Origin of the sequence: Sulfitobacter sp. R18_1 (assembly GCF_017743915.1) — a bacterium.
GTDB lineage: Bacteria > Pseudomonadota > Alphaproteobacteria > Rhodobacterales > Rhodobacteraceae > Sulfitobacter > Sulfitobacter faviae.
In genome coordinates, this window is the sequence record NZ_JAGHRG010000005.1 from 1 (window position 1) to 57,109 (window position 57,109).

Genomic DNA, 57,109 nt, shown 5'->3' on the forward strand with positions numbered 1-57,109 from the left:
CAGCGGGGGCGGCGGTTGGCGGCTCCATTGGGGGCACGCTGGCGGGGCTGTCTTCGGTCGCGGTGGGCCGCGCGGTGGGGGCGAGCCTTGGGCGGTTGGTGGATCAACGCTTGCTGGGCCAAGGCGGGGAGGCGGTCGAGACCGGTAAGGTTGATCGCTTTCGCCTGACAGGCTCGGGCGAGGGGGCGGCGATCCGGCAGCTTTACGGGCGGATGCGACTGGCGGGGCATGTCATCTGGGCCTCGCAGTTCCAAGAAGTCACCGAAGTCAGCGGCGGTGGCAAGGGCGGCCCGTCGACGCCGAAGACGACCGAATACAGCTATACCGTCAGCCTTGCCATCGCGCTTTGCGAAGGGGAGATCACCAGCGTTGGGCGTATCTGGGCAGATGGGGAGGAGATTGCCCCGGACGATCTGAACATGCGCGTTTACCGGGGCGCGGCGGACCAGCAGCCTGACCCGACCATCGCCGCGATCGAGGGCGCGGACCGGGTGCCGGCCTATCGCGGCACGGCCTATGTGGTGATGGAAGACCTCCCGCTTGCGCAATTTGGCAACCGGGTGCCGCAGTTCTCTTTCGAGGTGCTGCGCCCCGAGCAGCCGCAAGCGCCGGGGTGGGAGCACGCGCCCGCCTATGGTGTTCAGGGGGTCGCCCTGATCCCCGGCACGGGAGAATACGCGCTGGCGACGACCCCTGTGCATTACACCGACGGCCCCGGCAGCCGGTGGAGCGCCAATGTGAACTCGCCCGACGCCAAGACCGATTTCGCGCTGTCCTTGGAAAGTCTGACCGAGGAATTGCCACGGTTGGAAGCCACTTCTCTCGTCGTGTCGTGGTTTGGCGGCGATCTGCGCTGCGGCGACTGCCGCCTGCGGCCCAAGGTCGAAGACCCGGATATCGATGGGGAGAACATGCCTTGGCGGGTCTCTGGCCTGACGCGTGGCACGGCGGAGGTGATCACCCAGCAAGACGCGCGTCCGATCTACGGCGGCACGCCAGCCGATGCCGCGGTGGTCGAGGCCATTCACGCGCTTAAGGCAGTGGGCAAGGCGGTGATGTTCTATCCCTTCATCTTGATGGATCAGACCGAAGGAAACGGCCTGCCGGACCCCTATAGCGATGCCGAGGACCAGCCTCGCCTACCGTGGCGTGGACGGATCACGCTTTCGGTGGCCCCGGGGCGACCGGGCAGCCCGGATGGGTCAGCGGCGGCAGCGGCAGAAGTTGCCGCGTTTTTCGGCATGGTCACAGCGGCGGATTTCACGGTGACCGAGGGCGCGGTGAGCTACCATGGCCCAGCGGAATGGACCCTGTCGCGGTTCATCCTGCACTACGCCGCACTCTGCGCCGCGGCGGGCGGGGTCGAGGCCTTTTGCATCTCTTCTGAAATGCGAGGGCTGACCCAGATACGCGCGGCGGAAAATAGATTCCCTGCGGTGACCGCGCTGCGGGCCTTGGCCGGAGAGGTGCGTGCCTTGCTCGGGCCGGATGCGAAGATCAGCTATGCCGCTGATTGGTCGGAGTATTTTGGCTATCAGCCGCAGGACGGCAGCGGTGATGTTTACTTTCACCTCGATCCGCTGTGGGCCGATCCGCAGATCGATTTCATCGGGATCGACAACTATATGCCGCTGGCCGATTGGCGCGATGAGGAGGGGCATGTCGATGGTGAAGACTGGCCCGCGATTTACGATGTCGGCTATCTAAAATCCAACATCGAAGGCGGTGAGGGGTATGACTGGTACTACCATTCGCCCGAAGCCCGTGCGGCACAGTTCCGAACGCCGATCACCGACGGCGCCCATGATGAACCTTGGGTCTATCGTTACAAAGACCTGCGCCGTTGGTGGCAGAACCATCACAATCCGCGCATCGGTGGAGAACGGCTGGCAGAACCCACGGAATGGCAGCCCATGTCCAAGCCGATCTGGTTCACGGAATACGGCTGTGCAGCAATCGACAAAGGCGCAAACCAGCCCAACAAGTTCCTCGATCTGAAAAGCTCGGAAAGCGCCTTGCCGCATCATTCCACCGGCGCGCGGGACGATCTAATGCAGATGCAATATCTGCGCGCGCTGTCAGAATATTGGCGTGATCCGGCGCGCAACCCGATCTCGGACGAATATGGCGCTCCGATGCTGGATATGTCGCGCGCCTTCGTTTGGGCATGGGACACGCGGCCTTTTCCCTTCTTCCCCAATAATGTCGATCTCTGGAGCGATGGAGAGAATTACAGCCGTGGCCACTGGCTGAACGGGCGGGCCTCGGCGCGGTCGCTGGCCTCGGTCGTGGGCGAGATTTGCCGCCAGGCGGGTGTGGTGCATTTCGATACCTCCGCGCTGTTTGGCTATGTGCGGGCCTATACGGTGGCCGAGGTTGGCGAGGCACGTGCCGCGTTGCAACCGCTGATGCTGCGGTATGGTTTTGACGCGATCGAACGCGATGGGGTCTTGCAGTTTCGGATGCGTGACGGGGCAGATGCGCTGCCCCTCGACCCTGATCGCCTCGCGGTTCACCCCGATCTGAGCGGGCTGACCGAGCAGTTGCGTGAGGCGGAGGCCGAAGTCTCGGGCCGTGTGCGGCTGCGGTTTATTCAGGCCGATGCGGATTTCGACGCGATTGCCGAAGAGGCGGTTCTGGCGGATGAGGCGACCCATGCGGTCACCGGGACCGAGCTGAACATGGCCTTGACCCGAGGCGAGGGGCGGCAGGTGGCCGAACGCTGGCTGACCGAAGCGCGTGTCGCGCGTGAGACGCTGCGGCTGGCATTGCCGCCGTCGCGGATGGCTGTCGGGGCGGGGGATGTGATCGAACTGCCGGGCGATGGGGCGGAGGGGCCGGGGCGCTACCGCGTCGACCGGGCGGAACAGGCCGGTTCCCTGCTGATCGACGGCGTTCGGATCGAGCCCGAAGTCTATGATTCCGCACCGCTTGATGAAGAACTTGCAGCGCTGCGCCCCTTCGTCCCGCCGCTGCCGGTTCTGCCGCAGTTCATGGACCTGCCGCTTTTGCGCGGGGATGAGGTGCCCCATGCGCCGCATCTGGCGGTGACGGCCACCCCTTGGCCGGGGTCCGTCGCGGTCTACCGCTCTGCCGTGGATTCGGACTATGCGCTGAACGCCATCGTGGCGAACCGGTCGATCATGGGCGTTACCCAAACGCCGTTGCACGTAGCACGCCCGGGGTTGATCGACGCGGGGCCAGTGCTGGAGGTCAAATTGACCAGTGGCAGTCTCCAATCCGTTAGCAGAGAGGCGCTTTTGAATGGGGCGAACCTCGCCGCCATCGGGGATGGGAGCGCGGATCGTTGGGAGTTGTTCCAGTTTCAGGCAGCGCAGCTTGTCGCCCCAATGACCTATTGGCTGACCGGTCGTTTGCGCGGGCAGGCGGGCAGCGATGGGTTGATGCCCGAGGTTTGGCCCGCCGGATCGCGCTTTGTGCTGATGAACGGGACGCCACAGCAGGTCGAGCTGAGCCCGCATCTGCGCCGCGTGGCACAGCATTACCGCATCGGGCCTGCGCGGCGACCGGTGGATGACCCCTCTTACCTGCATCAGGTTCATGCCTTTGACGGGAATGGTCTGCGGCCCTACAGCCCCTGTCATCTGCGGGCCGAGGCTGGGGCCAGTGGCGATATCACCCTTAGCTGGATTCGCCGAACGCGGATCGACGGCGACGCTTGGGAGGGGCCGGAGGTGCCGCTTGGTGAGGAAAGTGAACGCTATCTCTTACGCGTTTACGAAGGCGGCGAGCAGCGGCGGGAGGTGCTGCTCGATACGCCGCGGTGGACCTATAGCACCGCGGCACGGGCGGCGGATGGCGTCAGCGGGGCGTTTGACGTGACGGTGGCGCAGGTCTCGGCCACATATGGCGCGGGAGCGGCTACAGGTTTGGCCGTCCCCGGATAGGCCCGCGCGTTATCACGATTTTGAGCATGTTCGGATTTACAAATGGTCCTGCGCTATTGCATGAGCTACCCTTACGGCAGAGTGAAGGAGCCCGTGCCATGGCGCAGACACGCAGAAATATCTCGAAAGTGGACCCGGTCTGGGACCAGATTCAGCAAGAAGCCGAGGATGCGGTGCGTGATGAGCCGTTGATCGGCGGCTTTGTGCATGCCTGTATCCTGCACCATAAATCTATCGAGAATGCGCTTTCCTACCGCATCGCGGCCAAGCTTTCGTCGAACGAGATGTCGATGATGGTCGTGCGCGAGATGGTCGAAGAAGCCTATGCCGAAGACCCCGATCTCGTCGCCGCGGCGCGTGCCGATCTCGTGGCCATCTATGACCGCGACCCGGCCTGCCACCGTTTGTTGCAGCCGATTCTATATTTCAAAGGCTATCAGGCGGTGCAGGCATACCGTGTGGGCCACTACCTCTATGCTAAGGGCAAGCGCGATCTGGCCTATTTCATCCAGATGCGGGTGAGCGAGATTTTTGGCGTGGATATCCATCCGGCGGCCAAGATGGGCAAGGGCATCATGATCGACCACGCGCATTCCATCGTCATCGGTGAGACGGCGGTGGTGGGCGACAACGTCTCGATGCTGCATTCGGTGACCCTTGGCGGCACCGGCAAAGAGGAAGAGGACCGTCACCCCAAGATCGGCAATGGCGTGCTGATTGGCGCAGGGGCGAAGGTTCTGGGCAATATCTCTATCGGCCATTGCAGCCGTATTGCGGCGGGGTCGGTGGTGCTGGAGCCTGTGCCAGCCTGCAAAACCGTCGCCGGGATCCCCGCGCGGATCGTTGGGGAGGCGGGTTGCGATCAGCCCTCGATGTCGATGAACCATCTCTTCGGGCCAGACGCCGAATAGGGGCAGATGCCAGTATCGCAATAAAAAAGCCGGGGCATGCCCCGGCTTTTTTCGTTTGTGAGATGCCGCCCTTAGGCCAGCATGATCACCGGATTTTCAAGGTTCTCGACAATCGCGTTCAACAGCTGGGCCCCGAGCGCCCCGTCGATCACGCGGTGGTCGACCGAGAGGGTCACGGACATGACTGTCGCCGCCGTGATTTCACCGTCCTTGCCGATGATCGGTTTCTTCACGCCCGCGCCCACGGCGAGGATCGCACCATGCGGCGGGTTGATGACCGCGTCGAAATTGTCGATCCCGAACATCCCAAGGTTGGAGATGGCAAAGCTGCCGCCCTGATACTCATGCGGCGCCAGCTTGCGGTCGCGGGCGCGGGTGGCGAGGTCTTTCATCTGCGCCGAGAGGGTCGAGAGCGACTTGGTGTCGGCGTCCTGTAGGACCGGTGTGAAGAGCCCGCCTTCGATGGCCACCGCCACGGCCACATCCGAGGGCTTGAGCTTCAGAATACGATCCCCGGCCCAGACCGCATTGGCATTGGGCACCGATTGCAGCGCCAACGCACAGGCTTTGATGATGAAGTCGTTGACCGAAAGCTTCACGCCCCGGGCTTCGAGCTGCTTGTTCAGATCACTGCGGAAAGACAGCAGCGCGTCGATTTGAATATCGCGGCGCAGGTAGAAATGCGGGACCGTCTGCTTGGCCTCGGTGAGCCGCGCGGCGATGGTCTTGCGCATGCCGTCGAGCTTGACCTCTTCGACCTCGCGGTCGGCGTACATCTTGCGCACGGCGTCTGAGGAGGGGCCAGCAGGAGCAGGCTGTGTCACCGGCGCGGCGTCCTTGGCGGCGGCGGGGCTGTCGGCCTTGGCAGCTGTCGGCTGGGCGCTTTCCACATCGGCTTTGACAATCCGACCACGCGGGCCGCTGCCCTCGATCTGGGTGAGGTCGAGACCCTTGTCCGCCGCGATCCGGCGAGCGAGGGGGGAGGCGAAGATGCGCCCGCCCTTGTCGTCCTTGGGCGCGGCGGGGGCTTTGGCGTCGCTCTTGGGCGGCGCGTCATTCGCATCCGTCGCACCGCGGCCATAGCCCGCTTCGGGCGTTTCGGCCTCGTCTGCTTTGGGCGCTTCCTCGGCCTGAGGTTTCTCTTCTTTGGCCGGGGCGGCGCTGTCGATATCATCGGCGCTTTCGCCTTCCTCGAGCAGCACGGCGATCGGCGTGTTTACCTTCACGCCTTCGCTGCCTTCAGCGATCAAGATCTTGCCGATGGTGCCTTCGTCGACGGCTTCGAATTCCATCGTGGCCTTGTCGGTTTCGATCTCGGCGAGGATGTCACCGGAGGCGACCTCGTCCCCCTCTTTGACCAGCCACTTGGCGAGCGTGCCTTCCTCCATCGTGGGCGAAAGGGCGGGCATGAGAATTTCTGTGGGCATGATCCGCTCCTTACCGGTAGGTGACTTTGCGCACGGCCTCGATCACCTCGTCGGTGGTGACCAGCGCGTGTTTTTCGAGGTTGGCGGCATAGGGCATGGGCACGTCCTTGCCGGTGCAGGTGATGACCGGGGCGTCGAGGTAGTCGAACGCCTCCTGCATGATCACGCCGCTGATGTAGCCACCGACCGAGCCCTGCGGCCAGCCTTCTTCGACGGTCACGCAGCGGTTGGTCTTCATCACGGATTTCAGGATCGTGTCGGTGTCCATCGGGCGCAGGGTGCGCAGGTCGATGATCTCGGCTTCAATGCCCTCTTCGGCCAGCTTCTCAGCCGCTTCCAGCGCATAGGTCATGCCAATGCCGAAGCTGACGATGGTGACATCCGCGCCCTCGCGCCAGATGCGGGCCTTGCCGAAGGGGACGGTGTAATCCTCGATGTCCGGCACATCGAAGCTGCGACCGTAGAGAATTTCGTTCTCAAGGAAGATCACCGGGTTCGGGTCACGGATCGCGGACTTCATCAAGCCTTTGTAATCGCTGGCCGAATAGGGCATCGCGACCTTGAGGCCGGGGATCTGCATGAACCAAGCGGCGTAGTCTTGGGAGTGCTGGGCGCCGACGCGGGCCGCAGCGCCGTTGGGGCCGCGGAAGACCATGGGCGCGCCCATCTGGCCGCCGGACATATAAAGCGTCTTGGCCGCGGAGTTGATGATCTGGTCCATCGCCTGCATGGCGAAGTTGAAGGTCATGAACTCGACGATCGGGCGCAGACCGCCGAAGGCCGCGCCGACGCCGATGCCGGCAAAGCCGTGCTCGGTGATCGGCGTGTCGATCACGCGCTTGGCGCCGAATTCGTCCAGCAGACCTTGGGAGATTTTATAGGCGCCTTGGTACTCGGCGACTTCCTCGCCCATGAGCAAGACGTTCTCGTCGCGGCGCATCTCTTCGGCCATGGCGTCGCGCAGCGCTTCGCGCACGGTCTGCTGCTTCATCTCGGTGCCCTCTGGCCAGTCGGGGCTGGTGTCGGGCTCGGGCTGTTTCTTGCCCTCGGCGGGGGTGGCGCGGTCATCGTCCGAGGATTTGGCCTCAGCGGGTTTCGCCTCTTCGCCCTTGTCCTCGGCGGGGGCGGATTTCGCGGTGTCGATGTCGTCCGCGCTTTCGCCTTCTTCCAAGAGCACGGCGATGGCGGTGTTCACCTTCACGCCTTCGGTGCCTTCTTCGATCAGGATCTTGCCGATGGTGCCTTCGTCCACGGCCTCGAATTCCATCGTGGCCTTGTCGGTCTCGATCTCGGCGAGGATGTCACCGGAGGAGACTTCGTCGCCTTCCTTGACCAGCCATTTGGCCAGCGTGCCTTCTTCCATGGTGGGGCTGAGGGCGGGCATGAGAATTTCGGTTGCCATTGCTTCAGGCCTCCTGCGGAACTTCGGTTGCGTAGATGTCGGTCCAGAGCTCATCAAGCGCGGGCTCCGGGCTTTCCTTGGCGAAATCGGCGCTTTCGTTCACGATCTGCTTGATCTCCTTGTCGATGGCCTTGAGATCTTCCTCGCTCGCGTGGTTCCCCTCTAACAGCAGGCTGCGCACGGCCTCGATCGGGTCGCGTTCGTCGCGCATTTTCTGCACTTCCTCGCGGGTGCGGTATTTCGCGGGGTCGGACATGGAGTGGCCGCGGTAGCGGTAGGTCTTGATCTCCAGAATATAGGGGCCGTCCTTGCGGGCGTGTTCCACGGCCTTCTGACCGGCTTCCTTGACCGCCAGCACATCCATGCCGTCGACCGCCTCACCGGGGATGCCGAAGGCGCGGCCGCGCTCCCAGATCTCGGCCGAGGAGGTCGAGCGCTGCTGCGAGGTGCCCATGGCGTATTGGTTGTTCTCGATCACGAAGATCACCGGCAGTTTCCACAGAGCGGCCATGTTGAAGGTCTCGTAGACCTGGCCCTGGTTCGCCGCACCATCGCCGAAATAGGTGAAGGTGACGCGCCCGTTGCCCTTGTATTGATCGGCAAAGGCAAGGCCCGCGCCAAGCGGCACCTGCGCCGCCACGATGCCATGGCCGCCATAAAAATGCTTCTCTTTCGAGAACATATGCATCGAGCCGCCCTTGCCCTTGGAATAACCGCCCTCGCGGCCCGTAAGCTCGGCCATGACGCCGTTAGGGTCCATGCCGCAGGCCAGCATATGGCCGTGGTCGCGGTAGGAGGTGATGCGCTTGTCGCCGTCCTCGGCAGCGGCCTCAAGGCCGACAACGACCGCTTCTTGTCCGATATAGAGGTGACAGAACCCCCCGATCAGCCCCATGCCGTAAAGTTGTCCGGCTTTCTCTTCAAACCGCCGGATCAGCAGCATGTCGCGGTAGTAGCTGGTCAGCTCCTCCGCCGAGACATTGGGTTTCTTGCTCGATTTCCTCGCGGCCATGGACGTCTCCTCCGTCGGCTTTGGTCAGGTGCCAAAAGTAGTTTAGCGTTAAACTATTCCCTAACGCATTCCAGAATGGATTGCGAGAGACTTTGTGACGTGGTGCGCGCACCACGGCTGACAAGGCGAAGGAGGCCAGAGATTTGGTGTGATTGCAAGGCCGCAGGCGCAGGGCAGGGGCCAATAGACGATAAGCCGCGAAAGCTTAGCGAATGACGATCTCATCGGTGCGGACCATGCCCAGCACCTTGCGCGCGCGTTCGTCCAGAAGATCAAGGTCGAGGTAGTCGTCCGACAGGCGGCGGGTCAGGTTCTCCATCCGGGCCACCTCAGCGCGGACCTCGGCCAAACGGTCGCTCAGCTTTTGGTTCTCGGCCACGATCTCGGTCCGGCGGAACAGGCCGAAATCCCCCTGCACGGCGGCAAAGGTGAAATACAGGCTCAGCGCGAAAGCGATTGCGAAGAACAACAATGTGCCGAAAGCCGGTCGGGTGTTGCGTGTCATGGTTCTGCCTCTGCGTCTCTTGGCGGACGTGACATCAGTATGACACAGGCGATTCGTCATGGGAATCCCACAATTGCGGGAAACCCGTTGTTTTTAGCGGTAAATCGCCTTTTTACGCAGCCGACCCATCCAATGCGGCGACGCCGGGCAGGGTCTTGCCTTCCATCCATTCAAGGAAGGCGCCCCCGGCGGTGGAGATATAGGTGAAATCATCCGCCACGCGCGCTTGGTTCAGCGCCGCGACCGTGTCACCGCCCCCGGCGACGGAGGTCAGTATGCCTTCGCGGGTCTTTGCGGCGGCGGCTTGGGCGGCGGCGACGGTGGCGGTGTCGAAGGGCGGGATTTCAAAGGCCCCCATGGGGCCGTTCCAGATCAGGGTGCGCAGGTCGGCGAAGGCCGTCTCGACCAATGCGACGGTCTCAGGGCCCGCGTCGAGCACCATCTGATCTGTCGCGAGCTTCGCATCAGAGCCAAGCGGGGCGACCTCATGGGCCGCGCCCTTGGCGAACTCCCGCGCGACCAGACCATCGACCGGCAGGATGACCCGGCAGCCCGCCTTCTCGGCCTGCGCCATGATGTCCTTGGCCGTGTCGTAATAGTCCGGCTCTTCCAGCGATTTGCCCAGATCGGCCCCAAGTGCGGCAAGGAAGGTGTTTGCCATGCCGCCGCCGATGACCAAGACGTCGAGCCGGTTCACGAGGTTCTCCAAAAGCGCGATCTTGGTCGAGACTTTGGCCCCGCCCACGACAGCGCCCACCGGGCGTTCGGGCTTGGCCAATGCCGCCTCCAGCGCCGAGAGCTCCGCCTGCATCAAGCGCCCTGCGCAGGCAGGCAGCAGCCGCGCCAGCGCCTCGGTCGAGGCATGGGCGCGGTGCGCGGCAGAGAAGGCATCGTTGCAATAGATATCGCCAAGCGCGGCCAGTTGGCGGGCGAAATCTTCGTCATTGGCCTCTTCACCGGGGTAGAAGCGGATGTTCTCCATGAGTTGCAGATCGGCCTGCGCGTCGCCTGCGGCGTCCAACGATGGCAGGAATGCCACGTCGCGGCCCAGTGCCTTTTCCAGCGCGGGGAGGACTTGGCGCAGGCTCATCTCCTCGACGACCTTGCCCTTGGGCCGTCCGAAATGGGCCAGCAGCGTCACCTTGCCGCCGCGCGACAGGATGTCGTCCACCGTGGGCACAATCCGCTCGATCCGCGTGGCATCGGTGACGCGGCCCTCTTCGACCGGCACGTTGATGTCGACCCGCAAGAGCACGCGCTTGCCGTCCAGTTCCATATCGTCCAGTGATTTCCAGCCCATCGATCTTCTCCCAATCCAATCTCTTGCGCTGTGTTTTGCTGTTATCTGGCCTCAGGTCAATGCGCGGCTTGGCAATCGCGGCCAAGCTCCTTAGGTATCTGGCAAAGACAAACCAAAGGATTGCCCCATGGCCGAGATCAAAGACCCCGAGAACACCATCCTGATGGAGCTGAAAGGCGGCACCGTCACCATCGAACTGATGCCCGACCTTGCGCCCAAACATGTGGAGCGGATGAAGGAACTGGCCCGCGCCGGGAAATATGACAATGTCGCCTTCCACCGCGTGATCGAAGGATTCATGGCCCAGACCGGCGACGTGGCCAACGGCAACATGGAAGACAACTTCAACCTGCGCGCGGCGGGCACTGGCGGCTCGGACCTGCCGAACCTGCCCGCAGAATTCTCCAAGGTTCCGCATGCACGCGGCACCATCGGTGCGGCCCGTTCGGCCAACCCCGACAGCGCCAACAGCCAGTTCTTCATCAACTTCAAGGACAATGACTTCCTCAACGGTCAATACACCGTTTACGGGCAGGTCATTTCCGGCATGGAGCATGTCGACGCGATCACCCGGGGCGAGCCGCCTGCGAACCCTGACCGCATGATCTCCGTCAAGGTGGCCGCAGATGCGTAAGATCGCCACCTCCAGCGCAGTTCTCGCGCTTCTCGGCTCGGCGGCGATGGCCACCGGGCTCGAGATCGAGGTCGCGGGCGAGGCCAATGGCACCGTCAAGATCGACCTGCTCGAAGACGTCGCGCCCAACCACGTGGCGCAGATCACCGAACTGGCCGAGGAAGGCGCCTATGACGGGGTGGTCTTCCACCGCGTGATCGACGGCTTCATGGCCCAGACCGGCGACGTGCAGTTCGGCCGCGCCGATGGCGACACTGCCCGCGCGGGCATGGGCGGCTCCGAGAAGCCCGACCTCAAGGCCGAGTTCTCGGATATCGCTTATGAGAAAGGCGTCGTCGGCATGGCCCGTAGCCAGAGCCCGAACAGCGCCAACAGCCAGTTCTTCATCATGTTCGACGAAGCACCTTTCCTCAACGGTCAGTACACCGTTGTTGGCAAGGTTACCGAAGGGCAGGACGTGGTCGATGCCATCAAGCGCGGCACCGGCCCGAACGGGGCCGTCGTCGGCACGCCGGACGTGATGAAAACGGTCACGGTGACCGAGTAACGTCCCGACGAGCATCGCGTGGGGTGGGCTTGCTCTCCCCACGCATCGGCCTGCTCAGGCCGTGATGAAATGAGCGTTATCGCCAGTGGTCTGCCATCAGCGCGGCGCGGCGCATATCCCGACCTACTGATATTGGCGAAGCGGGCAGGGCGCAGGATAGACCGTCCCCCCAAAAGCAAACAGGCGCCGCATTGTCTGCGACGCCTGCGAATGGTTCAGCTTGCCGAAGCCTTAGGACGCCGGGTTCGGCTTCTGCGCCGGAGCGGATTTCGCGCCGGGGTTCAGCGGATCGTCCTGACGCTGCACGGAGCCTTCGAAATGCGCGCCGGATTCGATCGCGATGGTTTTGTGGATGATGTCGCCCTCGACCCGTGCGGTCGATGTCAGGCGCACCTTGAGGCCACGCACGCGGCCCACGATGCGGCCATTGATCACCACGTCATCGGCAACCACTTCGCCCTTGATCGTCGCCGTCTCACCGATGGTCAGCAGATGAGCGCGGATGTCGCCTTCGACGGTGCCTTCAACCTGAACGTCGCCCGTCGTTTTCATGTTGCCGGTCACATGCAGATCCGAAGACAGAACGGATGCAGGGGGCTTTGCCTTGGGCGCGCTGGCCTTGAATTCGCTCTGCTTAGAGGGCGCGGGGGCCGAGGATGCACCGGAGGGTGCCGGTTTGGACACATCTGCATCCTGAGGGGCGGGATCGTTGATTTTGCTTTTAGAAAACATCGTTTGCAGCCTTGATATAGATCATGGGGTTAACAGCCTTGCCACCTACGCGGACTTCATAGTGGAGATGGACACCGGTGACCCGTCCTGATGCTCCCATATCACCAATATGCTGCCCGCGCGAGACTCTTTGACCAACTTTCACGCGCAGCTTGGACATGTGGGCATAACGGGTCTCAATGCCGAACTCATGCTGGATCTTGACCAGACGGCCATAGCCCGAGGACCAGCCTGCGTGAATCACCACGCCATCGGCGGTCGCATAAAGCGGCGTGCCCATCCCGGCGGCAAAGTCGACGCCCTTGTGCATCCGGCGGCCGCCGGTCTTGGGGTCGCGGCGATAGCCGAACTGGCTGGTGAAGCGGAAAGCGTTTTTGACCGGGTTCGCGAAGGGCGCCTTTTCGGCGGCGATGCGGTAGAGGTTCAACCGGTCCATCTGGCCCAGCAGCTTGTTCGCACGCAGCGTGTCGGGGCTCAGCTCTTCGCCGCGGGTGGTGAAGGAGAGCGGCGTCATCGGCCCGCCTTGGCCCGAATAGCCCCGGCGCACGGTGGCGAGGATCCGGTCAGTCGGCATGCCCGCGCTGCGGAACATCTTGTCGAGCGGGGCGACGGAAACGCTCATCGCTTCTTCAAGCTGGCGGAAGATCGCGTCGTTCTGATCGCGCATCAACGCGATCTCTTGCGCCATTTCATCGGCCTGCAGCAGCGCATCCTGCGCGTCGACCACAACTTTGTCGCGCTCTGCCGCGGTGCGTGCCAGAGCTTGGGCAAGGAAATCGACCGGCGCTTGGTCGGCATCGGCGCGCAGGCTGCCCGCTTCGCCATTCTCAAGGCTGCCTTCCAGTTCGGCCAGTTTCAGCCGGGCCTTCTGGCGGTCTTTCATCGTGTCGCGCAGGGTGGATTGGATCACCTCGATCCCGGTTTCCAATTCGCGGCGGCGCGTCTCAGAGGCCAGCAGTTCGGACTGCATGACGGAAATTTGTGTCAGCGCGGCGTTAAAGCGGTCTTGGGCGGCAAGCGCCTCTTCGGCGCGCAGGTCACGCTGTGCGGAAAGCTCGTTCAGCCGGGCCTGATAGGTGCGCTGGTCGCGTTTGGCCTGTTCGCGGAAATTGCCGGAGCCAATGCTGTCCATCAAGATGATGGCGGTGGCGATGATGGCCCAAGAGACCAGAAAGGCCGATCCCGCCAGCCCGATAATCTGGGTGCCGGGCCGCAGGCGGATGAAACGTGTGTCGCTGTCGGATTTCAGAAAGACGCGGCGTTCGGGAAAGTAATGCTCAAGCAGAGCATGCGTCTTGATGGCAATCCGTGTGCGCACGTTTTCGTCCTTTGTCCCGTCCCGTCGGTGCGCGGGGCCTCCGCCCCATCCGCGCCCAACGTCAATAGCCAGTGCCCGCGAATGGGGCAACCCTATTGACCCGCGCCTGCGCGGCATTCCCCCATTCGCCTGAAAAAGCGCTTTTTAATTGGCAAAAATCCGCCGATACCAAGCACTTGCTGCGTCAGACCCTGTTCAGCTTGGCCCGCCATCCGCGGTCAGGGGCCAGTAGAAATCTGGCGGGATTCCCGCCTCGGCGCGCTTTTCCTCGTTGAAGGGCGGCTTGAGATCGCCGTGGAAATACTTGCGCACGAGGGCATGAAAACGGTCCTTTGGGTCGTCGTCATGGCGGCCACAGAGGAAGTGAAACCACTTGCTGCCATAGGCCACATGGGCGACCTCTTCGGCATAGATCGTCTCAAGCGCGGCCACGGCGCTGTCGGCCTTCGCTTTGCGGAAAATCTCGATCATGCCGGGGGTCACATCAAGGCCGCGGGCCTCCAGCACCATCGGCACCACGGCGAGGCGGCCCATCAGATCGTCCACCGTGTCTTCGGCGGCGCGCCACATGCCGGCATGGGCGGGCATGGCGCCGTAATGGCTCCCCATTTCCTCAAGACAATCGCACATCAGGTTGAAATGTTTGGATTCGTCATCCGCCGCTTTGACCCAATCGTCATAAAAGCCCAAGGGCAGCGGCACATGGGAGAAGCGGGCGATCACATCCCAATGCAGATCCACGGCGTTCAACTCGATATGCGCCACGGCATGAAGCAGCGCCGCGCGGCCTTCGGGCGTGCCGGGGCGGCGGCGCGGGACGTCGCGGGGCGAGAGCAACTCGGGCTGTGCGGGCCGGGCAGGGTGCAGCGGCGGGTCGGCGCGGCCCACTTCGGGGCGTTCACCGGCCTCCCGGGCCGAGAGCCACTGCGCCGCATATTTCCGCGACAGGGCCGTCTTCTCGCGCCCATCCGCCGTGCGCAGCACCGCCTCGGCCATTTCCGCCAGCGGCATCATGCGCCGCGCACCGCGTCGAGCACGGCATCCACATGGCCCGGCACCTTCACCTTGCGCCAGACCTGCGCGATCTGCCCTTCGGCGTCGATCAGATAGGTCGCGCGTTCAATGCCCATGGATTTCTTGCCGTACATGTTCTTTTCGACCCAGACCTCATAGGCTTCGGTTACCGCGCCATCGGTGTCTGACAAAAGCGGCACCGTCAGCGCGTGTTTGGCGGCGAATTTGTCGTGTTTCTCCATACTGTCGCGCGAAATGCCGAAGACCTGCACGCCTGCCTCGGCGAAGTCAGACAAACGCTCGGAAAAGCCGATCGATTCCTTGGTGCAGCCGGGCGTGTCGTCGCGCGGGTAGAAGAACAGAACCACCGGCGCGCCGCGCAAGGCAGAGAGCGTGATCTCGCCACCGCCGGTCACGGGAAGGGTGAAATCCGGGGCCGGTTGGCCGGGTTGGGGTCCGATCTGCGACATGGGGCGGTTCCTTTGGCTTGTGTAGGGTCGTTCAGGGCTGTCATACTGCATCTGATTTGACAACGTCAAAGCCGCCCCAGAAAGCCGCCCTATCCGAACCGGAGCACGATGCGCGACCCGTCCCTTTCCAGCCCCCCTGCGCCAGATGGCGAAGGGCCGCCGCGCCGCCGGTCGCGCCGCCGCGCGGGGATCGTCTCGGCTGTGGTGCTGGTGCTCTTGGCGGCGCTGGCGACCGGGGCGGCGGTCTACTTCACCGGCCGTCCGATCCCGGCGCCGCTTTGGGTGCAGACACGGATCGAGGCGCGGATCGCCTCGGCCCTGCCGCAGGCGCGGGTGGATTTCGGCGCGATGGAATTCGTCGTCGATGAGGGTTGGCGCCCCCGCGTGCGTTTGCAAGACATCTTTGTCACCACGCCCGAGGGCGATGAGATCGTCAGTTTCAATGAGTTCAAGGCCAGCCTGTCGATGCGGTCTCTGCTGCGCGGGGTGGCGCAGCCGCGGGCGATTTCGCTTTCGGGCGTGGTGGCCAATCTGCGCCGCGGGGCGGATGGCCGGGTGAGCCTGAGCGCCGGGGCCGGGATCGCCCCGCCCGAGCGGGAGGCGGCGACCCTGCCGCAACTCATCGGCCAGATCGACGAGGTGCTGGCCGCCCCCGCGCTATCCGCCCTGCGCTCGGTCGAGCTGCGCGCGCTGACGCTGCGGTTCGAGGATGCCCGCGCGGGCCGCGCTTGGACCGGGGACGGCGGGCGGCTGCGCCTGTCGCGCAATGGCGATGCGCTTGACCTCTCGGCGGACCTCGCGGTGCTCAGCGGGGGCGCGGGGGTGGCCACGCTCACCGCCAATTACAGCAGCCAAATCGGTGAGAATGCCGCGACCTTTGGCGTGACCTTCGACGGGGTCGATGCGCGCGACATCGCGGCGCAGGGGCCAGCCTTTTCATGGCTTGAAGTCCTGCGGACCAATATCTCGGGCGCGGTGCGCAGCGGCATCGACAGCGCAGGCCGTTTCGCACCGATCAACGCTTCTTTGCAGATCGGCAAGGGCGTGTTGCAGCCCAATCCGCAGACCAAGCCGATCCCCTTCGATGGGGCGCAGAGCTATTTCAGCTACGACCCCGCGCGCCAATTGCTGCGCTTTGACGAGATGTCGCTCGACAGCCCTTGGGTCTCGGGCAATATCACCGGCAGCTCGCAACTGGGCGATGTCACGGGCGGCATTCCGGGGCGGATGGTGGGGCAGTTCAGCCTGCGCGACCTGCGGGCCAATCCGGCGGAGGTCTACCCCGAGACGGTGGCCTTGGATCAGGCGGATATCGACTTTGAACTCAGCCTTAATCCGTTTCGCCTGAAGCTTGGACGTCTGGAGATCAGCGATCAGGGCCGCAACCTGCGCCTTGATGGCGCGTTGCTGGCCGAGGCGGCGGGCTGGAACCTGTCTCTCGATGGGCGGATGGACCGGCTCAGCCCCGAACGCCTGCTGGCGCTCTGGCCCGAGGGGGTGAAGCCCAAGACCCGCAAATGGCTGGATGAGAACCTTCACGCGGGCCGAATGCGCAACCTCGATCTGGCGCTGCGCATGGCGCCGGGGGAAGCGCCGCAGACCTATGTCGCCTTTGACTATGCCGGGGCCGAGGTGCGGTTTCTGAAGACCCTGCCGCATATCACCGATGGCAGCGGCCATATAAGCCTGCTCGACAACCGCCTTGTCGTCACGGTGGACGCGGGCGAGGTCATCGCGCCGCAGGGCGGGGCGGTGACGCTGGATGGATCCTCCTTCATCATTCCCGATGTGCGGGTGAAAGACGGCAGCCCCTCGGTGATCCGGCTCAACACGCGCTCCACCCTGACCGCGGCGCTGTCGCTACTGAACCAGCCGCCGATGCGGGTGATGGATAAGGCCGGGCTGCCCGTGACCCTCGCGGATGGGGAGGCAGTGCTGAAAGGCACGCTGGCGCTGCCGTTGAAAAAGGGCGGCAAGCCCGAAGACGTGCGCTATCATTTCGCGGGGGACCTGCTGGCGCTCTCGACCGATACGCTGGTCAAAGACCGGAGCCTTCAGGCCAGCAAACTGTCCATCACCGCCAACAATGACCGTATCACCATCGGCGGCGCGGGGCGTATTGACGGGGTGGGCTTCGACGGGGAATGGTCGCAGGCGATCGGCCCCGGCTCGGATGAAAGCCGCCTGACCGCGCAGGTCGCGCTGACCCCGGCGGGGCTCGAAGCCTTTGGCGTGGCACTGCCCCCCGGCAGCCTGCGCGGCGAGGGGCGCGGGCAGATTGCCGTGGACCTCAAGAAGGGCGAAGCGCCGCGCTTCACTTTGCAAAGCGATCTGGCGGGCTTGGGTGTCTCCGTCCCGCAACTGTCATGGAGCAAGGCGCCGGGCACTGAGGGCGAGTTGCGACTGGCGGGGCGTTTGGGCGAGACGCCGAATATCGACGCCTTTCAATTGAACGCGCCGGGGCTGCGGGTGGCGGGCTCCATCGACCTTGCCCCCGGCGGCGCATTGGACCGGGTGCGGATCGACCGGCTGCGGCGGGGCGACTGGCTGGATATCCCGTTGCAACTGATCGGGCAGGGCAAGGGCAACCCGGTGCAGGTGGTGCTGGGCGGCGGCACGCTCGACATGCGCCGGGCCGAGTTCGGCGCGGCCGGGGGCCAAGCCGGGCCGCCGATGCGCGTGGCGCTGGACCGGTTGCAGATCACCGATACGATTTACCTGACCGACCTCAAAGGCACGTTCGACACGGCCAAGGGGATGGATGGCGCGTTCACTGCGCGACTCAATGGCGGCACGCCGGTGCAGGGGCGGGTGCTGCCCCAAGCGGGGCGCAGTGCGGTGCGCGTGGTCTCGGACGACGCAGGTGGGGTTCTGCGCTCTGCCGGGTTGGTGAAAAAGGTGGTCGGGGGCAACCTGTCGCTCACCCTGCTGCCGGTCGGCTCGGGCGGGGCCTTTGACGGGCAGCTCACGGTCAGCGATGTCGCCATTCGCGACGCGCCGGGGATCGCGGCGCTGGTCAATGCCATCTCTGTCGTCGGGCTTATCAACGAGCTTAACGGCGACGGGATTTACTTTGACGATGTGGAAGCGAATTTTCACCTTACCCCGAACCGCCTGACCTTGACCGAGGCCAGCGCGGTAGGCGCTTCCTTGGGCCTGTCGATGGATGGGGTCTATGCGCTCGACAGCGGGTTGATCGACATGCAGGGCGTGATCTCTCCGGTCTATATGTTCAATGGGATCGGGTCGCTCTTTACCCGCAAGGGCGAAGGGCTGATCGGGTTCAACTACCGGCTCACGGGGGCCGCGAAAGACCCCAGCGTTTCGGTCAACCCGCTCTCGGCGCTCACCCCCGGCATGTTCCGCGAGCTGTTCCGCCGCCCGCCGCCCCAGCCGCCACAGGTGCAGGGCCAAGCGAATCCGGTTGCCCGGGTGCCGGAGGAACGCTAAGCGCCAAAGCGACCTTGCCGCCAGACCCGGAGCCGCGCCGATGAAGCTTTCCGATTTCGATTTCGACCTGCCTGAGACCCTGATCGCCACCCGTCCTGCCAACCCGCGTTCTTCCGCGCGGTTGCTGGTGGCGGAGGGCGCCGCACTGCACGACCGGCGCGTGACCGACCTGACCGACTGGCTGCGCCCCGGCGACCGATTGGTGCTGAACGACACCCGCGTGATCCCCGCACGGCTGAGCGGCATTCGCCACCGCACCTCGGCCCAAGGGGCGGTGCAGGCCAAGATCGAAGTCACCCTGTTGGAGCCGCGCGGGAACGGCACTTGGTCGGCGCTGATCAAACCGCTGCGCAAGCTTAAAATCGGCGAAGAGGTCGTCTTTTCCGATGATCTGCGCGCCACGTTGGAGGCGGTGGAAGACGGGCAGGGGCATCTGCGGTTCAACTGCGCGGGCGATGATTTCGACGCGGCGCTCAATGCCGCGGGGGCGATGCCGCTGCCGCCCTATATCGCCGCCAAACGCGCCGCCGATGCGCAGGACATGACCGACTACCAGACCGTTTTTGCCCGCCACGCGGGCGCTGTCGCGGCGCCCACAGCCTCGCTGCATTTCGACGAGCCGCTGCTCGAAGCACTGGCCGCGAAGGGCGTGAGTTTTAGCCATGTCACTCTGCATGTCGGCGCGGGCACCTTCCTGCCGGTCAAGGTCGACGACATCTCGGAACACAAGATGCACGCCGAATGGGGCCGGGTCAGCGCAAAGGCCGCTGAAGAGATTGCCGCCACCCGCGCCGCCGGAGGGCGCGTGATCCCCGTGGGCACCACCGCCCTGCGCCTGATCGAAACGGCGGCGCGCGAGGGTGAGATCACCGCATGGGAAGGCGACACCGACATCTTCATCACGCCGGGGTTCAAGTTCAACGTCACCGACGGGCTGATGACGAATTTCCACCTGCCCAAATCCACCCTGATGATGCTGGTCTCGGCCCTCATGGGGGTGCAGCGGGTGAAAGACATCTATGCCCATGCCATTGGCGAGGGCTATCGCTTTTTCTCCTACGGCGATTCCTCCCTTCTGCTGCCTGAGGCGCAAAAACCCGCTTGAATGTCGCACTAGGGGGTGACTAGCCTGCGATTGCCGTCCATGGGAGGGCTTGGGCGAACAAGGAATTGACTGATGATTCAAGTGGTTTCAAGCGCATGGGCGCTTTTGCTGGGCATGTGCCTTTTGATGGTCGGCAACGGCATGCAAGGCACGCTGCTGGGTATCCGTGGCGGCATCGAAGGGTTTTCGACCTTCCAGATGTCGATCGTCATGTCTGCCTATTTCGTGGGCTTCCTTGGCGGGTCGCGCATGGCGCCGGGGATGATCCGGCGGGTCGGCCACGTGCGGGTCTTCGCGGCATTGGCCTCGCTGATCTCGGCGGTGATGATCATCTATCCGACCTTCCCCAACACCATCGTCTGGTCGCTGGGCCGGGTGCTGATCGGCTTTTGCTTCTCCGCCGTCTACGTCACAGCGGAAAGCTGGCTCAACAACGCCGCCACGAACGAAAACCGCGGGCAGGCGCTCTCGGCCTATATGATCGTGCAGACACTGGGCATCGTGATCGCGCAGGCGCTGTTGCTGACCGCCGACCCCTCGGGCTTCGTGCTCTTCGTCATCCCCTCGGTGCTGGTGAGCATCGCGGTGACCCCGATCCTTTTGTCGATCAGCCCGACACCGCCTTTCGATACCACCAAGCCGATGAGCCTGCGCGAGTTGATGGACTTCTCGCCCCTGGGCTGCGTCGGCATGTTTCTTCTCGGCGGCGTCTTCTCGGCGCAATTCGGCATGGCGGCGGTTTACGGCGCCGAAGCCGGGCTGAGCGTCGGCCAGATTTCACTTTTCGTGGCCATGTTCTTCGTCGGCTCCGTGATCCTGCAATATCCCATCGGCTGGATCTCGGACCGCATGGACCGCCGCAGCCTGATCGTCATCGTCGCCACGCTCGGCGGTATCGGCTCGGTCATCGGGATGACGCTGGGCCATGTCTTCCCGATCCTGCTGGCCACGGCCTTTCTGGTGGGGGGCATGTCGAACCCGCTCTACTCGCTGCTCATGGCCCACACCAACGACTTTCTTGAGCATGAGGACATGGCCTCGGCCTCGGGCGGGATGATATTTATCAACGGCTTGGGCGCGGTTCTGGGCCCGGTGATCACCGGTTGGATGATGGGCACGGCGCTTGGGCCGGGGGGCTTTTATCTGTTCACCGCCGTGCTTTTCGCCGCTCTGGCCGCCTATGCCTCTTACCGTAAGACACAGCGTGCCGCGGTGCCGGTCGACGAGACAGGCAACTACGTGCCGATCTACCCTTCGGCCACTGCCGTGGCCGTGGAGATCGCGCAGGAATATATCATTGAAACGGAACAGGAGGCCGCCGAGGAGGCTGCCCAAGAAAACGCCGAAGCAGAGAAAAACGCCCCTGATAGCGATAACGATGTCGCGGATGACATAAAACGTGACTAGGCTTTTGCGGTAAGACGTTCTTAACTTTAACGAAACGCCCAGATTGCGGCAAAGGAGTGTGCGGGATGGCTGCCACAAATGCAGAACCCCAGGATGTACTGAATTTCTGGCTCGAAGACGTAGGTCCGGCCGGATGGTACAACAGTTCCGAAACGCTGGATGCCGATATCCGCGCGCGTTTCGAGGGGCTTTGGGATGAGGCGCAGGCTGGCAAGCTGAACCATTGGCTGACCAATCCCACCGACGCGCTGGCCTTTCTGATCCTCACCGATCAATTCCCGCGCAACATGTTCCGCGACACGGGCAAGGCGTTTTCCAGCGACCGTGTCGCGCTGGCGGCGGCAAAACTGGCGATCGAAAAAGGCTGGGACATGCGAGTTGAGGCGCCCGAACGGCAGTTCTTCTACCTGCCGCTGATGCATTCCGAGAACCTCTGCGATCAGGACCGCTGCGTGCGTCTGATGTGCGAGCGGATGCCGAAAAGCGATGGCAGCAACCTGTTGCATGCCCGCGCCCACCGTGAAGTGATCCGCCAGTTTGGCCGCTTTCCCTATCGCAACGCGGCGCTGTCACGCAGTTTCACGGCGCAGGAGACCTCCTATCTCGACGCGGGCGGCTATGGCCAAACGGTCAAGGACCTGCGCGCGGAACTTCAAGCGGCCTGAGCCTTCGGCGGGCCGGGGCAACACGCGTGGTTGTGGCGATTGCAAATATGGTTTAGCGGTAAACTATATTTGCAAACCCTAACGCGAGGTCCTTGCCATGGCTGCGAAATCCTTTGATCTGATCGTGATCGGTGCGGGGCCGGGCGGCTATGTCGCCGCGATCCGTGGCGCCCAGCTTGGCCTGAAGGTCGCGGTGGTCGAACGGGAGAACCTCGGCGGCATCTGCCTGAACTGGGGCTGCATCCCCACCAAGGCGCTGCTGCGCTCTGCCGAAGTGTTCCACCTGATGCATCGCGCCAAGGACTTCGGTCTGGCGGCGGATAAGATCGACTATGATCTTGCCGCCGTGGTCAAACGCTCGCGCGGCGTGGCCAAACAGATGGAAGGCGGGGTCAAACACCTGCTAAAGAAAAACAAGGTCGAGGTCTTCATGGGCGAAGCCTCGATCCCCGCGAAGGGGAAGGTCTCCGTCAAAACCGACAAGGGCGGCGAGGAGCTGACGGCCAAGAACATCGTGCTGGCCACCGGCGCACGGGCCCGCGAATTGCCGGGGCTAGAGGCGGACGGCAAACGTGTCTGGACCTATCGCCATGCCCTGCAACCCGCGCACGACCCCAAGAAACTGCTGGTCATCGGGTCCGGTGCCATCGGCATCGAATTTGCGAGCTTTTACAACACCCTTGGCGCCGACACGACCGTGGTCGAGGTAATGGACCGCGTGCTGCCTGTCGAAGATGAAGAGATTTCGAAATTCGCCAAAAAGGCATTCGAAAAACAGGGCATGACCATCATGCAAAAGGCCACGGTCAAGAAACTCGACCGTACGGACGACAAAGTCACCGCCCATATCGAGCGGGACGGCAAGGTCGAGAAGCTTGAGTTCGACACCGTGATCTCTGCCGTTGGCATCGTCGGTAATACCGAAGGGCTGGGGCTGGAAGAGCTTGGCGTCAAGGTTGACCGCACCCATGTCGTGACGGATGAATACTGCCGCACCGGGGTCGATGGGCTCTTTGCCATTGGCGACATCGCGGGTGCGCCTTGGCTTGCGCATAAGGCCAGCCACGAGGGCGTCATGGTGGCCGAGCTGATCGCGGGCCAGAAACCCCATCCCGTCAAACCCGAAAGCATCGCCGGCTGCACCTATTGCCACCCCCAAGTCGCCTCCGTCGGCCTGACCGAGGCGAAGGCCAAAGAGCAGGGTTATGACATTAAGGTCGGGCGTTTCCCCTTCATCGGCAATGGCAAGGCCGTGGCTTTGGGGGAGCCTGAGGGGCTGGTGAAAACCATCTTCGACGCCAAAACCGGCGAACTTCTGGGCGCGCATATGGTCGGGGCCGAGGTGACGGAGCTGATCCAAGGCTATGTCGTGGGCCGCCAGTTGGAGACCACCGAAGAAGACCTGATGAACACCGTCTTCCCGCATCCGACGCTCAGCGAGATGATGCATGAATCCGTGCTCGACGCTTTCGACCGCGTGATTCATATGTAAAGCGCGACGGGGCAGGGCGCGGCAAACGCGACTTGCCCCGTCGTACTTCGGCCAAACCGTCGGGAGCCATGTCGTGGTCAGCCTAAACCGTGTCGTCATGCACCGCAGCACCCGCCGGATGATTGACCGTTTGAACCCTGAAACGCTGGACGCCGCCGAAATCTCCGGCAAGTTCGGCAAACGGTTCACGTTCCAGAGCTACACCCAGTTCGCCTATCCGACCTATGACATCTGCGCAGGTCCCTTCACCGATCCGGCGAGCGGTGCCGTGCGGCAGTTCGATCTGATCCTCGCCAATCAGGTTTGGGAGCATCTCGACCGGCCCTATACGGCCTTGGGGCATGTTCAACAGATGCTCAGGACGGGCGGGTATTTCTGGATCGCCGTGCCGTTTTTCATCCCCTTTCATGCCGCCCCAAATGACAACTCCCGTTGGTCCGCCCGGGGCCTGAAGAACCTGCTGATCGAAGCCGGGTTCGACGCGCACCGGATCACCGCCAAACAATGGGGCAACCCTGCCGCCGCCGCACGCAATCTAGAACCCGACTGGCCCCCGGCTTTCGACAAGACCACAGATGATCTGACCAACGACCCCAAGATGCCGCTCTGCGCATGGGCGCTGGCCCAAAAGGCTTGAGGGCGGATGGCTGAACACACCTCCTTCATGCGCGTCTTCGCGCTTTGGGCCGCGGGGCTGGGGGCGGCTGCGCAATATGGCAAGATGAGCGTCATCTTCGGCCTGCTGCCGGATATCTACCCGCAGGCCGGGGCGGCGCTTGGGTTCTTGGTCTCCTTGGTGGGCGGTGTCGGTATCCTCCTTGGTGTCGTGGCGGGGCTGGTGGTCGCCCGGGTCCGCTATCGCCGCGCGCTTCTCTTCGCCCTCTGGCTCGGGGCGGCCGTGTCGGTTTTTCAGGCGTTCTTGCCGGGCTTTGGCTGGATGCTGGCCAGTCGCGTGGTCGAAGGGCTGTCGCATCTGGCCATCGTCGTCGCCGCGCCGACCCTCATCGCGCAGCTTAGCGCCGTGAAAGACCGTGGGTTTACCCTGACCCTCTGGGGCACCTTCTTCGGCGTCGCTTTCGCTGCCCTGACACTTCTTGGCCGCCCGCTCGCATTGAACTGGGGTGTGCCAGCGCTTTTTGCCGTTCATGCGGCCTATATGGCGGGCTGCGCGCTGGTGCTCTCCGCCAGTCTGCGCAGCTTGCCGGAGGAGGGCGCGCAGCCGCCTTTCTCCCTGCCGCAGATACTTCGCGATCATCTTGCGATTTACCGGTCACCCTTCCTCTCCGCCCCGGCGGCGGGTTGGCTGTTCTATACATTCAGCTTCGTCTCCATCCTCACTGTCTTGCCGCCCTACCTTCCCGAGGCATGGCGCGCGGTCACCATGGCCGCGATGCCGCTCACCAGCATCGCGGTGTCGATGACCGTCGGCGTGGCGCTGCTGCGCCGCCTGCCAGCGGTCTACGTCGTGCAAACGGGCTTTGGCCTCTCGGCCCTTTCCATGGTCTGGCTCTGGCTCGCCCCCGGCACCCCGCTGGCCTGTCTGGCGCTTGCAGGGGCCATGGGGCTGATCCAAGGGGCAAGTTTCACCGCTGTGGCACAGCTGAATACCGGCCCTGCCGCGCAGGCAGAGGCCAATGGTGCGGTGGCGCAGATGGGCAACCTCGGCAACAGCCTGGGCACGCCGGTCATGGCCTTCGGCCTGGCAAGCTTCGGCGCCGCGGCGCTGCCGTTACTTGCGGGCGGGGCCTTCGTTATGGGGCTTGTGGCACATCTCCTCCTCGGTGCGGCCCGTCGTCGCAGGCAGCACGTTCCTGTTTAGTTCTCACTTTTCCGTTGGAAAACACTGCATCAGCACCTATGTACAAATCGTTAAGAGGGGCATGTGATGGCTGAGCTGAAGAATATTGAAGTGCGCGGCGCGCGCGAGCACAATTTGAAGAACATCGACGTGGATATTCCACGGGACCAACTGGTTGTAATCACCGGGCTTTCTGGTTCCGGCAAGTCGAGTCTTGCCTTCGACACGATCTATGCCGAAGGGCAGCGGCGCTATGTGGAATCGCTCTCGGCCTATGCGCGGCAGTTCCTTGATATGATGCAAAAGCCGGATGTGGATCACATTTCCGGCCTCAGCCCCGCCATCTCGATCGAGCAAAAGACCACGTCGAAGAACCCGAGGTCGACCGTCGGCACGGTGACCGAGATTTACGACTACCTGCGTCTGCTCTTCGCCCGCGTTGGCACGCCCTATAGCCCCGCCACCGGCAAGCCGATCGAGGCCCAGCAGGTGCAGGACATGGTCGACCGGATCATGACGATGGAAGAGGGCACGCGGGCCTATCTGCTGGCCCCCATCATCCGCGACCGCAAGGGTGAATACCGCAAGGAATTCATCGAGTTGCGCAAGCAGGGCTTCCAGCGGGTCAAGGTGAATGGCGACTTCTACGACCTGGATGAGCCGCCCACCTTGGATAAGAAATTCCGCCATGACATCGACGTCGTCGTAGACCGGATCGTGGTGCGCGAGGGTTTGGAGACGCGGCTTGCGGACTCGCTTCGCACCGCGCTCGACCTTGCCGATGGAATCGCCGTGCTAGAGACGGCCCCCAGCGAAGGTGAGCCGGAACGCCATACGTTCTCAGAGAAATTCGCCTGTCCCGTCAGTGGCTTCACCATCCCTGAGATCGAGCCGCGGCTATTCTCCTTCAACGCGCCATTTGGGGCTTGCCCGTCTTGTGACGGCCTTGGGGTCGAGCTCTTCTTCGACGAACGTTTGGTGGTGCCGGATCAAAACCTAAAGATCTATGATGGTGCGCTGGCGCCTTGGCGTAAGGGGAAGTCACCTTACTTTAAGCAGACCATCGAAGCCATTGCGAAACATTATAATTTTGATCAGAAGACACGTTGGAAAGACCTGCCTGAAAGGGTTCAGAACGTCTTCCTCCACGGCTCCGGTAAGGAGGAGATCACCTTCCGCTATGACGAAGGCGGCCGCGTCTATGAGGTGAAGCGGGTGTTCGAGGGGGTTATCCCCAACATGCAGCGGCGCTACCGCGAAACCGATAGTAATTGGGTGCGCGAGGAGTTTGAGCGCTATCAGAATAACCGCCCCTGTGGTACTTGCGGCGGCTATCGCCTGCGGCCCGAAGCGCTGGCGGTGCGGATTGGCCCGCGGGACGGTGGTGAAGATGAATTGCTGCATATCGGCAAAGTCGTCGAGATGTCGATCCGCGAGGCTTTCGACTGGTGCAAAACGGTGCCAGACCATCTGACCGATCAGAAGAACGAGATTGCCCGGGCCATTTTGAAGGAAATCCGAGAACGTCTTGGCTTCCTAAATAACGTTGGTCTTGAGTACCTTACGATGTCACGTTCAAGTGGTACGTTAAGTGGTGGTGAGAGCCAGCGCATTCGTTTGGCGAGCCAGATCGGCTCGGGGCTGACGGGGGTTCTCTATGTTCTTGATGAGCCGTCGATTGGTCTGCACCAGCGCGACAATGACCGTCTGCTCGATACGTTGAAGAACCTGCGCGATCAGGGGAATACCGTGATCGTGGTGGAGCACGATGAGGAGGCCATCCGCGAGGCGGATTACGTCTTTGATATCGGGCCGGGGGCTGGGGTCCACGGCGGGCAGGTTATCAGCCATGGCACGCCGCAAGAGGTTGCAGCCGATCCGAATTCTGTGACGGGTCAATACCTTACCGGCGTTCGCGAAATCTCGGTCCCGGCGAAGCGGCGCAAGGGGAATAAGAAGAAGTTGCAGGTGGTAAAGGCCACTGGCAACAACTTGCAGAATGTGACGGTGGACTTTCCGCTGGGGAAATTTGTCTGCGTGACGGGCGTGTCGGGGGGCGGCAAATCAACCCTGACGATTGAGACCTTGTTCAAGACCGCGTCGATGAATCTGAACGGTGCGCGACAGACACCTGCGCCTTGTCAGACGATCAAAGGGTTGGAGCATCTCGATAAGGTCATCGACATTGACCAACGTCCGATTGGGCGAACACCGCGTTCTAATCCAGCGACTTATACCGGGGCCTTCACCCCAATCCGCGACTGGTTTGCCGGGCTGCCGGAGGCCAAGGAGCGCGGCTATAAGCCCGGGCGCTTCTCCTTCAATGTCAAAGGGGGGCGTTGCGAGGCCTGTCAGGGCGACGGGGTCATCAAGATCGAAATGCACTTCCTGCCGGACGTCTATGTGGAATGCGAGACCTGTAAGGGGGCCCGCTATAACCGCGAGACGCTAGAGGTGAAGTTCAAGGGCAAGAGCATCGCCGATGTCCTTGATATGACTGTGGAAGATGCGCAGAACTTCTTTGCCGCGGTGCCGTCGATCCGTGAGAAGATGGACGCGCTGATGCGGGTGGGTCTTGGGTATATCAAGGTGGGTCAACAGGCTACGACGCTTTCGGGCGGTGAGGCGCAGCGGGTAAAGCTCAGCAAGGAGTTGAGCAAACGCTCGACGGGGCGCACGCTTTACATTCTGGATGAGCCAACCACCGGTTTGCACTTTGAAGACGTGCGTAAGCTTTTGGAAGTGCTGCATGAATTGGTTGATCAGGGCAACTCAGTCGTGGTGATTGAGCATAACCTCGACGTGGTGAAAACTGCGGATCACATCATCGATATCGGCCCCGAGGGCGGTGATGGCGGGGGCCGTGTCGTGGCCACGGGTACGCCCGAAAAGGTCGCAGAAGTGGCCGAGAGCTACACGGGGAAGTACCTTAAGCCCATGTTGCGCAAGGAGACGAAAGTGGCGGCGGAATAACCGCCGCCACTTCACCGTGTCAGTTATGTTAGGGGCTTAGCCCTTATATCCGCGCTGCTCGAAACGGGGTAGCATGGCAGAGAAATCTTTGCCCTTGCCGCCTTCTTCTTCGACGAAGCGGGTGTAGAGTTCTTTCGCAAGCGCGCCCATGGGCGTGTCGGCATTGGCCATCTCGGCGGCTTGCTGTGCGAGGCCGAGGTCTTTCAGCATCAACTCCGCCGCGAAGCCCGGTTTGTAATCGTTGTCGGCAGGCGATTGCGGACCGACGCCGGGGGCAGGGCAGTAGGCGTTCATTGTCCATGAATAGCCGGAGGACGTGCTGACCACGTCGAACATGCGCTCGCGATCGAGGCCCAGCTTGTCGGCGAGTGCAAAGGCTTCGCAGGTGGCGATCATCGTGGCGCCGAGGATCATGTTGTTGCAGATCTTCGCGGCTTGGCCCGCGCCAGCGTCACCGCAGTGCACGGCCTTCTGACCCATGATGTCGAAAAGCGGTTTGGCCTTCTCGAAGGCCGCCTCCGCACCGCCGGCCATGAAGGTGAGCGTGCCGCCCTGCGCGCCGCCGATGCCGCCGGAGACGGGGGCGTCGACGAAGAGCAGCCCGGCTTTCTGCGCCGCCTCTGCCGCGAAACGCGCGCTTTCAACGTCCACGGTGGAACAGTCGATCAGCAGCGCGCCGGGGGCCATATGGGCGACAGCTTCTTCGGCAACTTGGCGCAGAATCGCGCCATTGGGCAGCATGGCCATGACGACTTCGGCGTCGGTCACCGCTTCGGCGATGGTCTTGGCTTCGGCGACCCCTTCGGCAGTGGTGCCGGCCACGTCATTGCCGCGCACCGTATGGCCCGCGGCGGCGAGGTTGGCCGCCATCGGGCCGCCCATGTTGCCCAGTCCGATGAAACCGATTGTGAGTTTGCTCATGAATTTTCCTCCAACTTCAATTCGTTGTCGCCCAAGGGGGCGAGCATGGCTTCGACAGCGGCCTGCGGTACGTTCCAATCGGCATGTTGCCAGTTGGGGCTGCGATCCTTGTCGATGATCGCGGCGCGCACGCCCTCGATGAAGTCGCCTTTTTCAAGTGACCGCGCGGTAAAGCGGTATTCCTGTTGCAGCGCCGGGACCATGCCGATGCCCGGGCCGCGCAGACGGCGGAGCATTTCCAGCGTGCAACCCATCGACAGGGGGGAGTTGCGGCGCAGGGTCTTCAGCGTCTCGGCGGCGAAGGCGCTTTCCGATATGGAAAAGGTGGCTTCGATCTTTTCCAAATTCTTCGGGGCGAAAAGGTGGTCCACCTCATCTTGAACCTCGGCCAGTCTGGATGGGGGCGGGGTCGTCGCCGCGCGGTCGAGGATGAAGGGATCGCCGTTTTCTTCCAGTTGCGCGATCAGCGCGGGCCATTGGTCCTCGGGGATGAAGTAGTCGGCAAAGCCCGCGTGCAGCACATCCGCCGGACCCATGCGCGCCCCGGTGAGGCCGAGGTATTCGCCCATCCGCCCCGGCGCTTGCGCCAGCAGCAGCGTGCCACCCACGTCTGGCACCAGTCCGATGCCGCATTCCGGCATGGCGATCTTGCTCGTCTCGCCCACGACGCGGTGCGAGCCGTGGCAACCGATGCCGACGCCGCCGCCCATGGTGAAGCCCTGCATGAAGGAGATCACCGGCTTGGGGTAGCCATGCAGCTTGTTGTTGAGCCGGTATTCATCGGACCAGAACTGCCGGGCGAAATCGAAGTCGCCGTCCTTGCCGGTTTGGTAGAGTTGCGCCACGTCGCCGCCAGCGCAGAAGGCTTTCTCGCCCTCCGCATCCAGCACGACGACAGCGACCTCGGGGTCGGCGTGCCAGTCGTCGATTGCCTTCTCAATGGCGATGCACATGTCGTAGCTCAGCGCGTTCAAGGCCTTGGGCCGCGTCAGCGTGATGCGGCCCGCGCGCCCCGTTTTGCGGATGTCGATGTCACTCATGGGTGGCCTCAGCGGTTCTTGAGCATGTCGCGGGCGACGATCACGCGCATGATCTCATTGGTGCCTTCGAGGATTTGATGCACGCGCAGGTCGCGGACCAGTTTTTCGATCCCGTAGTCGGCAAGGTAGCCGTAGCCGCCGTGCAACTGCAGGCACTGGTCAACGACCTTGCTGCCGGTCTCGGTCACGAATTTCTTGGCCATGGCGCAGAACTTGGTGGCGTCCGGCGCACCGGTGTCGAGCTTCCACGCCGCTTGGCGCAGGAAGGTGCGCGCGGCCTGCAACTCGATCTCCATGTCGGCAAGGCGGAACTGCAGCCCCTGGAACTGGTCAATGGTCTGGCCGAAGGCCTTGCGGTCGCCCATGTATTCCAGCGTCTTATTCAGCGCGGTTTGCGCCGCGCCAAGTGAGCAAGCCGAGATGTTAAGCCGCCCGCCGTCAAGGCCGGCCATGGCGTATTTGAAGCCCTTGCCTTCTTCGCCGACGAGGTTCTCGGCCCCGATCTTGCAATCGTCGAACTGCACCAGCGCGGTCGGCTGGCTGCGCCAGCCCATCTTGTCTTCCAGACCGCCGAAGCTGAGGCCCGGCGTGCCATCCTCGACATAGACGGTGGAGACGCCGCGCGCGCCCTCGTCGGAGGTGCGGACCATGGTGACATAGGCATCCGAATAACCGCCGCCCGAGATGAAGGCCTTGGTGCCGTTCAGGGTGTAGCCCTCGTTGCTGCGCTCGCAGCGGGTCTTCAGCGCCGCCGCGTCGGAGCCGGAGCCGGGTTCGGTCAGGCAGTAGCTCAGCACCGTCTCCATGGTCAGCACTTTGGGCATGACGCGCTCTTTCATCTCGTCACTGGCGAAAGTGTCGAGCATTTTGGCGCACATGTTGTGGATCGAGAGGAACGCCGCGACGGAGGGGCAGGCCATCGACAGAGCCTCGAAGACCAGCGTGGCGTCGAGGCGCGAAAGGCCTGCGCCGCCGGTCTCCTCGGAGACATAGAGCCCGCCGAAACCCAGCTCGCCGATCTGCGGCCACAACTCCTTGGGGATGGTGCCGTCCTTTTCCCACTGGTGAGCATGGGGGGCGATATTGTCCTGCCCAAAGGCATGGGCCATGTCGAAAATGGCGGTCTGTTCCTCGTTCAATGCGAAATCCATCGCGGCTCCTCCCTGAAGTCATGTGTCCTTGGAACTGAACACTTGTTTAATTCTATCAGCCGAAAGGAGCCGCAACAAGCGTCACAGATCGGCGTGGTATTCCTCTATCAACTGGCGCACGACGGCTTCGCCGCCTTTGCCCTCGGGGGCGTCGGCCCAGACTTTGCGCTGCCGGTCGGCGGAGGTGCCCTGTTTGACGACATCGCGCAGGGCGCAGACCTCGTCCAAACACCCGAGCGCCTCAGCGTCTTCGGCGATCTGGCCGATGATCTCTTCGAACAGTTGGTCAAAGGGTTTGAGCGTCGGCCCGCCAAAGTCGATCAGCGTCTTGTTCACCCCGTAGCGCTGCGCGCGCCAGCGGTTTTCTTCGATCAGAAAACGGTCATACTCGCGCCAGCGCAGGTTGCTGTCGCGCAGGCGCAGCAGGAAGCGCGCGATGGATTGGGTCAGACCCGCCAGCCCAAGCGCATGCGACAGGCGCGGTTGCACGTCGCAGATGCGGCTTTCCAGCGTGGGGTAATGGGTCGAGGGGCGCAGGTCCCACCAGATCTTCGACTGGTCGGGAATGATCTCGAGGTCGATCAACGCCTGCGTGCTGCGCTCATATTCTCCCCAGCTATGAAGCAGCGGCGGCAGGCCGGTGCGCGGCATGCTCTCCATCACCGCAAGGCGGTAGGAGGCCAATCCGGTATCGGCGCCTTGCCAATAGGGCGAAGAGGCCGAGAGCGCGAGCAGGTGGGGCAGGAAATAAGCGAACTGCGGCATCAGATCGATGCGCAGGTCGTCGCCCTCAATGCCCACATGGACATGCATCCCGCAACTCAGCATCCGGCGGGCGACGTTTTCCAACTCGCTTTCAATCTTGGCGTAGCGTTCTTTGTGGGTGATCTCTTGGTTTTTCCAATCCGAGAAGGGATGGCAGGACACGGCGATGGGGGCGAGGTTATGTTTGGCGGCGTGTTTGGCGATGGTGCTGCGCAGGTGGCGCAGATCGTCGCGGGCCTCGGCCACAGTGGCGCAGGGTTTGCTGCCAATCTCGATCTGGCAGAGCAGCATCTCGGGGCTGACTTGATCGCCGAGGTCTTTGCGGCAATCCTCCATCAGCCCTTCGGGCGTGTCGGCCAGAGCCAGTGAATCCGCGTCGACCAGAAGGTATTCTTCTTCGATCCCGATGGTGAATTCTTTTTGCATGGCTCTGACCTTTGGCAGGGGCCGGCCGCCACGTTGGGCGACCGGCGGGATGGATCACTCCATCACGGGGATGGAGAACTCGCCACCCTCCTTGATGCCGCTCGGCCAACGGGCCGTGACGGTTTTGGTGCGGGTGTAGAACTTGAACGCATCGGGGCCGTGCTGGTTCAGATCGCCGAAGACGGATTTCTTCCAGCCGCCGAAGGTATGATAGGCCAGCGGCACCGGGATCGGCACGTTCACACCGACCATGCCGATGTTGATGCGGTTGGCAAAGTCGCGCGCCGCGTCGCCGTCACGGGTGAAGATCGCCGTGCCGTTGCCGTATTCGTGGTCCATCGCAAGGCCAAGCGCCTCTTCGTAGTCCTTGGCGCGGACACAGGTCAGCACGGGGCCGAAGATTTCCTGCTGGTAGATGTCCATGTCCTTGGTGGCGCGGTCAAACAGGTGCGGCCCGACGAAATAGCCGTTTTCGTAGCCTTGCAGTTTGAAGTCGCGCCCGTCGACGACAAGCTCCGCGCCCTGATCGATGCCGGTCTGGACCAGACGTTCGATATTGGCCTTGGCGGCGGCGGTGACCACGGGGCCGTAGTCCACGTCATTGCCCGCGGTGTAGGGGCCGACTTTCAGCTTTTCGATGCGCGGCACCAGCTTTTCGATCAGGCGGTCGGCGGTTTCCTCGCCCACCGGCACGGCGACAGAGATCGCCATGCAGCGTTCGCCCGCGGCACCGTAGCCCGCACCCACCAGCGCGTCGGCGGCCTGGTCGAGGTCGGCGTCGGGCATGATGATCATGTGGTTCTTGGCACCGCCGAAGCACTGCACGCGTTTGCCGTTGGCGCAGCCGGTGGCATAGATGTACTCGGCGATCGGGGTGGAGCCGACGAAGCCGATGGACTGGATCACGTCATGGTGCAGGATCGCGTCGACCGCTTCCTTGTCACCGTTGACGACCTGAATGATGCCCTTGGGCAGACCGGCTTCTTCCAGAAGTTCGGCCAGCATCAGCGGGACGGAGGGGTCACGCTCCGAAGGCTTGAGGATGAAGGCGTTGCCGCAGGCGATGGCGGGCGCGAACATCCACATCGGGATCATGGCGGGGAAGTTGAAGGGCGTGATGCCCGCGGTGACACCCAAGGGCTGGCGCATGGAGTACATGTCGATGCCGGGGCCGGCGCTGTCGGTGAAGTCACCCTTCAGCAGTTCCGGCGCACCGATGCAGTATTCCACCACTTCGAGGCCACGCTGCACGTCGCCGGCGGCGTCGGGCAGGGTCTTGCCGTGCTCGCGGCTCAGCGCCTCGGCCAGCTTGTCCATGTCGCGGTTCAGCAGGGCCACGAATTTCATCAGCACGCGGGCGCGACGCTGCGGGTTGGTGGCGGCCCATTTCGGCTGCGCGGCTTGGGCGTATTCCACCGCCTTGTTCAACTCGTCGCCATTGGCCAGCGGCACCTTGGCCTGCACCTCGCCGGTGGCGGGGTTCATCACATCGGCAAAGCGCCCGGAGGTGCCCTTAACGTGTTCGCCGTTCAGGTAATGCGTCATCTCTTGCATGATCGGTCTCCTCTATGGTTGGCGGCACGATAGCCTTGCAAAAAGAACCGGAACAGAGGAAGGATGGCAAAACCGTCTTGCATTTTTGCAAAACCTCAGAGGGCAGGTAAATGGATCAGAATTGGGACGACCTGCGGCTGTTTCTCGCCGTCGGACGAGAGGAAAGCCTGTCTGGTGCGGGCAAGCTGCTGCGGCTCGATCCCGCGACGCTGGGCCGCCGCATGGCACGGTTGGAAAAGGCGTTGCAGACCGTCCTCTTCGTGAAATCGCCACAGGGCTATATGCTCACCGAAGCGGGGCGGGACCTGATGCAGCGGGCAGAGCGGGCTGAACAGGCCATGCGCGCGGCCACCGCTGGTGTGCAGGTGCAAAGCGATCAGCTTTCGGGGCAGATCCGTGTTGGTGCGCCCGATGGGGCGGCGAACTATCTGTTGCCACAGGTCTGTGCGGCGATTGCTGCGAAGAACCCCGATCTGGACGTGCAGATCATCGCATTGCCGCGCGTTTTCAACCTGTCGCGGCGCGAGGCGGATATGGCCATCGGGGTGAGTGCCCCCACGGCGGGGCGGCTGGTGGTGCAAAAAGTGACGGACTACCACCTCCATCTCGCCGCCGCGGAAAGCTATCTGGCGCAGCACCCTGAGGTGACCGCCGTGGGCGATCTGCAAGGGCATCGGATGGTCGGCTATATCCCCGATATGATCTTTGACCGTGAGTTGGATTACCTTGCGGACCTTGGCATCAGCCGGGTGGCGCTGGCGTCGAATTCCGTCTCCGTGCAGGTGCGGATGATCCAGCAGGGCGGGGGGATTGGGGTCGCGCATGACTTCTCGCTTGCCGCGACGCAGGGGGTGCGGCGCATCCTCACCGATGCCGTGAGCCTCAAACGCGCCTTCTATCTGATCCGCCACGCAGATGACCGCCGCAACGCGCGGTTGGCGGCCTTTGCCGAAGCGCTGGCCACCGGACTGCGGGCCGAGACCGCGCGGCTGGAGGCGCGGGCCTCGGGCAGGGCTGCGCCAAAAGCTTGACAGAAAAGGATTTCGCGGTGACGCTGGACGTGACTTTGCCCTGTACCCAAGGAGGCGCCAGATGCTCGTATCGCAGATTCTCAAGACCAAGCCCGATGAAAAGGTGGTGACGGCCAAACCCGGATTGGCGATCTCCGAAGCGGCGGCGATGCTGGCCGAGAAACGGATTGGGACGCTGGTGATCTCGGCCGATGGCAAGACGCCTGATGGGATCCTGTCTGAGCGGGACATCGTGCGCGAGCTGGGCCGCGCGGGCGCGGGCTGTCTGGAGCAGGCGGCCGAAACCCTCATGACCCGGAAATTGGTGACCTGTAGCCGGGACGACCGCTCCGACGCGGTGCTGCAAAAGATGACCGATGGGCGGTTCCGCCATATGCCGGTGCTTGAGGACGGCGAGCTGGTGGGGCTGATCTCCCTCGGCGATGTGGTCAAAGCACAATTGCAAGAGCTGTCGATGGAGAAACAGGCCCTTGAAGGCATGATCATGGGCCACTGAAGCGGCCTTTGAACTGTGGCCCCCGCCGACTGACGGCGGGGCAATGCTACCGCTAACCGACTTGCGCTTGGGGCGGTGAAATGATTGGCTGTGCCGCAACGCAGCAGATACGCAGGACAATTACATGCGCATAGCCCTTTACCCCGGTACGTTCGACCCGATCACGCTGGGGCATATCGACATCATCCGCCGCGCGGCCCGTATGGTCGACCGGCTGGTGATCGGCGTGGCCATCAACCGCGACAAGGGGCCGTTGTTCACCCTCGAAGAACGGGTCGCCTTGATCGAAGCGGAATGCGCGCAATTGGCCGAGGAGACCGGCGTCGAGATCGTGGTGCATCCTTTTGAGAACCTGCTGATCGACTGTGCGCGTGATGTGGGCGCCCAGACCATCGTGCGCGGCCTGCGCGCCGTGTCCGATTTCGAATATGAGTTCCAGATGGTTGGCATGAACCGGCAATTGGACGATTCCATCGAGACGGTCTTCTTAATGGCCGAGGCCACTCATCAGGCGATTGCCAGCAAATTGGTGAAAGAGATCGCGCGGTTGGATGGGGATGTCAGCAAATTCGTGACTCCGGCGGTGAATAAGGTGCTGATTGAGCGGTTTTCGCAGAGGTAGCATCTGGAATGGCGAGTGGGCCGCGTGAGGCGCGGTTCTGCGAGGTATTTTTAAAAGGATGAAGGGGAGGGGCGTGGCGCTTGGTTGGTGGCCGCGTCTTTTTTGGTTGGCGTAGGGCCGGGCGTGGAGAGCTGAGCGGTTACCGCCAGAAGGCCATCCATTCTATCAGCTCGAAGAGCTTTTTGCCGAGATAGACCATATGGTCCGCGCCATAGACGTAGAGGTCAATCATCATCGCCACAGCAATGACGAGGGCCAGCACGATGGCGATGGGATTGGTCATGGTGTGGCTCCGGCCGGGGAATGGCCTGATATTACAGGCACATCCCCGCCATGCAAGCCTCAGCCCAATTTGCCCATGGCGACGGCCACATCGGCCATGCGCACCGAGAAGGCCCATTCGTTGTCGTACCAGCCCAGCACGCGCACGGTGCGGCCTGCGACGACGATGGTCTGGTCGGGGGCGAAGATGCAGCTTTCCTCGGTGTGGTTGAAGTCGATGCTGACCTTCTGCTCGGGGTCGTAGGCCAGCACGCGTTTCATCGGGCCATCGGCGGCGGCGCGGGCAGCGGCGTTGATTTCCTCGACCGTCACGTCGCGGCTGGCTTGGAAGGTGAGGTCGACGGCGGAGACATTGGGGGTGGGCACGCGCATAGCGGTGCCGTCGAGTTTGCCCTTCAGCGCCGGCAGCACCTCACCCAGGGCCTTGGCGGCGCCGGTGGAGGTGGGGATCAGCGCCATGGCGGCGGCGCGGGCGCGGTAGAGGTCGTTGTGGCGGCGGTCGAGCGTTGGCTGGTCGCCGGTGTAGCTATGGATCGTGGTCATCAGGCCGCTTTCGATGCCCACGGCTTCGTGCATCACCTTGGCCAGCGGCGCGAGGCAGTTGGTGGTGCAGGACCCGTTGGAGATCATCCGGTCGGAGACCTGAAGCTGGTCGTCGTTGACGCCGTAGACGATGGTCTTGTCGACGTTCTTGCCCGGCGCCGAGAGGAGCACGCGTTTGGCGCCGTTCTCGAGGTGTACGTTTGCTTTGTTGCCGTCGTTGAACTTGCCGGTGCATTCCAGCACCACGTCGCAGCCGGACCAGTCGAGCTCTTCAAGGTTGTAGGTCGACATCATCTCGATGTCGTTCTGGCCGAGGTTCATGTAGCCGTCGTCGATCTGAACCTCGCCCGGGAAACGGCCATGGACGGAATCGTATTTGATGAGATGCGCCGCGGTGCTGAGCGGGCCGGTGGCGTTGACCTTGATCACTTCGATATCATCGCGCCCCGAGGCCGCGATATGGCTGAGGGTACAGCGGCCGATGCGGCCAAATCCGTTGATGCCAACTTTGATGGTCATGGTGCATTCCTTGTCTCGGGCCGCGCGGGTGGGGGGCCGTATGTCGGGGTCGCGGGTTCTATATCCGGCAGGGGCGGTCAGGGGAAAGGGGCAAAACCAAATGATTTCCATATGTTAGCGTTAAACTTGCATGTTAGCGGTAAAGGTCGCAGTGGCTTCGGACTTGCCAGATGGTCTGCACATGCTACTTCGGTTGCAGCACGCAAAAAGGGGCATGGAATGAGCGGTTTACTGGCACTTGTGGATGACGTGGCGGCGATCGCCAAGGTTGCAGCGGCGAGCGTGGATGACGTGATCGGGCAGGCGGCCAAGGCGGGCTCTAAGGCCGCGGGCGCGGTGATCGATGATGCCGCCGTGACGCCGAAATATCTGCATGGGTTCAAGGCCGAGCGTGAATTGCCGGTGATCTGGCGGATCACCAAGGGGTCGTTGCGCAACAAACTGGTCTACCTGTTGCCCGTGGGTCTGCTTTTGGCGAATTTCGCGCCATGGGCGATCCCGCCGCTTTTAATGCTGGGCGGGGCTTACCTGTGTTTCGAGGGGGCCGAGAAGGTCGCCCATGCGCTTGGTTGGGGGCATGGGCATGAGGATTATCCCGATAAGGAGAAGGTGGTTGAAGACCCGGCACAGCTGGAAGAGAAGAAGGCCGCAGGCGCGATCAAGACCGACTTTATCCTCTCGGCGGAGATCATGACCATTGCCCTGTCCGCGATCCCCGAGAGTAACTTTTGGATGGAAGCGGCCACGCTGGCAGCGGTGGCGGTGATGATCACTATCGCGGTCTATGGCTCCGTCGCTTTGATCGTCAAAATGGACGATGTGGGTCTGGTGATGGCGAACAAGGGCCGTTTTGGCCTGACGCGGAGCATTGGCCGGGCGCTGGTGCGCGGGATGCCGGGGTTCTTGAAGCTGCTTACCATCGTTGGCACGGCGGCTATGCTTTGGGTCGGCGGGTCGATCATCATTCACGGGTTGGAGCAGATGGGCTTTGCCGCGCCCTATAAATGGATCCACGACATCGCCGTGACCGTTGGCCATGCGGTTCCGGCCCAGTTCGAAGGGGCGGTCGAATGGATCACCACGGCGGGGATCGACGGGCTCTTTGGTTTGGCGCTTGGTCTGGTGCTGATCCCGATTGGGGAGAAGATTGTGACGCCGATCTGGCGCAAGGTGTTTCATAAGGCAGCCGTTTGAGAGCGACCTTATCTCGCAAATGAAAAAGGGGGCGACGGACGAACCGTCGCCCCCTTTTTGTATTGTATGACCCGCAGATCAGAGCAGTGCTTTGGCCTTCTCTGCCACGTTCTCTGCGGTGAAGCCGAAGCGCTCGAAGAGTTCTTCCGCCGGGGCGGAGGCGCCGAAACGGTCCATGCCGACGAAATCGGCTTTGCCGTATTTGCCCCGCTCGCCAAAGAGCCACTGGTCCCAGCCCTGACGTGCGCCAGCCTCAATCCCGACGCGCACGGCGCCACCGGGCAGCACGCGTTTGCGGTAGGCTTCGTCCTGCGCGGCGAAGAGTTCCATGCACGGCATGGAGACGACGCGAGTGCCGATGCCTTCGGCTTGGAGCAACTCGCGCGCGGCCAGTGCGACATGCACCTCAGAGCCGGTGGCAATCAAGATCACCTGACGTTTGCCCTCGGCATCGGCCAGCACATAGGCGCCTTTTTCGGTGAGGTTGTTGTTTTTGTGCCCCAGGCGCACGGTGGGCAGGCCCTGACGGGTCAGCGACAGAACCGACGGTGTGGTTTTCGCGGTGAAGGCGATTTCCCAAGCCTCTGCCGTTTCCACCGCGTCGGCGGGGCGGAAGACGTAGGTGTTGGGCGTGGCACGGCTGATCGCCAGATGCTCGATCGGCTGGTGGGTCGGGCCATCTTCGCCAAGGCCGATGCTGTCATGGGTCATGACGAAGGCCGTGGGGATTTGCATCAGGGCCGCCAGACGCATTGCGGGGCGCGCGTAGTCGGTGAAGCACATGAAGGTGCCGCCATAGGGGCGCAGGCCGCCGTGCAGCGCCATGCCGTTCATCGCCGCTGCCATGCCGTGTTCGCGAATGCCCCAGTAGACATAGCGCCCGCCACGGTTGTCGACGTCGAAGATGCCGAGATCGCTGGTCTTGGTGTTATTCGAACCGGTCAGGTCCGCCGAGCCGCCAACGGTTTCCGGCAGGATCGGGTTCAGCACTTCGAGGGCTTTCTCGCTCGCTGCGCGGGTCGCCATCTTGGGCGCGCCTTCGGTGATCTGCTTTTTGAAGGCCTTGACCGTCGCGCTCATCTTTTTCGGCGCGTCGAGGGCGAGGGCACGGTTGAAGGTCTCGCGCTTGGCGCGGGGCAGTTTGTCGAAACGCTCTTCCCAGTCGCGGCGGGCGTCGGCGCCGCGTTTGCCGATCTCTTCCCAAGCGGATTTCACGTCAGCGGGCACTTCGAAGGGGCCGGTGGTCCAGCCATAGGCGGCTTTGGCCTCGGCCATCTGGTCGGCGTCGGTCAGCGCGCCGTGGCCTTTCGAGGTGTCCTGCGCGGCGTGGCCGAGCGCGATATGGGTTTTGCAGGCAATCATCGTCGGCAGGTCAGAGGCTTTCGCCTCGGTCAAGGCCGCGTCGATCTCATCAGGGTTGTGGCCGTCGATCTCAATCACATGCCAGCCTGCGGCCTTGAAGCGGGTGACCTGATCGGTGCTGTCCGACAGGGTGACGGGGCCGTCGATGGTGATGTTGTTGTTGTCCCACATCACGATGAGCTTGCTCAGCTTGTGACGGCCCGCCAGCGTGATTGCCTCTTGGCTGACGCCTTCCATCAGGCAGCCGTCGCCAGCGATGACAAAGGTGTAATGGTCCACGACCTTCGCGCCGTATTGCGCGCGCAGCATCTCTTCGGCCATGGCGAAACCGACGGAATTGGCGATGCCTTGGCCCAGCGGGCCGGTGGTGGTCTCAATCGCATCGGCAAGGAAGTTCTCCGGGTGGCCCGCGGTACGCGCGCCCATCTGGCGGAAGTTCTTCAACTCTTCGATGGGGAATTGCTCATAGCCCGTCAGGTGCAGCAGCGAATAAAGCAGCATGGAGCCGTGGCCCGCCGACAGGATGAACCGGTCGCGGTCGGGCCAAAGCGGGTTGGACGCGTCGAACTTCAGGTGTTTTTCGAAAAGGACGGTGGCCACATCGGCCATGCCCATCGGCATGCCGGAGTGGCCGGAATTGGCGGCGGCCACGGCATCGAGGGTCAGCGCGCGAATGGCGGTGGCCTTGGACCAGTGGTCGGGGTTTGCGCTTGCGAGGGCTGTCAGATCCACGGGGGCTTCCTTTGGGGCTGTGGCAGATTGGGCTCGTGCATACCAGCGATGGGGCAAAGTTCAAGCACAACTGGGGTGCGCGGGCGGGTCCGGGGCGGCCCATAGCGGGGGCGAGAGTGAACTTGGCGGCTCAAGTCGCTGAAACGAAAGGGGGGGCGCAATTTGAGCGCGCTTTGGCTAGGATTGCGAAAACCGGCTGATACGGGCGATTCGCGCGCGTGACATTGGGCGGGGCGCGCGCTATCTGCGGGACGGGCCGCCGCAACAGGGCGCAGCCCGGGGCACGGCAGGCGAAAACGCCGCCGAGAGAGCAGGACGAGTGAGGAGAATTCATGCGGATGAGTGAACTTGAAGACTATCAGCGCCGCATCACGGCCGCGATGGACCAGATGGCCAAGGGGGTGGACCGGCTGAGCGCCGCGCCCGCAGAGCCGGATGAGGATATCGTGCAGGCCTTGGAAGAGGAGCGGCAAGCCAACGCTCAGCTGACCGACCGGGTCAAGACGCTGAAGGAAAGCCATCAGGACGAATTGAACGACCTGCGCGCGCAGATGGACTTCAACAACGACCGGGTGACGCAGCTTGATATGGACGTGCAGCGTCTGCGTCAGGCGAATGAGCAGCTGTCGGCGGCCTGTGAGCAGTTGCGGCTGGCCAATGCCGAGGGGCTGGCCGATCCCAAGCTGATCGACACCGCCGTGATTGCAGAGTTGGAGAGCCTGCGCGCCACCCGCGCGATCGAGATGGCCGAGATCGACGCGGTATTGACCGCGCTGGCCCCCTTGGTCGAAGAAGGCGAGCCGGAAGTTGAAGCTGCGGATGAAACGGGGGCAGAGGCCAAAGCCGAAGCGCCCGCGCCCGAGACAACTGCGCAAGTCGACAGCGCCGAAGAAGAACCCAAGTCAGGAGGGGCCGACTGATGCCCGAGGTACGGATCACCATTGGCGGCCGCCATTTCGAAGTCGCCTGTCAGGAAGGTGAAGAAAGCTATCTGCAAGCCGCCGCCAAGATGCTGGACGACGAAGCCCGCGTGCTGAGCGATCAGGTGGGCCGCATGCCCGAGGCGCGGATGCTGCTGATGGCGGGTCTGCTTCTGGCCGACAAGACCGCCAGCGTTGAAGATCGCATCGCAGAGCTGCGCGCGGAACTGGCCGAACGTGAGGCCGAACTCACCAGCCTGCGCAACGTCAAGGTCGAGCCTGAGCGGATCGAAGTGCCGGTGGTGCCGCAGGGGGTGAAAGACACCCTTGCCGAAATCGCCGCCCGGGCCGAGGCGCTGGCCGCCGAGATTGAGGAGAAGGCGGGCAAATGAGCCGGGTCCTCAGGGCAGCCCTTTGCGCGCTGCTCTGGGCCGCGCCTGCGGGCGCCGAAACCTCCGCCGTTACTTACATTTGTGAGCGCGGAGTCTCGCTGCCGGTGGTTTATGTGCCCGGTGCCGATCCGGGCATAGCGGTGCTCTATGTCGAGGGGCGGTTGATCCAGTTGCGCCGCCTGCCGTCCGCCTCTGGCGCGCGCTATGGCTGGCCCTCGGACGGTGCGGGCTATGAGTGGTGGGAGCATCAGGGCCGTGCCACACTTGCGTGGCGGGCAGGGGCGGGCGATGGGGTGACCCCGATTTATAGCGACTGTTTGCCTCAGGACTAACGGCGCGGGATTGCGGCGCGGGCTGCAATATGCTCTGGGAGGCGCGAAGCGCGCCCCTACGGGGCGACCACCTAACGCGCCCCTACGGGGCGACCCTCCATGACGCAAAATCAGGACGCCCTCAGATGACCACCAAACCCCGCATCATCCTCTCAAGTGACCACGCCGACATCGCCCTGCGCCAAGACATCGCGCGCCATGTGGTCGAACGCGGGTTCACTGTCGAAGACATCGGTCCCGCCACGGCGGAAAGCACCGATTACCCGAAACATGGCGAAGCCGCCGCACGGCGCATCGCGGCGGGGGAATTCGATCTGGGCATTCTGATTTGCGGCACGGGGCAGGGCATCATGATGGCGGCCAATAAGGTGAAAGGCATCCGCTGCGGCGTGTGCAGCGATACCTTCTCGGCCAAGATGATCCGGGCGCATAATGACGCGAATATGCTGTCGATGGGCGCGCGGGTGATCGGCGGCGGTCTCGCGCTTGAGATCGTGGATGCCTTTCTCGACACCGAATTCGAAGGCGGGCGGCATGGCCGCCGTGTCGATATGATCTCGGCCATCGAAGACTGAGGCACCGCCCGAGCCTTAGATGCAAAAACACCCCGGAGCGCGAAACCGCTCCGGGGTGTTTTGTTTGACGCGGGCGCCCGGCTTAGCCGTTGGCTTCGCGGATCTTATCGGCGGCTTCCTTGTCGAAAGCGACGCCGTTCTCGTCGAACAGGGTGTCCAATTCGCCCGACAGCGTCATCTCGGTGATGATGTCGCAGCCGCCGACAAATTCGCCTTTGACGTAGAGTTGCGGGATGGTCGGCCAGTCGGAGAAATCCTTGATCCCCTGACGCAGGTTCTCATCTGCCAGCACGTTCACGTCGCTGTAGTTCACGCCCATGTAGTTTAGCACCCCGGCCACGCGGCTAGAGAAGCCGCACTGCGGCATTTCCTTGGTGCCCTTCATAAACAGAACCACGTCATTCTCGGTGATCTGTTCCTTGATTTGGCTTGCGGCATCGCTCATGTCATTCGTCCTTATCATCTGGTTTCTTGAACGCAGCGTGATAGCGCCGCGCATAGGTTTCGTCGTCGGCCCAGGGTTTGACCTCAACCTCGGCCCCGCCGAGGAAAAAGCCGCCCCGTTTCTTGGTCCAATTCGTATGCCCGCGCTCTAGGCTTTCGTTGCGCCGCGCGGTGCGGGCCACGGCATCCAAATCCAGCGCCTCCATCCCCAGCGGCACCTTGCCGGTCTCAGGCCGGGGTGGCTGGCGCTGCGACAGCGGCACATGCTGGCCGCGCCGGGCGCGGTGCTGGGCATAGGCGGTGGCGGCGATCCCGCCCACGACAGCCGCAGCGACCCAGCCCCACATGATTAGTCCGGGGTCCGGGTGGTCAGCGCCAGCGCGTGCAACTCACCATTCGAGCCGTCCATCTTGCCCTTGAGGGCCGCATAGACGGCGCGCTGCTGCTGGACCCGGTTCATGCCGCGAAAGCTCTCATCCACGACCATGGCCGCCATATGCACGCCATCATTGCCTTCGACGGTGATCTTGGCATCCGGAAAGGACGCGCGGATCAGGTCTTCGATTTCGCTGGCTTGCATGGGCATGGGGTGGCTCCGGCTGTTGTGAGTGCTTGGGCTAGATGTAGTGCCGCAGGCCACGGCGTGCAAGGCGAAGCCGAAGGCCGGATCGGCCATTGACCTTTGCCCCTATTGCGACACACTTTGCGCCCTCACGTTGAAAGGACAACCGATGGACCGGATCCCCGAACAAGCGCTCGACTGGGCCGAAGCCGGACAGCCTGTGGCCCTTGCCACGGTGGTGGAAACATGGGGCTCCGCCCCCCGGCGCGCTGGCGCGCAACTGGTCGTTGCGGGCGATGGCACGATGATGGGTTCCGTCTCGGGCGGTTGCGTCGAAGGGGCCGTGGTGGTCGAGGCTTTGGAGGCGCTGGAGGATGGCCGCGCGCGGCTGTTGGAATATGGCGTCAGCGATGGAGATGCCTTTGCCGTGGGGCTGGCCTGCGGCGGCACGATCAAGGTGCTGGTGGAGCCGGTGGGGTCGGAGGCGCTCAGCCTTAAGATGCTGCGCGATCTGGTCGCAAGGCGCGCGGGCCGTAGGCCAGTGGCCTATGAGGTGGCGTTGGACGGCAGCGACCGTCGGCTGACAGAGGCGGGGCATGACGACCGCTTTCGCCGCGACCGCTCTGGCGTCGAGGATGAAACGGGGCGGTTCATCGCCATCCACAATCCGCCGCTGCGGCTGGTGATCGTGGGTGCCGTGCATATCGCGCAGCATCTGGTGCGCATGGCGACGGAGGCGGGGTTCGATCCGATCGTCGTCGACCCGCGGGAGGCTTTCGGCTCACCCGCCCGCTTCCCCGATTGCCAAGTGGTGAACGATTGGCCCGATGCCGCCCTGCGCGAGATCGGTGTTGATGCGCGCACCGCCGTGGTCTTGCTGACCCATGACCCGAAACTCGACGATCCGGCGCTGCATGTGGCGCTCGGGTCCGGGGCTTTCTATATCGGCGCGCTCGGCTCGACGCGGACGCAGGCCAGCAGGCTTGATCGGCTGGCGGAAGCGGGTGTGGCGGCAGAGCTGGCGGCGCGTATCCACGGGCCGGTCGGCCTCGATATCGGTGCGGCCAGCCCAGCTGAGATCGCCGTGTCGATCCTTGCCCAGATGATCCAAAGCCTGCGCCGACCATGAGGTTTGGCCCGGTCCCTTTGAGCGCGGCTTTGGGCGCGACGCTGGCCCATTCCGTCGCTGTGTCGGCGGGGCGGCTGCGCAAGGGCCGCGTGCTGAACCAAGAGGATATCGCAGCGCTAGAAGGCGCCGGCATTGAAGAGGTGATCGTCGCCCGGCTCGACCCCGGTGATATTGACGAGAACGCAGGCGCCGCGCGGCTGGCCGAAAGCCTCTGTGGTGCGGGGCTGCGGATGACAAAACCCTTCACCGGGCGGGTGAACCTGCTGGCCGATGGGCCGGGGGTGGTGGTGATGGACCGCGCGGCGCTTGAGGCGGTCAATGCCGTGGACCCGATGATCACGCTCGCTACCGTGCCACCCTATCAGCAGATGGGTGAGAGCGGCATGGTGGCGACGATCAAGATCATCTCCTACGCCCTGCCTGAAAGCACAGTCGCGGCCGCCTGCGCGGCGGCGGGAGAGGGCGCTTTGCGCCTCGCGCCGCCTGTGCTGCACGATGCCACGCTGATTATTACCGACGTGCCCGGCGGGGCCGGGGACAAGGGCCGCGCCGCGGTGGAGGGGCGGCTGACGGCGCTTAATGTGACCCTTCGCGATGTTGTAACCGTGCCCCACCGCAGCGCCCCGTTGGCCGAGGCGATTGCGGCGGCTGAGACCGATCTGGTCCTGATCCTCACCGCCTCCGCCACGTCAGACATCAATGACGTGGCCCCCTCCGCCCTGCGCGCGGCGGGGGGCGAGGTGACGCGCTTCGGCATGCCGGTCGATCCGGGCAATCTGCTTTTTCTCGGCCAACTTGGCACCCGCGCCGTGATCGGCTTGCCGGGCTGTGCCCGTTCGCCCGCGCTGAACGGGGCGGATTGGGTGCTGTCGCGGCTGGTTTGCGGCATTCCCGTCACCAGCGCGGATATTGCGGCCATGGGGGTGGGCGGTTTGCTGAAAGAGATCCCCACGCGCCCGCAGCCGCGCAACCCCGGCAAAAGCGCGGGCAACGGCTGAGGCAAAACCTTAGGAAAATATATGTTCTCAACTAGGGCTTGTCGTGCTTAACTGATCTCAACAAGCGTCAGACTGGGAGGAAGAACATGACACAGGTCAAGATGACCGTGAACGGCAAACCCGCGTCGGGAGAGGTCGAAGGCCGCACGCTGCTGGTGCATTTCCTGCGCGATGATCTGGAACTGACCGGCACCCATGTGGGCTGCGACACCAGCCAATGCGGCGCCTGTGTGGTGCATGTGAACGGCAATGCGGTCAAAGCCTGCACCATGTTCGCGCTCGAGGCTGATGGCGCCGAGGTCGAGACCATCGAAGGGCAGGCGGCCCCCGATGGCACGCTCAGCACCATCCAACAGGCGTTTCAGGATCACCACGGGCTGCAATGCGGCTTTTGCACGCCGGGCATGGTGATGTCGGCGGCGGCCCTGCTGAAGGAAAACCCGAAACCTTCGGAGGCTGAGGTGCGCCATTACCTTGACGGCAATATCTGTCGCTGCACCGGCTACCACAATATCGTCAAAGCGATCATGGCGGCGAGCGGCCAAGAGGTCAGCGCGCTGGCGGCAGAGTAACGGCGTCACAGAGGGCAGGCCGGTGATGGCGGAGGGAGGACCGCCAGAACCGGAGCCCGCGTGACGGATCAGGTGCATCGCACCGCCACCAAACGGGAGGATATTATGCCAAAGGATTTTGAACCGACGAGCGGCATTGGGGCCAGCAGCAAACGGCGGGAGGATATTCGCTTTCTCACCGGGGCGGGGCGCTACACTGATGACATCAACCTGCGCCGCCAGACCCATGTGTTTTTCCTCCGCTCGGATTTGGCCCATGGGCGCCTGACCGGGGTCGATACCTCTGCCGCCGAAGACATGCCCGGCGTACTAAAGATTTTCACCGGCGCAGATTTCGCCGAAATCGGCGGCATGCCCTGCGGCTGGCAGGTGACCGACAAACACGGCCAACCCATGCAGGAGCCGAAACACCCCGTGCTGGCCCATGAAAAAGTCCGACATGTGGGCGAGCCCATCGCCGCCGTCGTGGCCGAGACACTGGCGCAGGCCCGTGACGCCGCCGAGGCGATTGTCGTCGATATCGACGAGTTGCCCGCCGTGGTGAACATGAAAGACGCGGTGAATGACGATGCGCCCAAGGTGCATGACGATCTGACCAGCAACCTCTGCTATGACTGGGGTTTCGTGGAAGAGAATAAGGAGGCGGTGAACAAAGCCTTTGACGAGGCCGCCCATGTCACCACGTTGGAACTGGTCAACAACCGCCTCGTCGCCAACCCGATGGAGCCGCGCGTCGCCATCGGCGACTACAACCGCTCGGACGGGGAGCATACGCTCTATACCACCAGCCAGAACCCCCATGTGATCCGCCTTCTGATGGGCGCCTTCGTGCTGGGCATCCCCGAGCACAAGCTGCGCGTGGTGGCGCCGGATGTCGGCGGTGGCTTTGGCACCAAGATCTTCCACTACCAGGAGGAGGCCTTTTGCACCTTCGCGGCCAAGGCGGTGGGGCGTCCGGTGAAATGGACCTCGAGCCGGTCGGAAGCCTTCATGTCCGACGCCCATGGCCGCGACCATGTGACCAGAATCGAACTGGCGCTGGATGCTGAGAACAACTTCACCGCCCTGCGCACCGATACCTATGCCAATATGGGGGCTTACCTTTCGACCTTCGCGCCCTCGGTGCCGACTTGGTTGCATGGGACGTTGATGGCGGGGAACTACAAAACACCGCTGATCTATGTGAATGTTAAGGCGGTCTTTACCAATACCGTGCCAGTAGACGCCTATCGCGGGGCCGGTCGGCCCGAAGCGACCTATCAGTTGGAGCGTTTGATCGACAAGGCCGCGCATGAGTTGCAGGTCGACCCGATCAAACTGCGCCGCCAGAACTTCGTGACGGAGTTTCCCTATGCCACCCCGGTGGCGGTGGAATATGACACGGGCGATTACAACGCTACGATGGACAAGCTCGAAGAGATCGCCGACCACGCGGGCTTTGAAGCGCGGCGCCGTGAGAGTGAAGCGAAGGGCAAGCTGCGCGGCTTTGGCGTGAACTGCTATATCGAGGCCTGCGGCATTGCGCCGTCGAACCTTGTGGGCCAACTTGGCGCGCGGGCGGGGCTTTATGAAAGCGCGACGGTGCGGGTCAACGCCACCGGCGGGCTGGTCGTGATGACCGGCAGTCACAGCCACGGGCAGGGGCATGAGACCTCATTCGCGCAGGTCGTAGCCGATATGATCGGCATCGACGAGAATATGGTCGAGATCGTCCATGGCGACACCTCTAAGGTGCCGATGGGCATGGGCACCTATGGCTCGCGCTCGCTCGCGGTGGGCGGCAGCGCCATGGTGCGCGCGACCGAAAAAATCATCGCCAAGGCCAAGAAGATCGCGAGCCACCTGCTCGAAGCCTCGGAAGGGGATATCGAGTTGAAAGATGGTGCGTTCAGCGTGGCCGGCACGGATAAATCCGTGGCTTGGGGCGATGTGACACTCGCCGCCTATGTGCCGCATAACTACCCGTTGGAAGAGATCGAACCGGGGCTAGAAGAAACCGCCTTTTATGACCCGTCGAACTTCACCTATCCGGCGGGGGCCTATGCCTGCGAGGTCGAGTTGGACCCCGAGACCGGTCATGTCACGGTCGAACGCTTCACCGCCGCCGATGATTTCGGCAATGTGGTGAACCCGATGATCGTGACCGGCCAAGTCCATGGCGGTTTGGCCCAAGGCATCGGTCAGGCGCTTTTGGAGAACTGCGCTTACGATGAAGACGGCCAACTCCTCAGCGCGTCCTACATGGATTACGCCATGCCGCGCGCCAGCGATTTGCCGTTCTATGACGTGGATCATTCTTGTCAGACGCCCTGCACCCACAACCCCTTGGGCGTGAAAGGCTGCGGGGAGGCGGGGGCCATCGGCTCGCCGCCTGCGGTGGTCAACGCGGTGCTCGACGCCATGCGCTCGGGCGGGAAGGACATCGGCCATATCGACATGCCGGTCAGCCCCGCGCGAGTCTGGGAGGCGATGAATGGCTAAGCACATTGGCCCGCGAAAGATTGGTTTGAGAAAAGAGGCGACGCTCGGGCGGCCTCTGGGAAGGATGAAAGATGTATGATTTCGAAGTAGAGCGCCCCAGCAGCGTGGCGGATGCGGTCAAGGCTTTGGGGCAGGAGGATGCGCAACCGCTCAGCGGCGGGCAGACGTTGATCCCCACGCTGAAGGCGCGGCTGGCGATGCCCTCGGTTCTGGTGTCGCTGGCGGGGATCGATGCGCTCAAAGGGGTTGAGATGCGCGATGGCGCGCTGTGGATCGGTGGCGGCACGACCCATGCCACGGTCATGCGGGAGGCGGCGGAAAGCTACCCGGCGCTCGCCAGCCTCGCGGCACGGATCGGCGACCCGGCGGTGCGCAACCGGGGCACGATTGGCGGATCGCTTGCCAATAACGACCCCTCTGCCTGCTACCCGGCGGGCGCTCTGGCCAGTGGCGCGACGATTGAGACCGACCGCCGCGAGATTGCCGCGGATGACTATTTTCAAGGCATGTTCACCACCGCGTTGGAGGAAGGGGAGATCGTCACCGGCGTCCGTTTCCCCATCCCTGAGGCCGCGCATTACGAGAAATTCATCCAGCCCGCCTCGCGCTTCCCGCTGGTCGCGGCCTATGTCGCGCGCCTCGGCGATGGGGTGCGCGTGGCGATCACGGGTGCGTCGAACGACGGTGTCTTCCGCTGGACCGAAGCCGAAACTGCCCTGTCGGAACGGTTCGCGCCGGAGGCGTTGGAGGGGCTGGCCCTCGACGCGGGCGACATGATCAGCGATCTCCACGGCAGCGGCGCCTACCGCGCCCATCTGTGCGGCGTGATGACCCGCCGCGCCGTGGCCGCCATCGCCTGATAGCCGATAACAGCAGCGTAAACCTTTGCCGCGTCCTTATAGGGGGCGCGGTATTTTCATGGGGTAAGCTCTTGATATTGGATAGCGGAACCAGCGCCCCCATCATGCGTTGGGTGACAAGCGCTGCCCGAACGGCGTTCCCGTAATGATGAGGACGTGAACATGAAAAACCTACTGAGATCTACGACTTCGCTGGGTCTGAGCCTTGCCTTGGCTTTCCCGCATGGCGCCTTTGCGCAGGAGCAAAATCTGAATGAATGCGGCCCCGTGGGCGAAGCGACCGAATTCCCATGCGCATTTGACGATCAGACGGTAGAGAGTGCCGAAGAGCTTCGTGTTATGGCCGGGCTGAGCGGTGAGGCCGAGGCGGAAGGTGAAGCAGAGGTCGAGGCCGAGGCGGAGACCGAAGCCGAGGCGGGTTCGCTGCTGGATCAGGCGACCGGCGCGGTTGAAGCGACGGGTGACGCTGCTGCCGCTGCTGTGAACGACGTGACCGAACAGGCCGAAGAGGCCGCCGATGCAGCAGAGACGCAGGCTGAAGCCGCAGCCGAGGCGGCAGAGGAAACTGCAAGCGAAGCGGAAGCGGAAGCCGCAGAGGCCGAAGCCGAAATGACCGCCGAGACTGAGAGCGAGGTCGAAGTCGAGGAAGAGGTTGAGACCGACGCGGAAGTTGAAGCCGAGCAGGAAAGCGAGGTCGAGGTTGAGGAAGAGGCCGAGACCGAGATTGAAGACGACGCCGAGGCCGAGACCGCACTGGACGTGGAAGCTGAAGCCGCAGCGACCGATGAAGTTGATGCTGAGGCGACCGAAAGCGTAGAAACCGACGTAAACGCCGAAGCTGCGACTGACGCGGAAGCCAATGAGACTGTGGTCGAGACCTCGGAAGAGACTGACGCCGAAATGGAAGCCGAAACCAGCGGCGAAGCGGTCGGCGAGGAAGACAACGCCGGTCTGACCGAAGAACAAATCCAAGCCCGTGAAGAGCGCCGCGAGGCCCGCCGTGCCGAACGCCGCGAAGAGCGCCGCGAACAACGTCGCGCGGAGCGTGAAGCTGCCGCTGCCGCCGCCGCTGCCGCCGAAAACGAGGCGGACGCCGAAGTCGTGACTGAGGAAGTGACCGAAGAAGACGTGCGCAGTTCGGACGAAGACTTCGAAACCGAAGTGACTGCCGCAGGCGAAGCCGACTCCGCCGCCGCTGATGACGACGACAGCGGGATGTCGGACTTCGAAAAAGCGCTGCTGCTCGGCCTTGGGGCCGTCGCTGTCGGCTCGGTGCTGAACAACGGTGAGAAAATCGTCAGCCGCTCCGGTGACCGTGTGGTCGTGCAGGACGACACAGGAGAGTTGCGCGTCCTGAAGGACGACAACGCTCTGCTCCGCCGCCCCGGTGACGAGGTGCAGACCCAGACTTTCGACGACGGCTCCACTCGGACCATCGTGACCAAGAGCGACGGCAGCCGGGTCGAGACCATCCGCTCGCGCGATGGCACCGTGCTGCGCCGGACGAATTTTGACGCGCAGGGCCGTGAATATGTGCTGGTCGATGACCTCGTGGAAGAGCGCGAAGTTGTCGTGAACGATCTGCCGCAGGTCCAGCAGACACAGCAGGCACAGCGCGCCAGCACCCAAGACGAAGCCGCACTCCGTCAGGCGCTGCAAGCTGAGATGCGCAACGATCAGGGGCGGACATTCTCCCTGCGTCAGGTGCGTGAAATTCGTGAGGTACGCTCCCTCGCGCCGGAACTGGAACTTGATGCCGTGCGCTTCCCCACCGGCTCCGCCGCGATCCAGCCTGAACAGGCCCGCGCGCTTGCCAATATTGGCACCACACTGCGTGACCTGATCCAAAAGGACCCGCGCACCGTGATCCTCGTCGAAGGTCATACCGATGCGGTTGGCGATGCGAGCTATAACCTCGCCCTGTCGGACCGCCGCGCGGAGACCGTGGCCCTGGCGCTGACCGAGTACTTTGACGTGCCGCCCGCCAACCTGATCACGCAAGGCTATGGCGAGAGCCAGCTGCGCGTGCCGACCACATCGGCGGAACCTGCGAACCGTCGTGCCGTGGTGCGCAACATTACAGGTCTGCTGCGCTAAGCAGACCAACACCCCAAACAGAAAACGCCCCCGGAGCGATCCGGGGGCGTTTTGCGTTATTGGTTGGTGAAGGTGTCAATCGGGCCCGTCATGCGGACCCGATTGAGCCTGATCACTTGTTGGGCAGGGGCCCGATCACCATGACCATTTGGCGGCCTTCCATCTTGGGGAAGTTCTCCACCCGGCCGATCTCTTTGGTGTCGGCAGCGACGCGCTCCAAAAGTTCACGACCGAGGTTTTGGTGCGCCATCTCACGGCCACGGAACCGGAGGGTAACCTTCACCTTGTCGCCACCTTCAAGAAACTTGAAGACATTGCGCATCTTCACATCGTAGTCGTTCTTGTCCGTATTGGGACGGAACTTGACCTCTTTGATCTCGATGATCTTCTGTTTCTTGCGGGCTTCGCTCTCGCGCTTTTGCTGTTCATATTTGAACTTGCCGAAATCCATGATCTTGCACACGGGCGGCTTGGCATTGGGCGAAATTTCAACAAGGTCGAGGCCGGCGTCATCGGCCATTTCCATGGCACGCTGCGGCGAGACAACGCCGACGTTTTCGCCATCGGCACCGATCAGGCGGATTTCGGGGGCACGGATCTTGTCGTTGACGCGCGGGCCGGTGTCACGTTGGGGCGGCGCGTTATGAGGTCTGCGAGCGATGGTGATGGTCCTTTGATTGTTACCTAATTCGAGAATGCAAGGTAAACCCGCGTGGGGCCATCTTCAAGTCGCAAAATCACGCTATGCGTGGGGTTTGGGGCGATTTACCCTTGATCTGAGGCGATTGTGGCGCAATTCACGGCTATGCGGCCCCGGGGGAAATCTTTAACCTCGCGGGGCGTAGATTAAGGGGAATGGAATGAAGAATCTGGTCTGGTTGGTCGTGGCGGCGCTGATTGCGCTGGCGGGCTATATGCTTTTCACCGGCAAGGGGCCGCAGGAAGTGGCCATCGAAGCTTCCGAGGCGATCAATGCGCCCGAGGTGGCCGAGGATGTGACCAATGCTGCCGAGGACGCAGCCGATGCGATTACCGACACAGTCGATGCCGCCGGGGAGGCGATCAACGATGCCGTGGACGGCGCAACCGACAGCGCCAATGACGCGGCGGAGCCTGCGGCGCAGAATTAAGCTGCCCTGCGCAATGCGGAAAAGCAAAGGCCGCGTCCGGGGAACCGGGCGCGGCCTTTGCTTTGGTTTGACCCCTCTGGTGGGTTACTCGGCGGCGGGCTTCATCTGGAAACCTTCCTTAACCTGATCGGCAGGGGTCACCGGGTAGTCGCCAGAGAAGCAGGCGTCACAATACTGCGGGCAGTCGGCGTTGCGGCCTTCGGCTTCGCCCACCGCGCGGTAGAGACCGTCGAGCGAGATGAACTTGAGGCTGTCGACCTGCAAGTGGTCGCGCATCTCATCCTCAGACATGGTCGCCGCCAGCAGCTTTTCGCGCTGCGGGGTGTCGACGCCGTAGAAACAGGGCCAAGCCGTGGGGGGGGAGGCGATGCGGAAGTGCACCTCTTTCGCGCCCGCGTCGAGGATCATCTCTTTGATCTTGCGCGAGGTCGTGCCGCGCACCACCGAGTCGTCGACCAAGATCACCCGCTTGCCCTTGATCAGCGCGCGGTTGACGTTGAGCTTGAGACGGACCCCCATGTTGCGGATCTGCTCGGTCGGCTCGATGAAGGTCCGGCCCATGTATTGGTTGCGGATGATGCCCATCGCGTAGGGGATGCCGGATTCAAGGCTATAGCCAATCGCCGCCGGGGTGCCGCTGTCGGGCACGGGGCAGACGAGATCGGCCTCCACGGGGCTTTCCTTGGCCAGTTCGCGGCCAATATTCTCACGCGTTTCATAGACCGAACGACCGCCGAGGATGCTGTCGGGGCGGCTAAAGTAGACATGCTCGAAGATACAGAAACGCGAGGCGACACGGCGGAAGGGGAAGTGGCTCTCAACCCCTTTCTCGGTGATCACCACCATCTCGCCGGGTTCGATCTCGCGGACGAATTCCGCGCCGATGATGTCGAGCGCGCAGGTCTCCGAGCTCAGCGCCCAGCCATCGCCGACACGGCCCAGCACGAGCGGGCGCACGCCCAGCGGATCGCGCACGCCGATCAGCTTGGTGCGCGTCATGGCAACGACCGAGAAGGCCCCCTCGACCCTGCGCAGCGCATCTTCCATCCGCTCGGGGATGTTTTGCTGCAAGGATCGGGCCATCAGGTGAATGATGCACTCACTGTCGGATGAGGATTGGAAGATCGAGCCCCGCTCAATCAACTCACGGCGCAGGGCATTCGCATTGGTGATATTGCCATTATGGGCAATCGCGGCTCCGCCCATGGCGAACTCACCAAAGAAGGGCTGCACGTCGCGGATCGCGGTGGGGCCTTTGTTGCCAGAGGTCGAATAGCGGACGTGACCGATGGACAGCTCGCCGGGCAGGGTCTGCATCACATCCTGCGAGGTGAAGTTGTCGCGGACATAGCCAAAGCGGCGGGCCGATTGGAAACCGGCGGCGGGATCGTAGCTGACGATGCCGCCAGCCTCTTGTCCACGGTGCTGGAGGGCGTGCAGGCCAAGGGCCACGAAGGTGGCGGCATCGGCAACGCCAACCACGCCAAAGACGCCGCATTCCTCCTTCAGTTTATCCTCATCTCCGCTGTCGCGCAGATAGGAAGTGTCAAAGGGATGGGCGGGCGGCATGTGCTTGGACAACGGGGCAACTCCGAATCCGGGTGAGGTCGCTGCCTATGTAGGGGCTTCGCAAGCGGCTGTCACCCCGCATGTCGCCTGCGGGGGGCATGAGGCAGGATAAAGCTCCGCATTGCCCGCCAAGGAGGCGGCCACCGTAACCTGCCAAGCCCAAACGCAAAACAGGCGGCCATGATGCTCTGGCCGCCTGTTTAAAAGGATTGTGTTAAGAGATTATGAAGGCCTTAGGCGCTACATTTGCCCACCAGCGCCTCATAGCGGTTGGTGATCCAGCCGAGCGCCTCTTGCGGGTCTTTTTCTTCGATCTGGCCGGTGAAGCGCGAGAATACGGCGGCGGAACGGCTGTTTTCGACCATGGTGGTCCGCTCACCGGTGATGACCGTGTCATAGACGAAGAAGGCAATCGCGACGAGCAGCACGCCGCGCACCACGCCGAAGATGAAGCCCAGCCCCTGATCAACGCCGCCCAGCATTGAGCGGTGCACGAGCGAGGAGAACAGCGGCGTGAAGAGCGAGACCACGATAAGCGCCGCGGCAAAGACCAGCGCGAAGGCACCGATCACCGACAATTCGCAGCTATCGGCCAAGAATTCGCCCACATAGGGCAGTTCACGCACCAGCGGTTCGACCTGCGGCGCAAAGAGAAAGGCCAGCACAGCCGCTGCAATCCAGCCGACAATCGCCATCAACTCGCGCACCAGCCCACGGCCATAGGCCAGCAATGCCGATAGCACGATGACAACCGCGACCACCCCGTCAATAATGGTAAAACCGTCCATGCGCGTTCTCGCCCTCGTCTAAGGGGGGATCAGCCCGCCCCGAAAATTTCGCCAACAAATCCGGTCAGATCGCTCATCGTATTCAGCGCAATTCCGGTCACACCCACAGCCTTGCCGCCGCGCGGTGCAATAGCGCTCGTAAAACCAAGTTTTTGCGCCTCTTTCAACCTGTTTTCCGTCTGGCTGGCGGGGCGCAGCGCACCGGAGAGGCTAATCTCACCGAAAACAACGGTTTCGGCGGGCAGGGCCGCGTCTTCCCGCGCCGAGAGGATCGCGGCGGCCACGGCAAGATCGGCGGCGGGTTCGGAGATCTTCATCCCGCCCGCCACATTGAGGTAGACATCCAGCCCCGCGAAAGGAATTCCGCAGCGCGCTTCCAAGACCGCGAGGATCATCGCCAGACGCCCCGAATCCCAGCCCACCACCGTTCGGCGTGCTTGGGAATGGGGCGAGGGGGCCACGAGCGCCTGAAGCTCAACCAAGACGGGCCGGGTGCCTTCGATGCCTGCAAAGACGACCGAACCGGGGGAGGGTTGTCCGCGTTCTGACAAGAACAGCGCCGAGGGGTTGATCACCTCTGACAGACCGCCGCCCGTCATCTCGAAAACGCCGATCTCATCCGCCGGGCCGAAGCGGTTTTTCACCGCGCGCAGGATGCGGAACTGGTGCCCGCGCTCGCCTTCAAAATAGAGCACGGTGTCGACCATATGCTCCACCACGCGGGGGCCAGCGATCTGGCCCTCCTTGGTGACATGGCCCACGAGGATCACCGCGACTCCGCGGCGTTTGGCGAAGCTGGTCAACTCATGCGCCGCGGCGCGGACCTGACTGACCGAGCCGGGCGCGCTTTCGACGTTGTCGGCCCACATGGTTTGGATCGAGTCGATGATGGCAAGCTGCGGGCGCTCGGCCTCGAGCGTGGTTAGGATGTCGCGCAGGTTGGTTTCCGCGGCCAGTTTCACCGGCGCGTCCGAAAGCCCCAGACGTTGCGCGCGCATGCGGACCTGCGCGCTGGCTTCCTCCCCGCTGACATAGATCGTCTTGAGGCCGGAGTTGGCGAAATGCGCGGCGGCTTGCAGCAGAAGGGTCGATTTCCCGATGCCGGGATCGCCGCCCACGAGGATCGCCGAGGCGGGCACCAGCCCGCCGCCCAACACGCGGTCCAACTCCGCGATGCCCGACTGTGCGCGCGGGGGCGGGGTTTCTTGTGTGGCAAGATCAGTGAGTTCAATGGCAGAGCCGCGCCTTGCGCCCAAGGATTTGCTGGGCGGGCCTGCGGAGATGCCTTTGTCTTCGACGATGGAGTTCCAAGCGCCGCAGGCGTCACAGCGCCCGGACCATTTGGAATGTTTCGCGCCGCATTCGGCGCAGGAAAAACTGGAGGAGGATTTGGCCATGGGCCCTTTTCGCGCAGGTGCCCGATGGCGTCAAAGGAAAAGCATCCGGCCCTTGGGTGATGATCCCGGGGGGGAACCCAATGGGCCGGATGCCGCCGCTGGTATTACTCAGCGGCTTTGGGCGGCAGGTCGATCACGATATTGTCGAGCGATGT

General features: G+C 63.2%; 52 protein-coding genes (1 of these 52 cut by a window edge). 27 read left to right on the forward strand and 25 right to left on the reverse strand.

Going from position 1 to position 57,109, the window contains the following annotated elements:
* Both J7392_RS11075 and cysE read left to right on the forward strand, forming a co-directional pair.
* The coding region (locus J7392_RS11075; protein WP_209217606.1) for a glycoside hydrolase/phage tail family protein at positions 1-3,908 on the forward strand (3,908 nt) is incomplete at its 5' end.
* A gap of 98 nt (positions 3,909-4,006) precedes the next feature.
* The gene (gene cysE, locus J7392_RS11080; protein ID WP_209217607.1) at positions 4,007-4,819 is read left to right on the forward strand and encodes a serine O-acetyltransferase; all 813 of its coding nucleotides are present in this window, start codon (positions 4,007-4,009) and stop codon (positions 4,817-4,819) included.
* A 71-nt stretch (positions 4,820-4,890) separates the two neighbouring features.
* Here cysE and J7392_RS11085 read toward each other — a convergent pair whose 3' ends face one another.
* The 5 genes from J7392_RS11085 to J7392_RS11105 all read right to left on the reverse strand — a co-directional run bounded on the left by J7392_RS11085 (position 4,891) and on the right by J7392_RS11105 (position 10,465).
* Positions 4,891-6,246: a pyruvate dehydrogenase complex dihydrolipoamide acetyltransferase gene (locus tag J7392_RS11085; protein WP_209217608.1), complete on the reverse strand. Its 1,356-nt coding sequence runs from the start codon at positions 6,244-6,246 to the stop codon at positions 4,891-4,893.
* 10 nt (positions 6,247-6,256) lie between these two features.
* Positions 6,257-7,648: a pyruvate dehydrogenase complex E1 component subunit beta gene (locus tag J7392_RS11090; protein WP_209217609.1), complete on the reverse strand. Its 1,392-nt coding sequence runs from the start codon at positions 7,646-7,648 to the stop codon at positions 6,257-6,259.
* Positions 7,649-7,652: 4 nt separating this feature from the next.
* The gene (gene pdhA, locus J7392_RS11095; RefSeq protein ID WP_209217610.1) at positions 7,653-8,660 is read right to left on the reverse strand and encodes a pyruvate dehydrogenase (acetyl-transferring) E1 component subunit alpha; all 1,008 of its coding nucleotides are present in this window, start codon (positions 8,658-8,660) and stop codon (positions 7,653-7,655) included.
* A 205-nt stretch (positions 8,661-8,865) separates the two neighbouring features.
* On the reverse strand, positions 8,866-9,165 hold the full coding sequence (locus J7392_RS11100) for a septum formation initiator family protein (RefSeq protein WP_067265383.1): 300 nt from the start codon (positions 9,163-9,165) through the stop codon (positions 8,866-8,868).
* Positions 9,166-9,277: 112 nt separating this feature from the next.
* Positions 9,278-10,465 carry a phosphoglycerate kinase gene (locus tag J7392_RS11105; protein ID WP_209217611.1) on the reverse strand — a complete coding sequence of 396 codons (1,188 nt, stop codon included), beginning with the start codon at positions 10,463-10,465 and terminating at the stop codon, positions 9,278-9,280.
* 127 nt (positions 10,466-10,592) lie between these two features.
* Between J7392_RS11105 and J7392_RS11110 the strand changes: the two genes are divergently transcribed.
* Together J7392_RS11110 and J7392_RS11115 are read left to right on the forward strand one after the other, a co-directional pair.
* A complete protein-coding gene (locus tag J7392_RS11110) occupies positions 10,593-11,099 on the forward strand; it encodes a peptidylprolyl isomerase (protein WP_174858656.1) in 507 nt (168 codons plus the stop codon).
* A complete protein-coding gene (locus J7392_RS11115) occupies positions 11,092-11,646 on the forward strand; it encodes a peptidylprolyl isomerase (RefSeq protein ID WP_209217612.1) in 555 nt (184 codons plus the stop codon). Before J7392_RS11110 ends, J7392_RS11115 begins: the two co-directional genes overlap by 8 nt.
* 231 nt (positions 11,647-11,877) lie before the next feature.
* Here the strand turns inward: J7392_RS11115 and J7392_RS11120 are convergent, their stop codons facing one another.
* The 4 genes from J7392_RS11120 to J7392_RS11135 all read right to left on the reverse strand — a co-directional run bounded on the left by J7392_RS11120 (position 11,878) and on the right by J7392_RS11135 (position 15,180).
* Positions 11,878-12,378 carry a polymer-forming cytoskeletal protein gene (locus tag J7392_RS11120; protein WP_209217613.1) on the reverse strand — a complete coding sequence of 167 codons (501 nt, stop codon included), beginning with the start codon at positions 12,376-12,378 and terminating at the stop codon, positions 11,878-11,880.
* Positions 12,368-13,696, reverse strand: coding sequence for a M23 family metallopeptidase (locus J7392_RS11125; RefSeq protein WP_209217614.1), 1,329 nt, complete (start codon positions 13,694-13,696; stop codon positions 12,368-12,370). Before J7392_RS11125 ends, J7392_RS11120 begins: the two co-directional genes overlap by 11 nt.
* 195 nt (positions 13,697-13,891) lie before the next feature.
* Entirely contained in the window at positions 13,892-14,710 is an 819-nt protein-coding gene (locus J7392_RS11130) for a ferritin-like domain-containing protein (RefSeq protein WP_209217615.1), read from the reverse strand.
* Positions 14,707-15,180, reverse strand: coding sequence for a peroxiredoxin (locus J7392_RS11135; protein WP_209217616.1), 474 nt, complete (start codon positions 15,178-15,180; stop codon positions 14,707-14,709). Before J7392_RS11135 ends, J7392_RS11130 begins: the two co-directional genes overlap by 4 nt.
* Positions 15,181-15,288: 108 nt before the next feature.
* Here J7392_RS11135 and J7392_RS11140 point away from each other — a divergent pair, with 108 nt between their 5' ends.
* The 8 genes from J7392_RS11140 (at position 15,289) to uvrA (ending at position 28,070) form a co-directional block, all read left to right on the forward strand.
* Entirely contained in the window at positions 15,289-18,630 is a 3,342-nt protein-coding gene (locus tag J7392_RS11140) for a DUF3971 domain-containing protein (RefSeq protein WP_209217617.1), read from the forward strand.
* A gap of 40 nt (positions 18,631-18,670) precedes the next feature.
* Entirely contained in the window at positions 18,671-19,735 is a 1,065-nt protein-coding gene (queA, locus tag J7392_RS11145) for a tRNA preQ1(34) S-adenosylmethionine ribosyltransferase-isomerase QueA (protein WP_209217618.1), read from the forward strand.
* A gap of 72 nt (positions 19,736-19,807) precedes the next feature.
* Positions 19,808-21,142, forward strand: a complete 1,335-nt coding sequence (locus J7392_RS11150) for an MFS transporter (RefSeq protein ID WP_209217619.1) — start codon at positions 19,808-19,810, stop codon at positions 21,140-21,142.
* A 65-nt stretch (positions 21,143-21,207) separates the two neighbouring features.
* Complete coding sequence (locus tag J7392_RS11155; RefSeq protein ID WP_209217620.1) at positions 21,208-21,807, forward strand: DUF924 family protein; 600 nt, start codon at positions 21,208-21,210, stop codon at positions 21,805-21,807.
* 97 nt (positions 21,808-21,904) lie between these two features.
* Positions 21,905-23,299, forward strand: coding sequence for a dihydrolipoyl dehydrogenase (lpdA, locus tag J7392_RS11160; protein ID WP_209217621.1), 1,395 nt, complete (start codon positions 21,905-21,907; stop codon positions 23,297-23,299).
* Between the two features lie 73 nt (positions 23,300-23,372).
* Positions 23,373-23,936 (forward strand): methyltransferase domain-containing protein, encoded by a 564-nt coding sequence (locus tag J7392_RS11165; RefSeq protein WP_348540700.1) that lies wholly within the window; start codon positions 23,373-23,375, stop codon positions 23,934-23,936.
* A gap of 6 nt (positions 23,937-23,942) precedes the next feature.
* Entirely contained in the window at positions 23,943-25,118 is a 1,176-nt protein-coding gene (locus J7392_RS11170) for an MFS transporter (protein ID WP_209217622.1), read from the forward strand.
* A gap of 66 nt (positions 25,119-25,184) precedes the next feature.
* A complete protein-coding gene (uvrA, locus tag J7392_RS11175) occupies positions 25,185-28,070 on the forward strand; it encodes an excinuclease ABC subunit UvrA (RefSeq protein WP_209217623.1) in 2,886 nt (961 codons plus the stop codon).
* 36 nt (positions 28,071-28,106) lie between these two features.
* Here uvrA and mmsB read toward each other — a convergent pair whose 3' ends face one another.
* From mmsB to J7392_RS11200, 5 genes are all read right to left on the reverse strand, one after another.
* Positions 28,107-28,991: a 3-hydroxyisobutyrate dehydrogenase gene (gene mmsB / locus J7392_RS11180; protein WP_209217624.1), complete on the reverse strand. Its 885-nt coding sequence runs from the start codon at positions 28,989-28,991 to the stop codon at positions 28,107-28,109.
* Complete coding sequence (locus J7392_RS11185) at positions 28,988-30,031, reverse strand: enoyl-CoA hydratase/isomerase family protein (protein ID WP_209217625.1); 1,044 nt, start codon at positions 30,029-30,031, stop codon at positions 28,988-28,990. Before J7392_RS11185 ends, mmsB begins: the two co-directional genes overlap by 4 nt.
* An 8-nt stretch (positions 30,032-30,039) precedes the next feature.
* Entirely contained in the window at positions 30,040-31,182 is a 1,143-nt protein-coding gene (locus J7392_RS11190) for an acyl-CoA dehydrogenase family protein (RefSeq protein ID WP_209217626.1), read from the reverse strand.
* Between the two features lie 81 nt (positions 31,183-31,263).
* The gene (locus tag J7392_RS11195; protein WP_209217627.1) at positions 31,264-32,373 is read right to left on the reverse strand and encodes a carboxylate-amine ligase; all 1,110 of its coding nucleotides are present in this window, start codon (positions 32,371-32,373) and stop codon (positions 31,264-31,266) included.
* 54 nt (positions 32,374-32,427) lie between these two features.
* Positions 32,428-33,927, reverse strand: a complete 1,500-nt coding sequence (locus J7392_RS11200; RefSeq protein ID WP_067265442.1) for a CoA-acylating methylmalonate-semialdehyde dehydrogenase — start codon at positions 33,925-33,927, stop codon at positions 32,428-32,430.
* A 110-nt stretch (positions 33,928-34,037) separates the two neighbouring features.
* Here J7392_RS11200 and J7392_RS11205 point away from each other — a divergent pair, with 110 nt between their 5' ends.
* The 3 genes from J7392_RS11205 to coaD all read left to right on the forward strand — a co-directional run bounded on the left by J7392_RS11205 (position 34,038) and on the right by coaD (position 36,076).
* Positions 34,038-34,958 (forward strand): LysR family transcriptional regulator, encoded by a 921-nt coding sequence (locus tag J7392_RS11205; protein WP_209217628.1) that lies wholly within the window; start codon positions 34,038-34,040, stop codon positions 34,956-34,958.
* A 61-nt stretch (positions 34,959-35,019) separates the two neighbouring features.
* A complete protein-coding gene (locus tag J7392_RS11210; protein ID WP_209217629.1) occupies positions 35,020-35,454 on the forward strand; it encodes a CBS domain-containing protein in 435 nt (144 codons plus the stop codon).
* 124 nt (positions 35,455-35,578) lie between these two features.
* Positions 35,579-36,076, forward strand: a complete 498-nt coding sequence (gene coaD / locus J7392_RS11215) for a pantetheine-phosphate adenylyltransferase (protein WP_067265450.1) — start codon at positions 35,579-35,581, stop codon at positions 36,074-36,076.
* Positions 36,077-36,215: 139 nt separating this feature from the next.
* Here coaD and J7392_RS11220 read toward each other — a convergent pair whose 3' ends face one another.
* The gene (locus J7392_RS11220; protein WP_209217630.1) at positions 36,216-36,359 is read right to left on the reverse strand and encodes a hypothetical protein; all 144 of its coding nucleotides are present in this window, start codon (positions 36,357-36,359) and stop codon (positions 36,216-36,218) included.
* A gap of 59 nt (positions 36,360-36,418) precedes the next feature.
* Positions 36,419-37,420, reverse strand: a complete 1,002-nt coding sequence (gene gap, locus J7392_RS11225; protein ID WP_067265452.1) for a type I glyceraldehyde-3-phosphate dehydrogenase — start codon at positions 37,418-37,420, stop codon at positions 36,419-36,421.
* A gap of 219 nt (positions 37,421-37,639) precedes the next feature.
* Here gap and J7392_RS11230 point away from each other — a divergent pair, with 219 nt between their 5' ends.
* On the forward strand, positions 37,640-38,614 hold the full coding sequence (locus tag J7392_RS11230) for a DUF808 domain-containing protein (protein ID WP_209217631.1): 975 nt from the start codon (positions 37,640-37,642) through the stop codon (positions 38,612-38,614).
* A gap of 78 nt (positions 38,615-38,692) precedes the next feature.
* Here the strand turns inward: J7392_RS11230 and tkt are convergent, their stop codons facing one another.
* Positions 38,693-40,708, reverse strand: coding sequence for a transketolase (tkt, locus tag J7392_RS11235; protein ID WP_209217632.1), 2,016 nt, complete (start codon positions 40,706-40,708; stop codon positions 38,693-38,695).
* A gap of 332 nt (positions 40,709-41,040) precedes the next feature.
* On the opposite strand from tkt, the gene J7392_RS11240 reads away from it, so the two are divergent.
* From J7392_RS11240 to rpiB, 4 genes are all read left to right on the forward strand, one after another.
* A complete protein-coding gene (locus J7392_RS11240; RefSeq protein WP_209217633.1) occupies positions 41,041-41,628 on the forward strand; it encodes a hypothetical protein in 588 nt (195 codons plus the stop codon).
* Positions 41,628-42,020, forward strand: coding sequence for a cell division protein ZapA (locus J7392_RS11245; protein ID WP_067268217.1), 393 nt, complete (start codon positions 41,628-41,630; stop codon positions 42,018-42,020). Before J7392_RS11240 ends, J7392_RS11245 begins: the two co-directional genes overlap by 1 nt.
* Positions 42,017-42,352, forward strand: a complete 336-nt coding sequence (locus J7392_RS11250; RefSeq protein WP_209217634.1) for an MliC family protein — start codon at positions 42,017-42,019, stop codon at positions 42,350-42,352. Before J7392_RS11245 ends, J7392_RS11250 begins: the two co-directional genes overlap by 4 nt.
* Before the next feature lie 125 nt (positions 42,353-42,477).
* Positions 42,478-42,927 (forward strand): ribose 5-phosphate isomerase B, encoded by a 450-nt coding sequence (rpiB, locus tag J7392_RS11255; RefSeq protein WP_209217635.1) that lies wholly within the window; start codon positions 42,478-42,480, stop codon positions 42,925-42,927.
* An 82-nt stretch (positions 42,928-43,009) separates the two neighbouring features.
* On the opposite strand, the gene grxD is transcribed toward rpiB, so the two are convergent.
* From grxD to J7392_RS11270, 3 genes are read right to left on the reverse strand one after another with little or no spacing between them, the layout of a single operon-like run.
* Entirely contained in the window at positions 43,010-43,372 is a 363-nt protein-coding gene (grxD, locus tag J7392_RS11260) for a Grx4 family monothiol glutaredoxin (protein WP_209217636.1), read from the reverse strand.
* Between the two features lies 1 nt (position 43,373).
* Positions 43,374-43,718 (reverse strand): hypothetical protein, encoded by a 345-nt coding sequence (locus tag J7392_RS11265; RefSeq protein ID WP_209217637.1) that lies wholly within the window; start codon positions 43,716-43,718, stop codon positions 43,374-43,376.
* A gap of 2 nt (positions 43,719-43,720) precedes the next feature.
* Complete coding sequence (locus J7392_RS11270) at positions 43,721-43,957, reverse strand: BolA/IbaG family iron-sulfur metabolism protein (protein ID WP_067268222.1); 237 nt, start codon at positions 43,955-43,957, stop codon at positions 43,721-43,723.
* Positions 43,958-44,102: 145 nt separating this feature from the next.
* On the opposite strand from J7392_RS11270, the gene J7392_RS11275 reads away from it, so the two are divergent.
* The 6 genes from J7392_RS11275 (at position 44,103) to J7392_RS11300 (ending at position 52,070) form a co-directional block, all read left to right on the forward strand.
* A complete protein-coding gene (locus J7392_RS11275) occupies positions 44,103-45,062 on the forward strand; it encodes an XdhC family protein (RefSeq protein ID WP_209217638.1) in 960 nt (319 codons plus the stop codon).
* Positions 45,059-46,060 carry a molybdopterin-binding protein gene (locus J7392_RS11280; protein ID WP_209217639.1) on the forward strand — a complete coding sequence of 334 codons (1,002 nt, stop codon included), beginning with the start codon at positions 45,059-45,061 and terminating at the stop codon, positions 46,058-46,060. Before J7392_RS11275 ends, J7392_RS11280 begins: the two co-directional genes overlap by 4 nt.
* Positions 46,061-46,146: 86 nt before the next feature.
* Positions 46,147-46,632 carry a (2Fe-2S)-binding protein gene (locus J7392_RS11285; RefSeq protein ID WP_209217640.1) on the forward strand — a complete coding sequence of 162 codons (486 nt, stop codon included), beginning with the start codon at positions 46,147-46,149 and terminating at the stop codon, positions 46,630-46,632.
* A gap of 105 nt (positions 46,633-46,737) precedes the next feature.
* Positions 46,738-49,113 (forward strand): xanthine dehydrogenase family protein molybdopterin-binding subunit, encoded by a 2,376-nt coding sequence (locus tag J7392_RS11290; protein ID WP_209217641.1) that lies wholly within the window; start codon positions 46,738-46,740, stop codon positions 49,111-49,113.
* A gap of 71 nt (positions 49,114-49,184) precedes the next feature.
* A complete protein-coding gene (locus J7392_RS11295; protein ID WP_209217642.1) occupies positions 49,185-49,973 on the forward strand; it encodes a xanthine dehydrogenase family protein subunit M in 789 nt (262 codons plus the stop codon).
* A 162-nt stretch (positions 49,974-50,135) separates the two neighbouring features.
* Positions 50,136-52,070 carry an OmpA family protein gene (locus J7392_RS11300; RefSeq protein WP_209217643.1) on the forward strand — a complete coding sequence of 645 codons (1,935 nt, stop codon included), beginning with the start codon at positions 50,136-50,138 and terminating at the stop codon, positions 52,068-52,070.
* Between the two features lie 112 nt (positions 52,071-52,182).
* On the opposite strand, the gene infC is transcribed toward J7392_RS11300, so the two are convergent.
* Complete coding sequence (infC, locus tag J7392_RS11305) at positions 52,183-52,731, reverse strand: translation initiation factor IF-3 (RefSeq protein WP_209217843.1); 549 nt, start codon at positions 52,729-52,731, stop codon at positions 52,183-52,185.
* Between the two features lie 199 nt (positions 52,732-52,930).
* On the opposite strand from infC, the gene J7392_RS11310 reads away from it, so the two are divergent.
* Positions 52,931-53,200 carry a hypothetical protein gene (locus J7392_RS11310; RefSeq protein WP_209217644.1) on the forward strand — a complete coding sequence of 90 codons (270 nt, stop codon included), beginning with the start codon at positions 52,931-52,933 and terminating at the stop codon, positions 53,198-53,200.
* An 84-nt stretch (positions 53,201-53,284) separates the two neighbouring features.
* Here J7392_RS11310 and purF read toward each other — a convergent pair whose 3' ends face one another.
* The 4 genes from purF to J7392_RS11330 form a co-directional block, all read right to left on the reverse strand.
* Positions 53,285-54,769, reverse strand: a complete 1,485-nt coding sequence (purF, locus tag J7392_RS11315; protein ID WP_209217844.1) for an amidophosphoribosyltransferase — start codon at positions 54,767-54,769, stop codon at positions 53,285-53,287.
* Positions 54,770-55,002: 233 nt separating this feature from the next.
* Positions 55,003-55,557 carry a CvpA family protein gene (locus tag J7392_RS11320; protein ID WP_067268241.1) on the reverse strand — a complete coding sequence of 185 codons (555 nt, stop codon included), beginning with the start codon at positions 55,555-55,557 and terminating at the stop codon, positions 55,003-55,005.
* Positions 55,558-55,586: 29 nt separating this feature from the next.
* Positions 55,587-56,954, reverse strand: coding sequence for a DNA repair protein RadA (gene radA, locus J7392_RS11325; RefSeq protein ID WP_209217645.1), 1,368 nt, complete (start codon positions 56,952-56,954; stop codon positions 55,587-55,589).
* Between the two features lie 104 nt (positions 56,955-57,058).
* A protein-coding gene (locus J7392_RS11330; RefSeq protein WP_209217646.1) for a DNA repair protein crosses the window boundary here: on the reverse strand, positions 57,059-57,109 show its 3' portion. It continues 747 nt past the right edge of the window; 51 of the gene's 798 nt are visible here — the last part of the coding sequence; its start codon lies off the right edge, out of view; the stop codon is at positions 57,059-57,061.

Bases quoted from the DNA above. Each gene is read 5' to 3' on its own strand.
- J7392_RS11245 (WP_067268217.1), top strand. From the start codon at position 41,628: ATGCCCGAGGTACGGATCACCATTGGCGGCCGCCATTTCGAAGTCGCC.
- J7392_RS11270 (WP_067268222.1), bottom strand. From the start codon at position 43,957: ATGCCCATGCAAGCCAGCGAAATCGAAGACCTGATCCGCGCGTCCTTT.
- radA (WP_209217645.1), bottom strand. From the start codon at position 56,954: ATGGCCAAATCCTCCTCCAGTTTTTCCTGCGCCGAATGCGGCGCGAAA.
- J7392_RS11135 (WP_209217616.1), bottom strand. From the start codon at position 15,180: ATGTCGCAGATCGGACCCCAACCCGGCCAACCGGCCCCGGATTTCACC.
- rpiB (WP_209217635.1), top strand. From the start codon at position 42,478: ATGACCACCAAACCCCGCATCATCCTCTCAAGTGACCACGCCGACATC.
- J7392_RS11320 (WP_067268241.1), bottom strand. From the start codon at position 55,557: ATGGACGGTTTTACCATTATTGACGGGGTGGTCGCGGTTGTCATCGTG.
- J7392_RS11200 (WP_067265442.1), bottom strand. From the start codon at position 33,927: ATGCAAGAGATGACGCATTACCTGAACGGCGAACACGTTAAGGGCACC.
- gap (WP_067265452.1), bottom strand. From the start codon at position 37,420: ATGACCATCAAAGTTGGCATCAACGGATTTGGCCGCATCGGCCGCTGT.
- J7392_RS11105 (WP_209217611.1), bottom strand. From the start codon at position 10,465: ATGGGCTGGAAATCACTGGACGATATGGAACTGGACGGCAAGCGCGTG.
- J7392_RS11265 (WP_209217637.1), bottom strand. From the start codon at position 43,718: ATGTGGGGCTGGGTCGCTGCGGCTGTCGTGGGCGGGATCGCCGCCACC.
- J7392_RS11140 (WP_209217617.1), top strand. From the start codon at position 15,289: ATGCGCGACCCGTCCCTTTCCAGCCCCCCTGCGCCAGATGGCGAAGGG.
- J7392_RS11285 (WP_209217640.1), top strand. From the start codon at position 46,147: ATGACACAGGTCAAGATGACCGTGAACGGCAAACCCGCGTCGGGAGAG.
- lpdA (WP_209217621.1), top strand. From the start codon at position 21,905: ATGGCTGCGAAATCCTTTGATCTGATCGTGATCGGTGCGGGGCCGGGC.
- J7392_RS11170 (WP_209217622.1), top strand. From the start codon at position 23,943: ATGGCTGAACACACCTCCTTCATGCGCGTCTTCGCGCTTTGGGCCGCG.
- J7392_RS11230 (WP_209217631.1), top strand. From the start codon at position 37,640: ATGAGCGGTTTACTGGCACTTGTGGATGACGTGGCGGCGATCGCCAAG.
- J7392_RS11195 (WP_209217627.1), bottom strand. From the start codon at position 32,373: ATGCAAAAAGAATTCACCATCGGGATCGAAGAAGAATACCTTCTGGTC.
- J7392_RS11250 (WP_209217634.1), top strand. From the start codon at position 42,017: ATGAGCCGGGTCCTCAGGGCAGCCCTTTGCGCGCTGCTCTGGGCCGCG.
- J7392_RS11290 (WP_209217641.1), top strand. From the start codon at position 46,738: ATGCCAAAGGATTTTGAACCGACGAGCGGCATTGGGGCCAGCAGCAAA.
- mmsB (WP_209217624.1), bottom strand. From the start codon at position 28,991: ATGAGCAAACTCACAATCGGTTTCATCGGACTGGGCAACATGGGCGGC.
- J7392_RS11100 (WP_067265383.1), bottom strand. From the start codon at position 9,165: ATGACACGCAACACCCGACCGGCTTTCGGCACATTGTTGTTCTTCGCA.
- J7392_RS11300 (WP_209217643.1), top strand. From the start codon at position 50,136: ATGAAAAACCTACTGAGATCTACGACTTCGCTGGGTCTGAGCCTTGCC.
- J7392_RS11110 (WP_174858656.1), top strand. From the start codon at position 10,593: ATGGCCGAGATCAAAGACCCCGAGAACACCATCCTGATGGAGCTGAAA.
- J7392_RS11220 (WP_209217630.1), bottom strand. From the start codon at position 36,359: ATGACCAATCCCATCGCCATCGTGCTGGCCCTCGTCATTGCTGTGGCG.
- purF (WP_209217844.1), bottom strand. From the start codon at position 54,769: ATGCCGCCCGCCCATCCCTTTGACACTTCCTATCTGCGCGACAGCGGA.
- J7392_RS11185 (WP_209217625.1), bottom strand. From the start codon at position 30,031: ATGAGTGACATCGACATCCGCAAAACGGGGCGCGCGGGCCGCATCACG.
- J7392_RS11085 (WP_209217608.1), bottom strand. From the start codon at position 6,246: ATGCCCACAGAAATTCTCATGCCCGCCCTTTCGCCCACGATGGAGGAA.
- J7392_RS11210 (WP_209217629.1), top strand. From the start codon at position 35,020: ATGCTCGTATCGCAGATTCTCAAGACCAAGCCCGATGAAAAGGTGGTG.
- J7392_RS11120 (WP_209217613.1), bottom strand. From the start codon at position 12,378: ATGTTTTCTAAAAGCAAAATCAACGATCCCGCCCCTCAGGATGCAGAT.
- J7392_RS11115 (WP_209217612.1), top strand. From the start codon at position 11,092: ATGCGTAAGATCGCCACCTCCAGCGCAGTTCTCGCGCTTCTCGGCTCG.
- coaD (WP_067265450.1), top strand. From the start codon at position 35,579: ATGCGCATAGCCCTTTACCCCGGTACGTTCGACCCGATCACGCTGGGG.
- uvrA (WP_209217623.1), top strand. From the start codon at position 25,185: ATGGCTGAGCTGAAGAATATTGAAGTGCGCGGCGCGCGCGAGCACAAT.
- queA (WP_209217618.1), top strand. From the start codon at position 18,671: ATGAAGCTTTCCGATTTCGATTTCGACCTGCCTGAGACCCTGATCGCC.
- cysE (WP_209217607.1), top strand. From the start codon at position 4,007: ATGGCGCAGACACGCAGAAATATCTCGAAAGTGGACCCGGTCTGGGAC.
- J7392_RS11240 (WP_209217633.1), top strand. From the start codon at position 41,041: ATGCGGATGAGTGAACTTGAAGACTATCAGCGCCGCATCACGGCCGCG.
- J7392_RS11205 (WP_209217628.1), top strand. From the start codon at position 34,038: ATGGATCAGAATTGGGACGACCTGCGGCTGTTTCTCGCCGTCGGACGA.
- J7392_RS11155 (WP_209217620.1), top strand. From the start codon at position 21,208: ATGGCTGCCACAAATGCAGAACCCCAGGATGTACTGAATTTCTGGCTC.
- pdhA (WP_209217610.1), bottom strand. From the start codon at position 8,660: ATGGCCGCGAGGAAATCGAGCAAGAAACCCAATGTCTCGGCGGAGGAG.
- J7392_RS11280 (WP_209217639.1), top strand. From the start codon at position 45,059: ATGAGGTTTGGCCCGGTCCCTTTGAGCGCGGCTTTGGGCGCGACGCTG.
- J7392_RS11190 (WP_209217626.1), bottom strand. From the start codon at position 31,182: ATGGATTTCGCATTGAACGAGGAACAGACCGCCATTTTCGACATGGCC.
- grxD (WP_209217636.1), bottom strand. From the start codon at position 43,372: ATGAGCGATGCCGCAAGCCAAATCAAGGAACAGATCACCGAGAATGAC.
- J7392_RS11130 (WP_209217615.1), bottom strand. From the start codon at position 14,710: ATGATGCCGCTGGCGGAAATGGCCGAGGCGGTGCTGCGCACGGCGGAT.
- J7392_RS11275 (WP_209217638.1), top strand. From the start codon at position 44,103: ATGGACCGGATCCCCGAACAAGCGCTCGACTGGGCCGAAGCCGGACAG.
- J7392_RS11090 (WP_209217609.1), bottom strand. From the start codon at position 7,648: ATGGCAACCGAAATTCTCATGCCCGCCCTCAGCCCCACCATGGAAGAA.
- J7392_RS11150 (WP_209217619.1), top strand. From the start codon at position 19,808: ATGATTCAAGTGGTTTCAAGCGCATGGGCGCTTTTGCTGGGCATGTGC.
- J7392_RS11310 (WP_209217644.1), top strand. From the start codon at position 52,931: ATGAAGAATCTGGTCTGGTTGGTCGTGGCGGCGCTGATTGCGCTGGCG.
- J7392_RS11295 (WP_209217642.1), top strand. From the start codon at position 49,185: ATGTATGATTTCGAAGTAGAGCGCCCCAGCAGCGTGGCGGATGCGGTC.